Origin of the sequence: Micromonospora mangrovicola (assembly GCF_047200535.1) — a bacterium.
Taxonomy (GTDB): Bacteria; Actinomycetota; Actinomycetes; order Mycobacteriales; family Micromonosporaceae; genus Micromonospora.
Map to the genome: position 1 here is coordinate 1 of NZ_JBJZOG010000012.1, position 56,161 is coordinate 56,161.

General features: G+C 74.4%; 50 protein-coding genes (1 of these 50 cut by a window edge). 21 read left to right on the forward strand and 29 right to left on the reverse strand.

Annotated features, from left to right (window positions below; all coding sequences use genetic code 11):
* Positions 1–70: 70 nt before the first annotated feature.
* Complete coding sequence (locus tag ACL02O_RS07515) at positions 71–1,354, reverse strand: ABC transporter substrate-binding protein (protein ID WP_412817244.1); 1,284 nt, start codon at positions 1,352–1,354, stop codon at positions 71–73.
* A 385-nt stretch (positions 1,355–1,739) separates the two neighbouring features.
* Here ACL02O_RS07515 and ACL02O_RS07520 point away from each other — a divergent pair, with 385 nt between their 5' ends.
* Positions 1,740–2,759 (forward strand): LacI family DNA-binding transcriptional regulator, encoded by a 1,020-nt coding sequence (locus ACL02O_RS07520; RefSeq protein ID WP_412817245.1) that lies wholly within the window; start codon positions 1,740–1,742, stop codon positions 2,757–2,759.
* Positions 2,760–2,790: 31 nt separating this feature from the next.
* On the opposite strand, the gene ACL02O_RS07525 is transcribed toward ACL02O_RS07520, so the two are convergent.
* Positions 2,791–5,172, reverse strand: a complete 2,382-nt coding sequence (locus ACL02O_RS07525; protein ID WP_412817246.1) for a putative bifunctional diguanylate cyclase/phosphodiesterase — start codon at positions 5,170–5,172, stop codon at positions 2,791–2,793.
* 244 nt (positions 5,173–5,416) lie between these two features.
* Between ACL02O_RS07525 and ACL02O_RS07530 the strand changes: the two genes are divergently transcribed.
* Positions 5,417–5,794, forward strand: coding sequence for a PH domain-containing protein (locus tag ACL02O_RS07530; protein ID WP_412817247.1), 378 nt, complete (start codon positions 5,417–5,419; stop codon positions 5,792–5,794).
* A gap of 22 nt (positions 5,795–5,816) precedes the next feature.
* Here the strand turns inward: ACL02O_RS07530 and ACL02O_RS07535 are convergent, their stop codons facing one another.
* Positions 5,817–6,743 (reverse strand): 2-hydroxyacid dehydrogenase, encoded by a 927-nt coding sequence (locus ACL02O_RS07535; protein ID WP_412817248.1) that lies wholly within the window; start codon positions 6,741–6,743, stop codon positions 5,817–5,819.
* A 134-nt stretch (positions 6,744–6,877) separates the two neighbouring features.
* Here ACL02O_RS07535 and ACL02O_RS07540 point away from each other — a divergent pair, with 134 nt between their 5' ends.
* Entirely contained in the window at positions 6,878–8,053 is a 1,176-nt protein-coding gene (locus ACL02O_RS07540; RefSeq protein ID WP_412817249.1) for a PQQ-dependent sugar dehydrogenase, read from the forward strand.
* 96 nt (positions 8,054–8,149) lie between these two features.
* Positions 8,150–9,790 carry a metallophosphoesterase gene (locus tag ACL02O_RS07545; RefSeq protein WP_412817250.1) on the forward strand — a complete coding sequence of 547 codons (1,641 nt, stop codon included), beginning with the start codon at positions 8,150–8,152 and terminating at the stop codon, positions 9,788–9,790.
* Positions 9,791–10,051: 261 nt separating this feature from the next.
* Here the strand turns inward: ACL02O_RS07545 and ACL02O_RS07550 are convergent, their stop codons facing one another.
* The 3 genes from ACL02O_RS07550 to ACL02O_RS07560 all read right to left on the reverse strand — a co-directional run bounded on the left by ACL02O_RS07550 (position 10,052) and on the right by ACL02O_RS07560 (position 15,268).
* The gene (locus ACL02O_RS07550; RefSeq protein WP_412817251.1) at positions 10,052–12,409 is read right to left on the reverse strand and encodes a transketolase-like TK C-terminal-containing protein; all 2,358 of its coding nucleotides are present in this window, start codon (positions 12,407–12,409) and stop codon (positions 10,052–10,054) included.
* Positions 12,410–12,527: 118 nt separating this feature from the next.
* Positions 12,528–14,027, reverse strand: a complete 1,500-nt coding sequence (gene gatB / locus ACL02O_RS07555) for an Asp-tRNA(Asn)/Glu-tRNA(Gln) amidotransferase subunit GatB (RefSeq protein WP_412817252.1) — start codon at positions 14,025–14,027, stop codon at positions 12,528–12,530.
* Between the two features lie 137 nt (positions 14,028–14,164).
* Entirely contained in the window at positions 14,165–15,268 is a 1,104-nt protein-coding gene (locus ACL02O_RS07560) for a WD40/YVTN/BNR-like repeat-containing protein (protein ID WP_412817253.1), read from the reverse strand.
* Between the two features lie 97 nt (positions 15,269–15,365).
* Here ACL02O_RS07560 and ACL02O_RS07565 point away from each other — a divergent pair, with 97 nt between their 5' ends.
* Complete coding sequence (locus ACL02O_RS07565; RefSeq protein WP_412817254.1) at positions 15,366–16,325, forward strand: hypothetical protein; 960 nt, start codon at positions 15,366–15,368, stop codon at positions 16,323–16,325.
* An 80-nt stretch (positions 16,326–16,405) separates the two neighbouring features.
* Here the strand turns inward: ACL02O_RS07565 and gatA are convergent, their stop codons facing one another.
* The 13 genes from gatA to ACL02O_RS07630 all read right to left on the reverse strand — a co-directional run bounded on the left by gatA (position 16,406) and on the right by ACL02O_RS07630 (position 32,043).
* The gene (gene gatA / locus ACL02O_RS07570) at positions 16,406–17,881 is read right to left on the reverse strand and encodes an Asp-tRNA(Asn)/Glu-tRNA(Gln) amidotransferase subunit GatA (protein ID WP_412817255.1); all 1,476 of its coding nucleotides are present in this window, start codon (positions 17,879–17,881) and stop codon (positions 16,406–16,408) included.
* Positions 17,878–18,183 (reverse strand): Asp-tRNA(Asn)/Glu-tRNA(Gln) amidotransferase subunit GatC, encoded by a 306-nt coding sequence (gene gatC, locus ACL02O_RS07575; RefSeq protein WP_278107312.1) that lies wholly within the window; start codon positions 18,181–18,183, stop codon positions 17,878–17,880. The genes gatA and gatC overlap by 4 nt, the downstream gene beginning before the upstream one ends.
* A gap of 105 nt (positions 18,184–18,288) precedes the next feature.
* On the reverse strand, positions 18,289–20,823 hold the full coding sequence (locus ACL02O_RS07580) for a putative bifunctional diguanylate cyclase/phosphodiesterase (RefSeq protein ID WP_412817256.1): 2,535 nt from the start codon (positions 20,821–20,823) through the stop codon (positions 18,289–18,291).
* A 165-nt stretch (positions 20,824–20,988) separates the two neighbouring features.
* On the reverse strand, positions 20,989–23,124 hold the full coding sequence (gene ligA / locus ACL02O_RS07585; protein WP_412817257.1) for an NAD-dependent DNA ligase LigA: 2,136 nt from the start codon (positions 23,122–23,124) through the stop codon (positions 20,989–20,991).
* Between the two features lie 154 nt (positions 23,125–23,278).
* Positions 23,279–24,292 (reverse strand): ADP-ribosylglycohydrolase family protein, encoded by a 1,014-nt coding sequence (locus ACL02O_RS07590; protein WP_412817258.1) that lies wholly within the window; start codon positions 24,290–24,292, stop codon positions 23,279–23,281.
* 31 nt (positions 24,293–24,323) lie between these two features.
* Complete coding sequence (locus tag ACL02O_RS07595; protein ID WP_412817259.1) at positions 24,324–24,692, reverse strand: VOC family protein; 369 nt, start codon at positions 24,690–24,692, stop codon at positions 24,324–24,326.
* A gap of 35 nt (positions 24,693–24,727) precedes the next feature.
* Positions 24,728–25,732 carry a uroporphyrinogen decarboxylase/cobalamine-independent methonine synthase family protein gene (locus tag ACL02O_RS07600; protein ID WP_412817260.1) on the reverse strand — a complete coding sequence of 335 codons (1,005 nt, stop codon included), beginning with the start codon at positions 25,730–25,732 and terminating at the stop codon, positions 24,728–24,730.
* A gap of 608 nt (positions 25,733–26,340) precedes the next feature.
* Positions 26,341–27,414 carry a tRNA 2-thiouridine(34) synthase MnmA gene (mnmA, locus tag ACL02O_RS07605; RefSeq protein WP_412817261.1) on the reverse strand — a complete coding sequence of 358 codons (1,074 nt, stop codon included), beginning with the start codon at positions 27,412–27,414 and terminating at the stop codon, positions 26,341–26,343.
* 37 nt (positions 27,415–27,451) lie between these two features.
* Entirely contained in the window at positions 27,452–28,627 is a 1,176-nt protein-coding gene (locus tag ACL02O_RS07610) for a cysteine desulfurase family protein (protein ID WP_412817262.1), read from the reverse strand.
* A gap of 246 nt (positions 28,628–28,873) precedes the next feature.
* Positions 28,874–29,833 (reverse strand): electron transfer flavoprotein subunit alpha/FixB family protein, encoded by a 960-nt coding sequence (locus tag ACL02O_RS07615; protein ID WP_412817263.1) that lies wholly within the window; start codon positions 29,831–29,833, stop codon positions 28,874–28,876.
* An 11-nt stretch (positions 29,834–29,844) separates the two neighbouring features.
* Positions 29,845–30,624, reverse strand: coding sequence for an electron transfer flavoprotein subunit beta/FixA family protein (locus ACL02O_RS07620; protein ID WP_412817264.1), 780 nt, complete (start codon positions 30,622–30,624; stop codon positions 29,845–29,847).
* 214 nt (positions 30,625–30,838) lie between these two features.
* The gene (locus tag ACL02O_RS07625; RefSeq protein ID WP_412817265.1) at positions 30,839–31,243 is read right to left on the reverse strand and encodes a hypothetical protein; all 405 of its coding nucleotides are present in this window, start codon (positions 31,241–31,243) and stop codon (positions 30,839–30,841) included.
* 2 nt (positions 31,244–31,245) lie between these two features.
* Entirely contained in the window at positions 31,246–32,043 is a 798-nt protein-coding gene (locus ACL02O_RS07630; RefSeq protein ID WP_412817266.1) for a GNAT family N-acetyltransferase, read from the reverse strand.
* 17 nt (positions 32,044–32,060) lie between these two features.
* On the opposite strand from ACL02O_RS07630, the gene ACL02O_RS07635 reads away from it, so the two are divergent.
* The 4 genes from ACL02O_RS07635 (at position 32,061) to ACL02O_RS07650 (ending at position 36,570) form a co-directional block, all read left to right on the forward strand.
* Entirely contained in the window at positions 32,061–32,471 is a 411-nt protein-coding gene (locus tag ACL02O_RS07635) for a YidH family protein (RefSeq protein WP_412817267.1), read from the forward strand.
* A complete protein-coding gene (locus ACL02O_RS07640) occupies positions 32,468–32,761 on the forward strand; it encodes a DUF202 domain-containing protein (RefSeq protein WP_412817268.1) in 294 nt (97 codons plus the stop codon). Before ACL02O_RS07635 ends, ACL02O_RS07640 begins: the two co-directional genes overlap by 4 nt.
* A gap of 28 nt (positions 32,762–32,789) precedes the next feature.
* Positions 32,790–33,191, forward strand: a complete 402-nt coding sequence (locus ACL02O_RS07645) for a PLD nuclease N-terminal domain-containing protein (RefSeq protein ID WP_412817269.1) — start codon at positions 32,790–32,792, stop codon at positions 33,189–33,191.
* A 109-nt stretch (positions 33,192–33,300) separates the two neighbouring features.
* Positions 33,301–36,570: an AfsR/SARP family transcriptional regulator gene (locus ACL02O_RS07650; RefSeq protein WP_412817270.1), complete on the forward strand. Its 3,270-nt coding sequence runs from the start codon at positions 33,301–33,303 to the stop codon at positions 36,568–36,570.
* Here ACL02O_RS07650 and ACL02O_RS07655 read toward each other — a convergent pair.
* From ACL02O_RS07655 to ACL02O_RS07670, 4 genes are all read right to left on the reverse strand, one after another.
* Positions 36,554–37,363 carry an ABC transporter permease gene (locus ACL02O_RS07655; RefSeq protein ID WP_412817271.1) on the reverse strand — a complete coding sequence of 270 codons (810 nt, stop codon included), beginning with the start codon at positions 37,361–37,363 and terminating at the stop codon, positions 36,554–36,556. The two genes, ACL02O_RS07650 and ACL02O_RS07655, sit on opposite strands and share 17 nt — an antisense overlap.
* Positions 37,360–38,334, reverse strand: coding sequence for an ATP-binding cassette domain-containing protein (locus ACL02O_RS07660; RefSeq protein ID WP_412817272.1), 975 nt, complete (start codon positions 38,332–38,334; stop codon positions 37,360–37,362). Before ACL02O_RS07660 ends, ACL02O_RS07655 begins: the two co-directional genes overlap by 4 nt.
* A 114-nt stretch (positions 38,335–38,448) precedes the next feature.
* A complete protein-coding gene (locus tag ACL02O_RS07665; protein ID WP_412817273.1) occupies positions 38,449–40,071 on the reverse strand; it encodes an acetolactate synthase in 1,623 nt (540 codons plus the stop codon).
* A 111-nt stretch (positions 40,072–40,182) separates the two neighbouring features.
* Positions 40,183–40,956: an enoyl-CoA hydratase/isomerase family protein gene (locus ACL02O_RS07670; RefSeq protein ID WP_412817274.1), complete on the reverse strand. Its 774-nt coding sequence runs from the start codon at positions 40,954–40,956 to the stop codon at positions 40,183–40,185.
* Positions 40,957–41,054: 98 nt separating this feature from the next.
* Here ACL02O_RS07670 and ACL02O_RS07675 point away from each other — a divergent pair, with 98 nt between their 5' ends.
* From ACL02O_RS07675 to ACL02O_RS07685, 3 genes are all read left to right on the forward strand, one after another.
* Complete coding sequence (locus ACL02O_RS07675; RefSeq protein WP_412817275.1) at positions 41,055–41,561, forward strand: DUF6232 family protein; 507 nt, start codon at positions 41,055–41,057, stop codon at positions 41,559–41,561.
* A gap of 314 nt (positions 41,562–41,875) precedes the next feature.
* A complete protein-coding gene (locus ACL02O_RS07680; protein ID WP_412817276.1) occupies positions 41,876–42,355 on the forward strand; it encodes a DUF6232 family protein in 480 nt (159 codons plus the stop codon).
* Between the two features lie 74 nt (positions 42,356–42,429).
* Complete coding sequence (locus tag ACL02O_RS07685; RefSeq protein WP_412817277.1) at positions 42,430–43,158, forward strand: hypothetical protein; 729 nt, start codon at positions 42,430–42,432, stop codon at positions 43,156–43,158.
* A 5-nt stretch (positions 43,159–43,163) separates the two neighbouring features.
* Here ACL02O_RS07685 and ACL02O_RS07690 read toward each other — a convergent pair whose 3' ends face one another.
* On the reverse strand, positions 43,164–43,616 hold the full coding sequence (locus ACL02O_RS07690) for a rhodanese-like domain-containing protein (protein WP_412817278.1): 453 nt from the start codon (positions 43,614–43,616) through the stop codon (positions 43,164–43,166).
* Between the two features lie 71 nt (positions 43,617–43,687).
* On the opposite strand from ACL02O_RS07690, the gene ACL02O_RS07695 reads away from it, so the two are divergent.
* Positions 43,688–44,656, forward strand: a complete 969-nt coding sequence (locus tag ACL02O_RS07695; protein ID WP_412817279.1) for a helix-turn-helix domain-containing protein — start codon at positions 43,688–43,690, stop codon at positions 44,654–44,656.
* 4 nt (positions 44,657–44,660) lie between these two features.
* Here the strand turns inward: ACL02O_RS07695 and ACL02O_RS07700 are convergent, their stop codons facing one another.
* Together ACL02O_RS07700 and ACL02O_RS07705 are read right to left on the reverse strand one after the other, a co-directional pair.
* Complete coding sequence (locus tag ACL02O_RS07700; RefSeq protein WP_412817280.1) at positions 44,661–45,557, reverse strand: ribokinase; 897 nt, start codon at positions 45,555–45,557, stop codon at positions 44,661–44,663.
* Positions 45,558–45,572: 15 nt separating this feature from the next.
* A complete protein-coding gene (locus tag ACL02O_RS07705) occupies positions 45,573–46,412 on the reverse strand; it encodes an ABC transporter ATP-binding protein (protein WP_412817281.1) in 840 nt (279 codons plus the stop codon).
* A gap of 132 nt (positions 46,413–46,544) precedes the next feature.
* On the opposite strand from ACL02O_RS07705, the gene ACL02O_RS07710 reads away from it, so the two are divergent.
* Together ACL02O_RS07710 and ACL02O_RS07715 are read left to right on the forward strand one after the other, a co-directional pair.
* The gene (locus tag ACL02O_RS07710; protein ID WP_412817282.1) at positions 46,545–47,549 is read left to right on the forward strand and encodes an ABC transporter ATP-binding protein; all 1,005 of its coding nucleotides are present in this window, start codon (positions 46,545–46,547) and stop codon (positions 47,547–47,549) included.
* A complete protein-coding gene (locus ACL02O_RS07715; protein ID WP_412817283.1) occupies positions 47,546–48,553 on the forward strand; it encodes an ABC transporter permease subunit in 1,008 nt (335 codons plus the stop codon). Before ACL02O_RS07710 ends, ACL02O_RS07715 begins: the two co-directional genes overlap by 4 nt.
* A gap of 113 nt (positions 48,554–48,666) precedes the next feature.
* Here ACL02O_RS07715 and ACL02O_RS07720 read toward each other — a convergent pair whose 3' ends face one another.
* Entirely contained in the window at positions 48,667–49,842 is a 1,176-nt protein-coding gene (locus ACL02O_RS07720; protein ID WP_412817284.1) for an ROK family transcriptional regulator, read from the reverse strand.
* A gap of 123 nt (positions 49,843–49,965) precedes the next feature.
* On the opposite strand from ACL02O_RS07720, the gene ACL02O_RS07725 reads away from it, so the two are divergent.
* Positions 49,966–51,417, forward strand: coding sequence for a glycoside hydrolase family 3 N-terminal domain-containing protein (locus ACL02O_RS07725; protein ID WP_412817285.1), 1,452 nt, complete (start codon positions 49,966–49,968; stop codon positions 51,415–51,417).
* Positions 51,418–51,510: 93 nt separating this feature from the next.
* Here the strand turns inward: ACL02O_RS07725 and ACL02O_RS07730 are convergent, their stop codons facing one another.
* Positions 51,511–51,864 carry an STAS domain-containing protein gene (locus ACL02O_RS07730; RefSeq protein ID WP_412817286.1) on the reverse strand — a complete coding sequence of 118 codons (354 nt, stop codon included), beginning with the start codon at positions 51,862–51,864 and terminating at the stop codon, positions 51,511–51,513.
* A gap of 164 nt (positions 51,865–52,028) precedes the next feature.
* On the opposite strand from ACL02O_RS07730, the gene ACL02O_RS07735 reads away from it, so the two are divergent.
* From ACL02O_RS07735 to ACL02O_RS07745, 3 genes are read left to right on the forward strand one after another with little or no spacing between them, the layout of a single operon-like run.
* Positions 52,029–52,511, forward strand: a complete 483-nt coding sequence (locus ACL02O_RS07735) for a hypothetical protein (protein WP_412817287.1) — start codon at positions 52,029–52,031, stop codon at positions 52,509–52,511.
* Entirely contained in the window at positions 52,508–52,978 is a 471-nt protein-coding gene (locus ACL02O_RS07740; protein ID WP_412817288.1) for a thiol-disulfide oxidoreductase DCC family protein, read from the forward strand. Before ACL02O_RS07735 ends, ACL02O_RS07740 begins: the two co-directional genes overlap by 4 nt.
* Positions 52,941–53,648: a TetR family transcriptional regulator gene (locus ACL02O_RS07745; RefSeq protein WP_412817289.1), complete on the forward strand. Its 708-nt coding sequence runs from the start codon at positions 52,941–52,943 to the stop codon at positions 53,646–53,648. Before ACL02O_RS07740 ends, ACL02O_RS07745 begins: the two co-directional genes overlap by 38 nt.
* Before the next feature lie 181 nt (positions 53,649–53,829).
* On the opposite strand, the gene ACL02O_RS07750 is transcribed toward ACL02O_RS07745, so the two are convergent.
* Complete coding sequence (locus tag ACL02O_RS07750) at positions 53,830–54,495, reverse strand: GNAT family N-acetyltransferase (RefSeq protein ID WP_412817334.1); 666 nt, start codon at positions 54,493–54,495, stop codon at positions 53,830–53,832.
* Between the two features lie 161 nt (positions 54,496–54,656).
* Between ACL02O_RS07750 and ACL02O_RS07755 the strand changes: the two genes are divergently transcribed.
* On the forward strand, positions 54,657–55,352 hold the full coding sequence (locus tag ACL02O_RS07755; RefSeq protein WP_412817290.1) for a response regulator transcription factor: 696 nt from the start codon (positions 54,657–54,659) through the stop codon (positions 55,350–55,352).
* A protein-coding gene (locus ACL02O_RS07760) for a sensor histidine kinase (RefSeq protein ID WP_412817291.1) crosses the window boundary here: on the forward strand, positions 55,345–56,161 show its 5' portion. Its footprint extends 212 nt past the window's final position; only the first 817 of its 1,029 coding nucleotides appear in the window; the start codon lies at positions 55,345–55,347; the stop codon falls past the right edge of the window. Before ACL02O_RS07755 ends, ACL02O_RS07760 begins: the two co-directional genes overlap by 8 nt.

Consider the following 56,161-nt stretch of genomic DNA (forward strand, 5'->3'; position numbering starts at 1 on the left):
GGGGGGGGGGGGGGGGGGGGGCTCCCCCCCCCCCCCCCCCCCCCCCCCCCCCCCCCCCACCGGTGCTGCGTCAGGAGTTGGCGGCCTTCTCGGCCTCCTTGACCGCCTCGCCCCAGGCGGCGTCCGGCTTCAGGCTCTTGTTCTGCACCCGGTTGATGACGTTCTCGACGGCGACCCGGGTCGGGCCGTTCTTCCTGCCGAGGTACTGCGGGGTGAGGCCCTGCGCCATCTTCGGGAAGATCTGCCCGACCGGGGCGTCGTTGAAGAACGGGTTCTTGAAGTCGGCGATCGCCGGGTCGGCGTAGAGCGCCGGCTGCGACGGCAGGTTGCCGACCTTCTTGAAGATCTCGATCTGCTGCTCCGGCGCGACCAGCCACTCCAGCAGCTTGTACGCCTCGTCGACGTGCTTGCCCTGCTTGGGGATGGTCAGGAAGGAGCCACCCCAGTTGCCGCCGCCGCCGGGCACCGCGGCGATGTCCCACTTGCCCTGGGTGCCGGGCGCGGTGTCCTTGATGTGGCCGAGCATCCACGCCGGGCAGGCGAGCACGGCGAAGGAGCCGCTGGTGAAGCCCTTGTCCCAGTCGGCCTGGAAGCTGGCCAGGTTGGCCGAGAGACCGGCCTGGATGGCCTTGACGGTGTAGTCGAAGGCGACCTTCGGGCCGCCGTCCATCTGGAGCTGGTCCTGTTCGTCGAAGAAGCCGACCGGCTGCTGGCCCAGGATCGGGTTGAACAGGTTGGTGCCCGAGTCGATGAACTTCTTGTTGGTCTTGGCGGTGTACTGCTGGCCGATCTCGATGAACTTGTCCCAGGTGGGCCAGAGCGCGGAGACCTGGTCGCGGTCGGTGGGCAGGCCGGCGGCTTTGAACAGGTCGGTCCGGTAGCACATGGCCAGGCCGCCGACGTCGGTGCCGAGGCCGATCTGGGTCTTGCCGTCGGCCGACAGGGACTGCTTCCACTTCCAGGGCAGGTACCTGCTCTCGTACGAACCGGCGCCCTTGTCCAGCAGGTTGACGAACTTGTCGGACTGGCTGCGGAACTGGACCATGAAGCCCTCGTCGATCGCGGCGATGTCCGGCGCGCCGTTGCCGGCGACGAGCTTCTTCTGCAGGTCCTCGTGCTGGGCGTTGTACTCGCCCGAGTTCAGCTGGATCTTCACGTTCGGGTGCGCGGCCTCGTACTTGGCCTTGAGGTCCTGGAGCCCGAAGTCGCCCCAGAAATTGATCTTCAGGGTGATCTGGCCCTCGCCCCCGTCCGAGCCGCCGGTGGTGCTCCTGCCACTGCACGCCGCGACCATGACCAGGCTGACGGCACCCACGGTGGCCGCCCGGGCCCAGTGCGTCCAGGACCGTTTCATGTCATCCTCCGCGCCAAACTGGGAACGCTCCCGAGATCGAGAGACGTTGACTGAACCGGATAAGTGAGCACACCGTACGGGTGGCCCACGACACTGTCAACGGCCGGTTAACAGCGAGCCCCTCCCGTAACCTTTCCGATGCGCTGGGAGCGCGACCATGCGTGGTGAAGCGCTCTCCGGAGCAGATTCGTGAGCGAAGACCTGGCGGAAACCGGTGCGGATGGTCGTACGCTTAACCGCGCAAGCGACGGGCTGCTCGGTTCAGTCCCGGGCCCCGCCGTGCCGACCGGCCGCCGGACCCCTTGCAGTAGCGTGACAGCGGCCGGTCACCCCCGGCGGCGAGGAACCTGCCCCCGGAGGGCCGGACAAGTGGAGGAGCACGCGGGTGAAGCGGCCGACCATCGCCGATGTCGCCCGGCGGGCCGGGGTCTCCAAGGGCGCGGTGTCGTACGCGCTGAACGGGCAGCCCGGCGTGTCCGAGGCGACCCGTCAGCGCATCCTGGCGATCGCCGCCGAGATGGGGTTCAGCCCGAGCAGCGCCGCCCGGGCGCTCTCCGGGGCCACCGCCAAGGCGGTCGGCCTGGCCCTGTGCCGGCCGGCTCGGATACTGGGCATCGAGCCGTTCTTCATGGAGCTGATCAGCGGCGTCGAGGCGGAGCTGTCGGCCCGCTCGTACGCGCTGACCCTCCAGGTGGTGGCCGACCAGGAAGCGGAGATCGCGGTCTACCGACGGTGGTGGGCCGAGCGGCGGGTGGACGGCGTGTTCGTCTGCGACCTGCGCACCGACGACCGGCGGGTGCCGGCCCTCGAAGAACTGCAACTGCCGGCGGTGGTGATCGGCGGGCCCGGCCACACCGGCAACCTGGCCAGCGTCTGGTCGGACGACGCGGCGGCCCTGGCGGAGACGGTGGAGTACCTGGTCGCCCTCGGGCACCGGCGGATCGCCCGGGTCGGCGGCCTGCCCTCGCTGCTGCACACCGAGATCCGCACGGACGCGTTCACCGAGGTGTGCCGGCGCCTGGGGCTGGACGAGGCGACCACGGTCTGGTCCGACTACACCGGCGAGGAGGGCGCCCGGGCCACCCGGCGGCTGCTCAGCTCCGCCAACCGGCCCACCGCGGTCATCTACGACAACGACGTGATGGCGATCGCCGGCCTCTCCGTCGCCCAGGAGATGGGCCTCACCGTCCCCGGCGACCTGTCCATCGTGGCCTGGGACGACTCCCCGCTCTGCCAGTTGGTGCACCCGCCGCTGACCGCGCTGGGCCGGGACATCCCGGCGTACGGGGCGCACGCCGCGCGGCAGTTGCTCGCCGTCATCGCGGGCGAGCCGGTCAGCGGCCTCCAGGACGAGACGGCACAGTTGACCCCGCGCGGCAGCACGGCCCCGCCGCGGGTCCGGTGAACCGGTTCAGTCGATCCACCGGCCGGCCAGCTCAGCGCAGGGTCGAGGGGAACTCCTCGAACCACGCCTCGACCCGCTCGACGGGAGCCGGCCGGGCGAGGGCGAAACCCTGCCCGTAGCGGCAACCCGCGCGCCGGGCGCAGGCCACCTGGGCGTCCGACTCCAACCCCTCGACCACCACCTCCAGGCCGAGCCGGTCGCCCAGGTTGGCCACCACCTCGATGAGTGGCGGCTGCCCGTCAGGGGCCGGCCCGACCAGGTGCGGGCCGACCTTGAGCAGATCGATCGGGAGCCGGCGGAGCTGGGCGAGCGAGGCGTGCTCGGCGCGGAAGTCGTCCAGCGCGGTCCGGACCCCGAGGGAGCGGAGGCCGGCGAACCGGGCCACCACCGTGGGCAGTTCGGCGGTGACGACCGGCTCGGCCACCTCCACCACCAGCCGCTCCGGCGGCACCCCGTACGCGGCGAGGGCGGTCACCGTCCGGGCCACGAAGTCCGGGGCGCCCAACTCGCCGGGCGTCACGTTCACCGCCATCCACAGCTTCCGGCCACTGTCGGACCAGTCGGCGAGCTGCCGGCAGGCCCGGTCCAGCACCCACCGCCCCACCTCGCCGAGCAGGTCCAGGTCGGCCGCGACGGGCAGCAGCTCGTCCGGCAGCACGGTGCCGAGCACCGGGCTGCGCCAGCGCAGCAGCGCCTCGGTGCCCACCGGCTGCCGGTCGGACAGCGCCAGCACCGGCTGATAGACCAGGTCCAGCTCACCCCGGGCCACCGCGCCGGGCAGTTCCCGTTCCAGGTCGAGCCGGCGGACCAACTGCTCCTCCAGGTACGCGTCGTACCACTCGACCCGGTCCCCGCCGAGCTGCACCGCGCGCCGCCGGGCCAGCTCGGCCTGGCGCAGCACGTCCTCCGGGTCACCGCCGGTCGTCTCGGCCAGCCCGACCCCGACCCGCAGCCGGCGCGGCCCACCGGGCGACGGGTAGGGCCCGGACAGCGCGGCCACCAGCCGGGTGCCCAGCGCGTACGCGAGCACCGGCCCGACGTCGGTGAGCACGGCGAACCCGGTGCCGCCGAGGCGGGCCACCAGGTCGTCGGGGCCGGGCCCGGCGCGCAGCCGACGGGCGGCCTCGACCAGCACCGGACGGGCCACCCCCGACCCGTCGTCGAGGCCGAGCAGGTCGACGACGAGCAGCGCGCCGCCCGCCCGACCGGCGAGCCGCCCCAGCAGCTCGCGCCGGCCGGCCAGCCGGCTGAGCGGGTCCGCGCCGTGCTCCGGAACGACCGGCCGGGCGTCGGCGATGAGCGCGCGCAGCCGCGCCTCGTGCTCGGCCAGCCGCACCGCTCGCCGCCGCTGGTCGGCGGCGGCGAGCATCTCGCGGAGCACCATCGGCGGGATGACCGCCAGGCCGAGCGCCATCGCCGGGGCGGTGAACTCCCCGACCGTCCACAGATGGTGGCCGGCGGCGAGCGCGGCGATGCCGGCCGGCGTGGTCAGTCCGGGCCACGCGGCCGGCGGGCCGGCGGGCCCGGGACGTTCCCCGGCGGCGGCCCGCCGGGCGCCCACCGCGGTGAGCAGCGCGCCGAGCAGCAGGGGCGGCACGGCGGCGAGGGCGGCCCGGTCCGGCGCGTCGTAGGCCTGCAGCACCACGAGCAGGGTGAGACCGGCCAGGGTGGCCGCGGCGCCGCCGAGGCAGCGGGCCGCGCCGGGTCGGCGCCGTCGCTCCGTCAACGCGCCCACCAGCAGCACGGCCAGCCCGACCGCGCCGCCGGCTGTGGCGACCCGCGCCGCCGGGGGCACCACGCCGGGTGGCAGCAGCACCACTCCGGCGAAGAACAGACTGATCCCCAGGCCGAGGACGTCGACGCCGCGGCGCAGCCGTTCCGCGGCGGAGAGCCGGGACCGGCCGGGGAGGCGGAGCAGGGCCAGGGCGTACAGCGGGGCGCTGACCGCGAGGCCGCCCAGCGTGACCGGCAGCCGGTACACCGCGTCAGTCAGCGGCAGCACGGCCACGGTGAGTCCGGCGACCAGCACCGCCGTGTCGAGGAGCGCCGTGACCCGCCGGGACAGGGCGGCCTGGCGTACCCGACGCCCGGTCGGCGCGTCCGCCGGGTACGCCGTCTCGGCGGCGGCAGGTGACCGCCCGGCGGACCGGACGGGGGCCGGTGGCGAACCCGGGGCCCCGGTGGGAGCCGGCGGGACGGCCGGCGCGGGGTGGCTGATCGGCCCGCCGGCGAGCCAGGCGAGCCGGACACCCGCCAGGGCGCAGCCGGCGGCGACGCCGAGGGCCAGGGCCGACCGGGCCGGGACGAGGCCGGCGGCACCGGCCAGGACGAACAGCGCGCCGGAGAGCGACACGAGAATCTCGGGCAGCGGCGGCCGGCGACGCGGGTCGCCGGAGGGCTGGGTGACGGGCACGGCGGTCGCCTTCGTGAGGGGGCACGGGGCGGTGCGGATGCGGTGCGACGTGCGGGGTCAGCGGTCGGGTCGGGACACGGACGGGGACGACGCCGGGCGGGATCCCGGCACGGCCACGCCTGATAACGATCCCGGACACCAGGGGTTGTGGGACAGGTCAGTGACATCCGTCACATTCATGTCGCCGATCACCGTCGTTCCGCCCGCCCGTACCGGCGCCCGGGCCGGGTGCGATCATCGGAGGGTGAGCCGCGCCGACATCGTCCACTTCCGCCACAACCAGGCGATCCTGGTCGCCGCGATCGTCACGTTCATCGGCGCGCTGCCGCTGGCCACCGCCCGCTGGTGGCTGCTCTGGGTGTTGCTGATCCCGCTCGCGATCGCGGTCTGGGCCTGGCGGGCCGGCACCGACGCCGACGCGCGCGAGCTGCGGCTGCGGGCGCTCGCCGGACAGCGGCGGGTCCCGTGGGAACGGGTCGCCGAGCTGACCAGCGACGCCCGCGGCCGGGCGGTCGCCCGGCTCGACGACGGCGAACTGCTCGTGCTCCCCGCGGTACGCTCCGCCGATCTGCCCCGGCTGATCTCCGCCACCGGTCAGGAGCTGGCCGACGACGCCGGCTGAACCCGGCCGACAGGACCGCCGGTCAGTAACCGTCGACCACCCGGTTCACCAGCGGCTCACCGGCCACGAACCGGCGCAGCTGCTCCCCCACCAGCCGGTACGCCCGGGGCAGCAGGCCCCGCACCGAGCCGGCCACGTGCGGGGTGAGCAGCACGTTCGGCAGCTCCCAGAGGGGATGGTCGGCGGGCAACGGCTCGGGGTCGGTGACGTCCAGCGCGGCCCGCAGGCGGCCGGAGGCCAGCTCGGCGACCAGCGCTGACGTCCGGGCCACCGGGCCGCGCGCCGCGTTCACCAGCAGCGCGCCGTCCGGCATCGCGGCGAGGAACTTCTCGTCGACCAGCCCTCGGGTCCGCTCGGTCAGCGGCACCAGCAGCACCACCACGTCCGCCTCGGGCAGCAGGGCGGGCAGCTCGTCCACCCCGTGCACCCCGGCGGCCGGGCGCGGCGTACGAGCGACCAGGGTGAAGGTGACCTCGAACGGGGCCAGCCGGGCCTGCAGCGCCGACCCGATCGAGCCGGCGCCGACGATCAGCACCCGCTTGCCGGCCAGCTCGTCGGTCGGGGCCACCTCGTCGTACGCCCACTCGCGGCGACCCTGCGCGCGGGCCAGCGGGGCGAAGCCGCGCAGGGCGGACAGGATCGCGGCGACCACCCACTCGGCGGTGGCCGAGTCGTGCACGCCCCGGGCGTCGCAGAGGGTCACGCCGTCGGGCATCCGGCCCGCCCAGGCGTCCGCCCCGGCGGAGAGGAGTTGCACCACCGCGAGGTCCGGCAGCTCGGTCAGCAGGGCGCCGGCGTCCGGGCCGGCGAGGAAGGGCGGTACCCAGAACCGCACGTCCGCCGGGGCCGACGGCAGCCGGGTGGGATCCTCCAGCAGCTCCACCGTGACCCCGGGCGGCAGCTCACCGAGGAGCCGTTGCCCGGCCGGGTGCGGAATCCATACCTTCACGACCGCCGACGATAGCCGTCGGCCGGCTCCGGTCAGCCGGCGACGGGGGGAGCGAGGAGAATCCGGCGGGCAGCCGACGCACCATCGGTTCCGGAGCGCCCGCATCACCGGCCGGCAGGGCTAGGCTGGGGCGGGTGAGCGCGCGTCCCCCGTCCCCCCGCACCCGCCGCGTCCGGGCGGCGTTGGCGGCGTCCTGCGCGGCGCTGCTGCTCGGCGCCGCCGGCTGCGCCTTCGGCGACCCCGAGCCCGACCCGGCCGGTGAGCCGCCGAACCTGCCCACGCCGTCGGTGTCGGCGAGCCCGGGTGGCGCCGGGCAGCAGGTGGTGGCCACGGTGCTGGCCAAGGGGCTGGCGGTGCCGTGGGGGATCGCCTTCCTGCCCGACGGCGGCGCGCTGGTGACCGAACGGGACAGCGGCCGGATCCTCCAGGTCGGCCCGGAGTCCGGTCCGGAGGGAATGAAGATCACCCCGGTGCAGACCATCCCGGACGTCGCAGCCGGCGGCGAGGCCGGGCTGCTCGGCATCGCGGTCTCCCCGGCGTACGCGAAGGACCGCACGGTCTTCGTCTACTACACCACCGCCCAGGACAACCGGATCGCCCGGCTGGTGCTGGGCAAGCCACCCACGCCGATCCTCACCGGCATCCCCAAGGCCGGCAACCACGACGGCGGCGGGCTCGGCTTCGGCCCGGACGGTTACCTCTACGCGAGCACCGGCGACGCCGGCCAGCAGGCCACCGCCCAGGACCCGGAGAGCCTCGGCGGCAAGATCCTCCGAATCACCCGGGACGGCAAGGCGGCGCCCGGCAACCCCACCGCCGGCTCCCCGGTCTGGTCGCTCGGGCACCGCAACGTCCAGGGCTTCGCCTGGACGGCCAACCGGCAGATGTACGCCGTGGAGTTCGGCCAGAACACCTGGGACGAGATCAACCGGATCGACAAGGGCGGCAACTACGGCTGGCCGCAGTTCGAGGGGCGCGGCGGCGACAAGCGGTTCGTCGACCCGATCGTGCAGTGGCGCACCGCCGACGCGTCCTGCTCCGGACTCGCCGCGGTGGACCGCCTGCTGATCACCGCCTGCCTCCGGGGCCAGCGGCTCTGGCTGGTCGAGCTGACCGCGAACGGCGCGGTGTTCGGGCAGCCCCGCGAGCTGCTCACCGGCAAGTACGGTCGGCTCCGGGCGGCCGCGGTCGCCCCGGACGGCTCGGTCTGGGTGAGCACCTCCAACCGGGACGGCCGGGGCAGGCCGGTCCCGGAGGACGACCGGATCCTGCGGCTGGTCTTCGCCGACGGCGGTGCCGGGCGCAGCTGACCGGTCGGTCCGATCGGCACCGGCCGGACCGGTGGAAGGCCGGACGGTTCCCGCGGGTTTACCAAGATCCTTCAACGGGCAGGACAGAATCTCAGCATGGACGGCCAGGAGAACGAGCAGCGCGAGACCGGGGCGGAGACCGCCCCGGAGACCGGGCGCGCCCGCCGCCGGGCGTTCCGACCTTGGCGGAGCGGACGGTTGCGGACCCGGTTGCGCCAGACCGGCGCGGTGCTGGCCCTGCTGGTGGTCACCCTGACCGGTGTCGTCGCCGGCACGTACGCCGGTGGGCACGTCGGCACCGACATCGGGCCCTTCCGCGCGGAGCTCAGCCTGAGCCCGTCACTGACCGGCGGCACCACGGTCGACATCCCGCCGCTGGGCGCGCTCCTGCTGGACAGCCACGACGGGCCCGCCTACCTCACGGTGAAGCTGGGCGCGCTGGACCAGCGGCGGACCGAGGCGCTGATCGACGACCCGGCCAGCATCAGCCGGGCCAGCCAGTCGGCGGTCGAGGACGTCCGCGCCGGGGTGATGCGTGTCGGGCTGAAGACGCTCGCCTCGGCCGTGCTGGCCACCCTGCTCCTGGCCGGGCTGGTCTTCCGGGACGTACGCCGGATGGCCTGGGCAGGCGGGCTCTCACTGGTGATCACCGCCGGCAGCCTCGGGCTGGCGGCCGCCACCATCCGCCCCCAGGCGATCGAGGAACCCCGCTACGAGGGGCTGCTGGTCAACGCGCCCGCGGTCGTCGGTGACGCGCGGCGGATCGCCAACGACTACACCAAGTACGCCGAGCAGCTGCAGCGGCTCGTCGGCAACGTCAGCAAGCTCTACACCACGGTCTCCTCGCTGCCGGTGTACCAGCCGGCGCCCGGCACCACCCGGGTGCTGCACGTCTCCGACATGCATCTCAACCCGACCGGGTGGCAGCTCATCCGCACGGTCGTCGAGCAGTTCGGCATCGACGTGGTGATCGACACCGGGGACATCACCGACTGGGGCAGCGAGCCCGAGGCATCCTTCGTCGGTTCGATCGGCCTGCTCAAGAAGCCGTACGTCTACATCCGCGGGAACCACGACTCGGCGCGGACGGCCGCGGCGGTGGCCCAGCAGCCGAACGCGATCGTGCTGGACAACGCGACGGTCACCGTCTCCGGGCTGACCATCGCCGGCATCGGCGATCCCCGGTTCACCCCGGACAAGGAGACCTCCCCGGCGGGCAGCGGACTGACCAGGCAGGTCGCCGACCAGGTGATCGGCGCCGGCGAGCAGCTCGCCACGACGGTCGAGAACTCACCGACCAAGGTGAACATCGCGCTGGTGCACGACCCCGCCTCAGCGGGGCCGCTCTCCGGCACCTGCCCGCTGGTGCTGGCCGGGCACACCCACGCCCGGCAGGTGTCGAGGCTGCCGCAGGTGCCGGGCAGGCAGCCGACCCAGCTGATGGTGGAGGGCTCCACCGGCGGTGCCGGGCTGCGCGGGCTGGAGGGCGAGAAGCCCACCCCGCTGTCGATGTCGGTGCTCTACTTCGACCAGCAGAAGCTGCTCCAGGCGTACGACGACATCACCGTGGGCGGCACCGGGCAGTCGCAGGTCAACCTGGAACGGCACGTCATCGAGGACCCGACGAAGGGCGACCAGGTGCCGGTCACTCCGACCCCCACCCGCGGCGCCCCGGAGTCCCCGACCCCCACCTCGTCGCTGCCCGGCGGAAGCCCCAGCCCCACCACCACCGGCTGACCCGGCCGGCCGGCCGCCCCTCGACGCGCCGCGCACCGGCCGCAGTCACGCGGCGTCCGGCCAACGGCCCGGCGCCGGTAGGTCTGCGGCCGCCTTTGCTCTGCCGCAGTCCACGCAACACTTACGGCGAGTGATGACGCTGGTCCGCCTCCCGCCGCCCCGTCGCATGATGCTTGCATCACTGAGCGCGGCGTGCACAGGCGTCGCCGCCCGGCCAGGCTGGGCCGAGCCACGCCGAACCAGGCCGGGCGGTGGGCGGGGTCAGCGCAACGAGAGGGCGGCCAGGGCGGCGTTGACGATGCTGCCGGGCAGCAGGTCGTGCAGCTCGTACAGCTCCTGGACGCTGCCGGACTGGCCGAACTCGTCCACCCCGAGCGGCACCGCCGGAGCACCGAGGGCGGAGCCGAGCCAGGCCATCGCGTGCGAGGCGGCGTCGTGCACGGTCACCACCGGCACCCGGTCGGCGAAGGCCGACCGCAGCGCGCCGGGCACGCTCGGCACGGTCGCGGTGCGCACGCCCTGGCGCAGGGTCCGCTGCCACGCCCGGTAGAGCCGGTCCAGCGAGGTGACGTCCACGACGTGCGCGGCCACGCCCTCCTCCGCCAGCTCCGCGGCGGCGGCGAGAACCTCGGGCAGCACCGCGCCGGAGGCGGCGAGCTGCACGACCGGGGCGTCCGCCAGGTGCGGGTACGCCTCGTGCGCGTCGACCAACCGGTACGCCCCGGCGACCACCTGCCGGCGCAGCACCGCCTCGCCGAGCCGGGCCCGGGCCGCCTCGAACGGCGCCTGGTCGATCGGGCGGGTGCTGAGCCGGAAGTAGTACGCCCCGTCCTCGGCCGGCGCGGCGGTGGCGGCCGGCACCGCTCCCTGCGCGATCTGGCCGAGCGCGTCGCAGAGCAGCCAGTCGAGGCTGCCGGCGTACGCGGGCTCGACGAAGGTCACCCCGGGCAGCTCCAGCCCGACCGAGGCGGTGATGGTGGACTGGTGGGCGCCGCCCTCCGGGGCGAGGGTGATGCCGGACGGGGTACCGGCCACCACGAACCGGGAGCCGGAGTAGGTGCCGTAGAGGAACGCGTCCAGACCGCGCAGCACGAACGGGTCGTAGACCGTGCCGACCGGCAGCAGCGGTTGACCCGACAGGTCCCAGGACAGGCCGAGCTGACCGAGCAGCAGGAACAGGTTCATCTCGGAGATGCCCAGCTCGATGTGCTGGCCCGCCGGGCTCTCCGTCCAGCGCAGCATCCGGTCCTCGGTCCAGGACCGCTGCTCCGTCGGGGCGAAGACGCCGGTCTTGTTGATGAACCCGGCCAGGTTGGTGGAGGTGGCCACGTCCGGCGCGGTGGTGACCAGGTAGGGCGCGACCTGCGGATCGCGGGCCAGGTCGACCAGCACCCGACCGAAGACCTCCTGGGTGGAGACGGGCTTGTTGGCGCGTACCTTGGTGGTCTCCGGGACGGTGACCCCCAGCGCCCGGTCGCGCGGCGCGCGGGACAGCGCCTCCCGGCGCTCGCCGGCCCGGATGCCGGCCGGGGACGCCGGGTCGAGGCGGTCCCACTCGGTCTCGGCGGTGAGGCCGCGGGCCTCCCGCAGCGCGTCGACCTGCTCGGTCGACAGCAGTGCGGAGTGGTTGCGCGGGTTACCGGCGATGGGCAGGCCCCAGCCCTTGACCGTGTACGCGAAGACGACGCTGGGCCGGTCGGTGACCGCGTCGCACTGGGCGTACGCGTCGAGCATGGCCTCCAGGTCGTGCCCGCCCAGGTCCGTGACGAGCGGTCCCAGCTCGTCGTCGGGGATGTCGGCGATGAACTCGGCGATCCCGGCCGGCGCGCCGTCCAGGAACTGCTTGCGCAGGGCCGGCCCGGTCAGCCCGAACAGCGACTGGTACTGCTCGTTCGGCATCAGGTCGATCCAGTCGCGCAGCGCCGTTCCACCCGGCCGGGCGTACGCCTCGGCGAGCTTGCGCCCGTACTTGACCTCGACCACGTGCCAACCGGCGGCCTCGAACTGGCCGCGCCACTGGTTGATCCGCACCCCCGGGACGACCCGGTCCAGCGACTGGCGGTTGAAGTCGACCAGCCACATCACGTTGCCGAGCCCGGTGGTGGCCGGGTCGGCGACCGCCTCCCAGATGTTCCCCTCGTCCAGCTCGGCGTCGCCGATCAGGGCGATGAACCGCGAGTCCGGGCGCTGGCCGAAGTGCGCGTCGACGTAACGGCGGGTGACCGCGGCGAACAGCGGCGCGGCGGCGCCGAGGCCGACCGAGCCGGTGGAGAAGTCCACCCCGTCCGGGTCCTTGGTCCGCGACGGGTACGACTGGAGCCCGCCGCGCGCCCGCAGCTTCGGCAGGTACGACCGGTCGAGGTTGCCGAGCAGGTACTGGATGGCGTGGAAGACCGGTGAGGCGTGCGGCTTGACCGCGACCCGGTCCTCGCCGTCCAGGTGGGCGAACCAGAGCGCGGTCATCGCGGTGACCAGCGAGGCGCTGGACGCCTGGTGACCGCCCACCTTCACCCCGTCGCCGGTGTTCCGGTCGTGGTTGGCCGCGTCCACGATCCGGGTGGCGAGCCAGAGCACCCGCCGCTGGATCTCGTCGAGGACGTCGAGGTCGTGCTGGTTCACGGTGACTCCATCCGGGCGTCGCCGTTGACGCCGCGTGCGAGGGGGTGCGGGGTGGCCGCCTGCTCAAGAAAGGCCGGAGGCCGCCGCCGGGTCACGACGGCGGCCATCCGGAGGCGCTTCAGCCCTGGGCGCCGAGTCGCGCCAGGATCAACTCGCGGACGGTCTTGGCGTCCGCCTGACCGCGGGTGGTCTTCATGACCGCGCCGACCAGCGCGCCGGCCGCCGCGACCTTGCCGCTGCGGACCTTGTCGGCGACGTCCGGGTTGGCGGCGATCGCCTCGTCCACGGCGGCGGTGAGCGCGCCGGTGTCGGAGACGACCTCCAGGTTGCGGTTGATCATGATCTCGGTCGGCGAGCCCTCGCCGGCCACCACGCCCTCCAGGACGGTACGGGCCAGCTTGTCGTTGAGCTTGCCGGCGTCGACCAGGCCCTGCAGCTCGGCGACCTGGGCCGGGGTGGCCCCGACGTCGGCCAGCTCCACGCCGGTCTCGTTGGCCCGCCGGGACAGCTCGCCCAGCCACCACTTGCGGGCTGCGGCCGGGGTGGCCCCGGCGGCGACGGTGGCCTCGATCAGCTCGACCGCGCCGGCGTTGACCACCGACTGCATGTCCAGGTCGGACAGGCCCCACTCCTGCTGGATCCGCTTGCGGCGCAGCCGCGGCAGCTCCGGCAGGGCGGCCTTCAGCTCGGCCACCCAGGCGGTGTCGGGCGCGAGCGGCACCAGATCCGGCTCCGGGAAGTACCGGTAGTCGGTGGCGGTCTCCTTGGACCGGCCCGGGGTGGTGTCGCCGGTTTCCTCGTGGAAGTGCCGGGTCTCCTGGGTGATCTTGCCGCCGGCGTCGAGGACGGACGCCTGGCGCAGCATCTCCGAGCGGACCGCCCGCTCCACCGAACGGAGCGAGTTGACGTTCTTGGTCTCGGTGCGGGTGCCCCACTCCTCGCCGGGCTTGTTCAGCGAGGTGTTGACGTCACAGCGCAGCGAGCCCTCCTCCATCCGGACGTCTGAGACGCCCAGGGAACGGATCACGTCGCGCAGCTCGGTGACGTACGCCCGGGCCACCTCCGGCGCGAGCGCGCCGGTGCCGGGGATCGGCCTGGTGACGATCTCCACGAGGGGGATGCCGGCCCGGTTGTAGTCGACCAGCGACTCGGTCGCGCCGTGGATGCGGCCGGTGGCGCCGCCGACGTGCAGCGTCTTGCCGGTGTCCTCCTCCAGGTGCACCCGCTCGATGCCGATCCGCACAGTTTCGCCGTTGACCTCGACGTCCAGGTAGCCGTCGACGCAGAGCGGCTCGTCGTACTGGCTGATCTGGAAGTTCTTCGGCATGTCCGGGTAGAAGTAGTTCTTCCGGGCGAACCGGCACCACTCGGCGATGGAGCAGTGCAGCGCGAGGCCGATCCGGATGGTCGCCTCGATGGCGGCCTTGTTGGCCACCGGCAGCGAGCCGGGCAGGCCCAGGCAGACCGGGCAGACCCGGGTGTTCGGTTCGCCGCCGAAGTCGGTCGGGCAGCCACAGAACATCTTCGTGTTCGTGCCCAGCTCGACGTGGGTCTCCAGGCCGATCACCGGTTCGTAGCGCGCGACGACCTCGTCGTACGCGGGCAGTGTCGTCGTCATCTGAGCTCCAGGCGCGATCCGGACGGAACCGTTCCAGCCTAATGGGGGTGGGTGCGGTCACCTCCTCCGGGTTTCCATCCACGCCGGTACGCGCCCCGACCCGCCCGGGGAACCGTGCCCCCGGGCGGGCCCGGAGATCAGCGCTCCTCGACCACGCCGAGGTACATCACCTGCGGGTCGGCCGGGTTGAAGGCGACACCGCCGACCCCGTCGTGGGGGTTGTGCTGCGAGGTCAGCCGGCCGGTCGACGCGTCGTACCGGTAGAGATCCGTACCGTAACCGCCGAACCAGGTGCCGTACGCGAAGTAGAGCACGTCCGGGTCGGCCGGGCTCGGCCACAGCGGGGTGCCGTTGATCAGCGTCGGCCCGGAGCCGTCGAGCACCGACACGAAGCTGCGGCCGCCGTCGGTCGAGCGCCAGATGTGCCGGGCGGAGTTGTCGTTCTGGCTGAGGTCGTAGCCCTCCAGCCACACCGTCCGCGGATCCGCCGGGGAGAAGGCCACGGAGAAGCCGTTCGCGTGCGGGGTGGCCCCGACCCCCGACGACCGGGTCCAACTCTGCCCGCCGTCGAACGTCACGTAGCTGCCGTTGCCCATGGTCCCGACGATGACGTGCGCCCGGTCGGCGGGATCGACGGCCGCCTTGTAGACGAACTCGTTCTCGCCGGCCGGCATCCCCACGGCGGTCCAGGTGGCGCCGCCGTCGCCGGAGTCGTAGATCTGCCCGGCCTTGCTGACCGCGCGCAGCGCCCGCGCGTCGCCCGGGTCCACCACCAGCGCGGCCACGCCGTCGCCCGGCACCGGGCCGTCGACCGCGGTGGTCTGGTCGCCCTGCACCCGGTAGACCGGCTGGTCGTTGATGCCGTACGCGTACGCGGTGCCGGCCGGCCCGGCCGCCAGGTCGTATGTCGCCAGGTTCAGCTCGGTGGTGGCGATCCGCTGCCAACTGCAGCCGGCGTCGGTGGACCGCTGGATCGACGTCTTCGAGAGGGCCAGCAGGGTGTTCGGCGTGCTCAGCGCGACGAGCCGGGGGTACGCGACCGGGGTGACGGCGGTGGCGGTCGGTGCCAGGAAGGCGCCGTCATTGCGGGTGAAGGTCACCGAACCGTCGCCCTGCACCACGCCGCACTGCGGGCGGTGCCAGCCGTCGGCGGCGGCCGCGGGGGCGGTGGCGACGAGGTTGACAGCACCGGCGGCCGTGACGGCCAGCGCGAGTACGCCGCTCAATCGGGAGAAGATCATGTTGCATGTCTAGACGTGTACGTGCAGCGATAGCCACAGTTTCGGGTGGCCGAGCCCGGCCATGGCCTGGGTCGGACAGCCGTGGAAGGGGGGCCGGGTGTTCGAGTCGTTGGGTCTGACCCCGGTGGAGGAATCGGTCTACCTGGCGCTGTTGCGCCGGCGCCAGTCGAGCGTGCCGGAGCTGGCCCAGCAGGTCGGCGAGAGCGTGCGGGTGGTGCGTGCGGCGACCGACCGGCTGGAGGATCTCGGCTTCCTCAGCCGCCTCGTCGGCTCCGGCACCCGGCTGCTGGCGACCCGCCCGGACGTCGCCGTGAACGCCCTGGTCGTCCGCCGCACCGAGGAGTTCGCCACGGCCCGCCACGCCGCCGAGCGGATGGCGGAGGAGTTCCCGCCGGAGCTGCAGGCCAGCCCGGACGAGCTGCTGGAGATCGTCACCGGCCGGGCCGCGGTCGAGGCCCAGTTCGTCCAGCTCAGCCACGGCATCACGAGCGAACTGCTGGTCCTCGACCGCCCGCCGTACGCCCAGGAGGTCGCGTCCGCGAACGTGCCCGAGAACGAGCTGCTCGGCCGGGCGGCCAGCGTGCGGGGGATCTACGCCCCGGAGGCGTTCGAACTGCCCGGCGCCTTCGAACAGGCAATGTCGGCGGTCGCGGCCGGAGAACAGGCGCGGGTGCACACGGACGTGCCGCTGAAGCTGGCGATCGGCGACCGCTCGGTGGCGTTGCTGCCGCTGGCCAGCGAGCGGGCCGTGGACGCGGCGCTGGTGATCCGCGCGCCGATGGTGGTGTCGGCGCTGGTGAAGCTCTTCGAAATGCTGTGGGCGCAGGCCACGCCGCTGCCGGTCTGGGACCCGGAGCGACCCCCGATCGGGGGCGACGAGCTGGACCTGCGGTTGCTGGGGCTGCTCGCCACCGGCCTGAAGGACGAGGCCATCGCCCGGGAGCTCGGGGTGAGCGTACGCACCCTGGGCCGTCGCTCGTCCGCCCTGCTCACCGCGCTCGGCGCCCGGAACCGCTTCCAGGCCGGGTTGCAGGCCGGCCGTCGCGGCCTGGCCTGATCGCGGGGCCCTCGCCTCGATCCCGGGTACGCCACCGGCGCCGGCGGAGGTCCGCTGGCGCCGGCGGCGCAGGTCGTGGGTTACAGCGCCGGCGGGGTGAACGTGCCGACCGTGGACTCCAGCGCGGCGGCGACCCGGTACATCCGGTCGTCGGCCATGGTCGGGGCCATGACCTGGAGACCGACCGGGAGCCCCTCGGAGAGGCCGCACGGGACCGAGATGGCCGGTCCGCCGTACAGGTTGGTCGGGATGGTGAACAGGTCGGCCAGGTACATCTGGTACGGGTCGGAGGTGCGCGCCCCGATCGGGAAGGCCACGAACGGGGTGGTCGGCGAGATCAGCGCGTCCACCTGCTCGAAGGCGGCGTTGAAGTCCCGCGTGATGAGGGTGCGGACCTTCTGGGCCTGGCCGTAGTAGGCGTCGTAGTAGCCCGAGGAGAGGGCGTACGTGCCGATCATGATGCGCCGCTTCACCTCGGGCCCGAAGCCGGCCTCGCGGGTCAGCGACATGACCTCCTCCAGCGACCGGTTGCCGTCGTCGCCGGTCCGCAGGCCGAACCGGACGCCGTCGAACCGGGCCAGGTTGGAGGAGCACTCGCTCGGCGCGATCAGGTAGTACGCGGGCAGCGCGTACTTGAAGTGTGGGCAGGAGATCTCGACGATCTCGGCGCCCAGCTTGGCCAGGGCCTCGACCGACTCGCGGAAGGCGGCCATCACGCCCGGCTCGGCGCCCTCGCCGGTGAACTCGGTGACCACACCGAGCTTCACCCCGGTCAGGTCACCGCTGGCGCCGAGCTTCGCCGCGCCGACCACGTCCGGCACCGGGGCCGGGATGGAGGTGGAGTCACGCGGGTCGTGCCCGCCGATCACCTGGTGCAGCAGCGCGGCGTCCAGCACGGTACGCGCGCACGGGCCGGGGGTGTCCAGCGACGAGGAGAACGCCACCAGGCCGTACCGGGAGGTACCGCCGTAGGTGGGCTTCGCGCCGACCGTGCCGGTGACCGCGCCGGGCTGGCGGATCGAACCGCCGGTGTCCGAGCCGATCGACAGCGGCGCCTCGTACGCGGCCAGGGCCGCGGCGCTGCCGCCGCCGGAGCCGCCCGGGATGCGCTGCAGGTCCCACGGGTTGCGGGTCGGGCCGTACGCCGAGTACTCCGTGGAGGAGCCCATCGCGAACTCGTCCATGTTGGTCTTGCCGAGCATCACCGTGCCGGCGGCGCGCAGCCGCTGGACGATGGTCGCGTCGTACGGCGGGCGCCAGCCCTCCAGGATCTTCGACCCGACGGTGGTCGGCACGCCCTTGGTGGTGAGCACGTCCTTGACCGCGACCGGCACGCCCGCCAGGGGGCCCAGCTCCTCGCCGGCGGCGCGGCGCTCGTCGACGCTCCGGGCGGCGGCCAGCGCGCCCTCGGTGTCGACGTGCAGGAACGCGTGGACCTGGTCGTCGACGGCGGCGATCCGGTCCAGGTGCGCCCGCGTGACCTCGACGGCGGAGGTGTCGCCGTTGGCCACCAGGCCGGCGATGTCCGCCGCGCTCAGCTTCGTCAGGTCGGTCATGAAGCCACATCCTCGTCCAGGATCCGCGGGACGCGGAACCGCTGCTCCTCGGCGTCGGGCGCACCCGACAGCGCCTCCTGCGGGGTCAGTCCGGGCGTCACCACGTCCTCACGGAGGACGTTGGTCAGCGGCACCGAGTGGGACGTCGGCGGGATGTCCGCCGCGGCGACCTCGCCGACCTGGGCGACCGACTGGAGGATCACGTCCAGCTGACCGGCGAAGGTGTCCAACTCCTCCTCGGTGACGGCGAGCCGCGACAGTCGCGCGAGGTGCGCGACCTCCTCGCGGGAGATGGCGGCCATCGGGTGCCCCCTTCGTGGCTGTCCTGCTGCGTCTGCGGTGTGCCGGCCGCGCGCTCGACGGCGCCGATGACGCGCGGTGACCGGAGCGAGTCTATTGTCCCGCCGTCACCCCGACGCCTCCGACTCCCCCGGCGGCCCGTCCGCCGGGACGCCCGCTCGGCGGTCGGGGCGGTGCGGACCGTCGGCCTCGGCGGTCACCGTGGGGCGGACCGGACGGTACCGGGACAGCCAGGTGGCCAGCTCCTCGGCCGGCATGGGGCGGGCGTGGAACCAGCCCTGGGCCACGTCGCAGCCGGCCGCGTGCAGCAGCCGCCAGGTGCGCTCGTCCTCCACGCCCTCGGCCACCACCCGCAGCCCGAGCGCCCCGGCCAGCTCGATCATCGACCGGACGATCGCCGCGTCGTCCGGGTCCTCGGCCATCCCGAGAACGAACGACCGGTCCACCTTCACCTCGGACAGCGGCAGTCGGCGCAGGTGCTGCAGCGAGGAGTATCCGGTGCCGAAGTCGTCCAGCGCGATGCCGACGCCGATCCGGTGCAGCTGGGAGATGCTGGCCAGCACGCGCCTCGGGTCGGCCATCAGGGCACCCTCGGTGATCTCCACCTGGAGCCGGTCGGGCCGGACGCCGTACCGGGCCAGCCGGTCGGCGATCTGGTCGGCGATCTCCCCGGTGTGCAGGTCCCGGACGCTGACGTTGAGCGCGGCGCGCAGCGTGATGCCCGCCGCCGACCACTTCGCCACCTGTTCCACCACGTCGTCCACCACCCGGCGGGTGAGCAGCCGCATCACCGCGCTCTGCTCGGCGACCTGGATCAGCTCCCCCGGGTCGACCATGCCCCGGCGCGGGTGCCACCAGCGCAGCAGCGCCTCCACCCCGACGACCTCGCCGGTCGCGATGGCGATCTGCGGCTGGTAGTACATGGTGATCTCGCCCGGGTCGACGGCTGGATCCTCGGTCTGGGCGGCACCGCGCGGCTCGGCCGCGGCGTCGTCGACGGCATCAGCACCCGGCCCGTCCGCACGGCGGTCACCGGCCGGATCCGCCGGCCCCTTCGGGCCCGCCGGCACCTCTGGCGCGAACGCGCGGGCGGCCCGGCGGCGGATCGGGTCCGCCGCGGTGACGATCCTGTTGATCAGCTCGTCGTCGGAGCGGACCTCGGCCCGCTCGCGCCGCCGGCGCAGCCAGCGCCGGCCCGCCGGGCGCACCGCACCGCCGTCCCGGCCCCGTGGCGTGCCGTCACCGCGGCCGGCGTGCGCCGGACCGGGCAGCCCGGGGGCGGGAGCGAGCGCGGCGCCGTCACCCCCGCGTACGCCGGCGGGTGGCGGGTCCGCCGGGGTGGCCTCCAGCACCCGGCGCAGGTCGGCCAGGAGGCTGAGCCGCTCCGCCGAGTTGTGGTCGGACTCGGCCGCGTAGACGGCGACGGTGTCGTTGCGGTGCTTGGCGTCGTACATGGCCACGTCGGCGTGGCGCATCAGGGTGGCGAAGTCCTCGCCGTGCTCCGGGAAGATCGCGATGCCGATGGAGCCGCCGACGTCCAGCGGCAGCCCGTCCAGCGCGACCGGCTCGGCGAGCGCGGCGACCACCCGGTCGGCCAGCTCGCGTGCCTCGTCGACGCCGGTCAGTCCGGGTACGACGATGGCGAACTCGTCGCCGCCGAGGCGGGCCAGCAGCTCGCGCTCGCCCACCACGTCGGCCAGCCGGGCGCTCACCTCGACCAGCAGCCGGTCACCCACCGCGTGCCCGAGGGCGTCGTTGACGTGCTTGAAGCGGTCCAGGTCGAGCAGCAGCAGGGCCAGGTGGGCGTCCGGCTCGCGCCGGGCGGTCCGCTCGGTGTGCAGGTGCACCTGCTCGGCCACCTCGGTCAGCAGCGCCTTGCGGTTGGGCAGGCCGGTGAGCGGGTCGAGGGCGGCCAACTGCTCCCGCTCGGCGGAGAGCCGGGCCATCCGGTAGACGGCGAAGAGCGGCACCAGCACCAGCGGGATCAGCGCGGCGCTGGCCCGGGCGGCGGCCACCAGCACCGGGGCGAGCAGCAGCAGCGAGCCGGTGGCGAGCAGCTCGTACGCCAGGCCGAGCCGGACGCTGGGCCACCAGCGGTCACCGAAACGCAGCCGGATCGCGGAGCTGACCAGCGCGTAGTTGACCACGAACCAGGCCGCGACGGCGGCGAACACCACCGCCACGTCGGTCCAGTGCAGCCGGCCGCCGTCGAAGAGGTCACCCGGCCCGAGCCGGGTGACCGCGTACGCGGCGGCGAGCGCGCAGGCGTACTGGGCGGCGTTGAAGCCGGTGCGCCACAGGGCGTGGCCCATCCGCCAGCCGGACACGGCCACCGCGACGGCCTGCACGGCGACGGCCGGGCCGAGCCCCCAACCGAGCAGGATGGCGAAGGTGAAGCAGGTCGACGGGAAGACCGCCGAGGTCTCCCGCCGGCCGGGCGGCACGAACGGGCGGGCGTCGCAGGCGACGGCGAGCGCGGCCATGGTCCAGAAGGCTGCCGGCATCCCGGACAGCCGGTCGGGCAGCCCGGCCAGCGGGCCGGCCGAGACCAGCACGGCCAGCAGCCCGATCGCCGCGACGAAGCCGAAGAACGGCGCGGCGCGCCCGGGCGGGACGGAGTTTCGCGGGTCTGCCGCCTCCATCGCACCTCCCGGGCAACGGCCGTGGCGCGCACCGGTCACACGCCGTACGCCAATGAAACGCCCTCGGTGCCGATTTCCCCGACACGACAGTCACGAATCGGTCGTAGTCGTAATTAATTTGGAATACGCGACCAGGCCCCACCAAGATTCACATTGACCGCGACCTCAGCCCTCGACGCGGGCCACCTCCCGGGCCGCGTCCGGACCGGACTCCAGCAGCACCCGGAAGCCGTCCTCGTCGAGGACCGGCAGCTTGAGACTGGCCGCCTTGTCCGCCTTGGACCCGGGGTTGTCGCCGACGACCACGAATCCGGTCTTCTTGGACACCGAGCCGGTGACCTTGCCGCCGCGGCTCTGGATCGCCTCGGACGCCTGGTCCCGGCTGAACCCGGCGAGGGTGCCGGTGACCACCACGGTCACCCCCTCCAGTGGACGCGGCCCTTCCTCACCGGCCTCCTCGGCCATCCGCACGCCCGCCCGCCGCCACTTCTCCACCACCTCGCGGTGCCAGTCGACGGCGAACCACTCCTTGATGCTGGCGGCGATGGTCGGGCCGACACCGTCCACCGAGGACAGCTCCTCCTCACCGGCCGCGTCGATCGCGTCGATCGAGCGGAAGTGTCGGGCGAGGGCCTGCGCCGCGGTCGGGCCGACGTGCCGGATGGAGAGCGCCACGAGCACCCGCCACAGGTCCCGTTCCTTGGCCACGGCGAGGTTGTCCAGCAACTTGGTGGCGTTGCTGCCGAGGCTGCCGTCCTTGTTGACGAAGAACGGCGAGCGGGCGAGCTGGTCGGCGTCGAGCGCGAAGAGGTCGCCCTCGTCGTGAATGATCCCGGCGTCGAGCAGGGCGGCGGCGCCCTTGTAGCCGAGCACCTCGATGTCGAAGGCGCCCCGGCCGGCCAGGTGGAAGACCCGCTCGCGCAGCTGCGCCGGGCAGCTGCGCGAGTTGGGGCAGCGGATGTCGACGTCCGCCTCCTTCTCCGGGCGCAGCGGCGTGCCGCAGGCCGGGCAGGTGGTCGGCATCACGAACGGGCGGGCGTCGGCGGGGCGCAGGTCGACCACCGGGCCGAGCACCTCGGGGATGACGTCGCCGGCCTTGCGCAGCACCACCGTGTCGCCGATCAGCACGCCCTTGCGCTCGACCTCACGCGCGTTGTGCAGGGTGGCCAGGGCGACCGTGGAACCGGCCACCCGGACCGGTTCGAGGACGGCGAACGGGGTGACCCGGCCGGTACGCCCGACGTTGACGTCGATGTCGAGCAGCTTGGTGGTCACCTCCTCGGGCGGGTACTTGAAGGCGATCGCCCAGCGCGGCGCGCGGCTGGTCGAGCCGAGCCGCCCCTGGATGGAGACCGGGTCGACCTTGACCACCACGCCGTCGATCTCGTGCTCGACGTCGTGCCGGTGCGCGGCGTAGTAGGCGATGTACTCCGCCACGCCGGCCAGGTCGGACACCACCCGCCAGCGGTCGCTGGTGGGCAGCCCCCACGCCTTCAGCGCCGCGTACGACTCGGACTGCGCGGTCGGCTGGAAGCCCTTGCGGGCACCGATGCCGTGCACCACCAGGCGCAGCGGGCGGGAGGCGGTGACCCGTGGGTCCTTCTGGCGCAGGCTGCCCGCGGCGGCGTTGCGCGGGTTGGCGAACGGCGCCTTGCCCTGCTCGACCAGGCCGGCGTTGAGGTCGGCGAAGGCGGCGACCGGGAAGTAGATCTCGCCGCGCACCTCGAGGAACTCCGGCACGTCCGGGAAGTCGGCGGACGGGGTGAGCCGGGACGGCACGTCCCTGATGCTGCGCACGTTGGCGGTGACGTCCTCGCCCGTGCGCCCGTCGCCGCGGGTGGCGGCCCGGACCAGCCGGCCCTTCTCGTAGGTCAGGTTGATGGCCAGGCCGTCGACCTTCAGCTCGCAGAGGTAGGGCACCTGACCCCCGGCGTCCCGCTCGACCCGCTCGGCCCAGGCGGCCAGCTCCTCGTCGGCGAAGGCGTTGTCCAGCGAGAGCATCCGCTCGGCGTGGGTGACGGGGGTGAAGTCGGTGGAGAAGGTGCCGCCGACCCGCTGGGTCGGCGAGTCGGGCGTACGCAGCGCCGGGTACTCCGCCTCCAGCGCCGCCAACTCGCGCAGTTGCTTGTCGAACTCGGCGTCGGAGATGGTCGGCGCGTCGAGCACGTAGTAGCGGTACTGGTGCTCGGTGAGCTCCTGGCTGAGCGTGGCGTGCCGCTCCCGGGCCTCCGGGGTCGGCTCGGCGCCGGCCGCCGCCTCCTGTGCGGGGCTGACCGCCTGGGGGATCGCTTCTTCGGACACGCCGCCTTCGGACACCGCTGTCGACCTCCTGTGGTCCTGCTACCCCCGAACCGTAGCGGGCGGGGCTGACAACCGTCCCGCCACCCGCCCTGACCAGGCGCGCGGGCGTCCCGTGCGGTCGCGGCGCCGGGCGGTGCGGGCCGCGCGGAACGGGTCAGTCGTGGGGGGCGGCCAGGGTGGCGAGCTGGTCGGCGTACTCGATGCGGGTGGACCAGTCGACCGGCCAGGCGGCCATGCCCCGCGCGGCGCCGACGAAGGCGCCGGCGAGGGCCGCGATGGAGTCGGAGTCGCCGGCCGTGGTGGCGCCCCGAGCCAGCGCGCCGACCGGGTCGTCCGGGTGCCGCAACGCGCAGAGCAGGGCGGTGGCCAGGGCCTCCTCGGCGATCCAGCCCTCCCCGGTGAGCCGGCACGGGTCACCGCCGTCGTCGGGGCGGGCCAGCGCGGCGTCGAGCCGCCCGAGCACCCGCAGGCACTCGTCCCAGCCCCGGGCGATGAACTCCTCCGCCGTCCGCTCGCCGGGGCGCTGCCACAGGTCGCCCAGCCAGTCGCCCCGGTAGACCGTCCGCTGCCCGTGGGCCCGGTCGGTGAGCAGCGCGGGCAGGTCGGCCAGTTCCGCGCCGTCGCGCAGCAGCCGAACCGCGTACGCGGTCAGCTCGCTGGCCGCCAGGCCGGTCGGATGCCCGTGGGTCAGCCCGGCCTGGAGCTGGGCCAGCCCGGCCAGGGTGTCGAGGTCCACGTCGAGCAGCCCGACCGGGGTGACCCGCATGTTGGCCCCGCACCCCTTCGAGCCGATCACGGTGGCCTCCTGCCAGCGGGTGCCCCGGTCCAGCTCGGCGCAGGCCCGCAGGCAGGTCATCCCGGGCGCGCGGTTGTTGTCCGGGCTGACCGCCCACTCGACGAACCGCCGCCGCAGCAGCGGCTCGACCACCTCCGGGGCGTACCCGGGCGCGTCGTGCAGTGCCCAGGCCACGGCGAGGGCCATCTGGGTGTCGTCGGTGACCAGCGCGGGGTCACCGGTCAGCTCCCGGGGCCCGGCCGGACCGTACCGCCGGACGATCTCGGTGACGGTGAGGAACTCGGTGGGCCGGCCCAGGGCGTCGCCGTAGGCGAGACTGAAGAGGGAACCGGAGGCGCGACGTGATGGGGAGTCGGTCACGGTGGCGATCATGCCGGGACCGCGCAAGTCGCGCCGCCCGAGATCAGTCCCAGCAGAGGCAGAACGGGTGGCCGGCCGGGTCGGCGTAGACCCGGAAGCCCTCGCCCTCGCCGGGGAGCCGTCGCGCGCCCAGCGCCAGCGCTGCCTTCTCCGCGGCCTCGATGTCGTCCACCGTCACGTCGAGGTGAAACTGCTGCGGCCGTTCCGGGTCGGGCCAGTCAGGCGCCCGCAGGTCGAGCGCCTTCTGAAAGGCGATCCGGGGCTGGTGCCCGGGCGAGCCGCCGAGCACGACCCAGTCGTCACCGTCGGAGTTGTCCTCGATCAGCGGAAGGCCGAGCAGCTCCGCGTAGAAGCCGGCCAGCGCGCGCGGGTCGGGACAGTCGATCACCGTGGAACGCAGCTGTCCAATCATGCTGGCATCCTGCCCCGCCGGTACGACAGGAAACCTCACTCCTCGTGGAGCCGGCGCCCGGCGTCCCGGCAGGCGGTGAGGACCGCCCGGGCGTACGCCGGGGTGGCCCCGGCCAGGCCGCAGGCGGGGGTGACCACGACCTGCTCGGCGAGCCGGCGGCGGGGGAAGCCGAGCTGGTCCCAGAGTCGGCGTACCCGCTCGGCGACCTGGGCCGACGTCGGCGCGCGACCGGCCGCCGGCGGCAGCGCGGGCGCGGCGCCGGCCAGCAGCCCGAGCCCGGCGTCGATCGCCTCGCCGAGCGGGTCCAGCTCGGTCACCAGGCCGAGGTCGAGGGCGACGCCGACGGCGCCGGCGCCGCGGATCAGCTCCAGCGGCACGTCCGGCGCGCAGCAGTGCACCACGGTCGGCGCCCCGGCCGCCTCGATCACCCCCCGCAGCAGCGCCCCGGCGACGCCGGACTCCACCGCCCGGTGGGTGCCGAAGCCGCTCTCGGTGGGCACCCGGCCGGCCAGCACCGCGGGCAGTGACGGCTCGTCGAGCTGGAGCAGCACCGAGGCGCGCGGCAGCCGCCGGCTCACCGCCGCGAGGTGCCCGCGCAGCCCCTCGGCGAGCGAGCCGGCGAGGTCCCGGACCGCACCCGGGTCGCGGAGCAGCCGGCCGCCGATCGGCAGTTCCAGCGACGCGGCCAGGGTGAACGGTCCGACCGCCTGGACCTTCACCGGGCCGGCGTACCCCTCGGCCTGCTCGGCGAGCTGGTCGAGGTCACGTTCCATCAGGTCGCGGGCGCGACGCAGGTCCTTGCCGGGGCGCGGCGCGATTCGCCAACGGGCGGCGTACAGCTCGACCGGCAGTTCGACGAGGAGCCCACCGGTCCGGCCGATCAGGTCGGCGCCGGGGCCGCGGGCGGGCAGCTCGGCCAGGTGCGGCAGGGCGGGCAGCTCGCCGAGCACGATGCGCTGCGCCTCGGCGATGTCGGTACCGGGCAGCGACCCGATGCCGGTCGCCGCCCCTGCGGGCCAGGGCCAGAGCTGATCAGTCACCGCCGAAGGGTATCCCCTCCCCGACCGCCGTCGACGGGAAGCGCGGGGCGGCCCGGCGAGCGGTCGCCGGCCTTGGCGAGGCGCCGGCCTTGGGCGGGCCCCGGCGCTGGCGGAGCGCCGGGCCCTGGCGGAGCGCCGACACTCCCGTGGGCAGCGCCGTACCTGTGGGGTGAACGACCACCGGATCGGACGCTACGAACTTGATGACGCGAACGATTCGCCCGGCCGCGACCCTGTCAGTCCCGCAGCTCACCCGTCACGGCCGGATGTCCTTCGGGGCGCGGCGGTCACGACGCAGGCCTCGGCGTCCCGGGGGCGCGGGTCGCCGGCAGGCGCCGGGAGACACCGGAGACGCCGGTCCGTGCGCTGCAACGCGGGAAGGGGCCTGAGTCGTTCACGTCATCAAGTTCGTAGTGGCCAGCGCCAACCCTGTCCCGTGGCCGGGCCAGTCCCCCCGGGCCAGTCCCCCGGGCCAGTCCCCCCGGGCCGCGGCCACCCGACTGGCCACACAGGCGAAAGCGCCGGAAAGAACGAGCGCGCCGGAAGGCGGCGTCAACCGACGCGCCGGAGGACGGCGGGGCCGGCCCACCATGCCGAAGCCCGGTGTCTCAGCTGCTGATGGTGGCCGAGCCGAGCACCACGTCCCCAGCCGGGTCCGGCCGGTATGCCACGATCGCCTGGCCGGCGGCGACCCCGCGGACCGGGCGGCGCAGCTCGGCGCGCAGCCCGTCGGTGTCCACCACGACGGTCGCCGGGACGACGTCGCCGTGCGCCCGCAACTGCACCTCGCACTCGACCGGGGCGGTGGGCCGATCGCCGCCGGTCCAGACCGGACGCACGGCCCGGACCCGGTCGACCTCCAACGCCTCGGCCGGGCCGACGGCGACCGTGTTGGTCTTCGGCGTGATGGAGAGCACGTAGCGGGGACGGCCGTCCGGAGCGGGCCGATCCAGGTGCAGGCCGCGTCGCTGGCCGACCGTGTACTGGTAGGCGCCGGTGTGGCTGCCGACCACCGCCCCGGTGAGCGCGTCGACCACGTCGCCGGGGGCCTCGCCGAGCCGCTGGGCGAGGAAGCCACGGGTGTCGCCGTCGGCGATGAAGCAGATGTCGTGCGAGTCGGGCTTGTCGGCCACGGCGAGGCCGCGCTCGGCGGCCTCGGCGCGTACCTCGGCCTTGGTCGAGCCACCGAGCGGGAAGATCGACCGATCGAGCTGCTCGCGGGTCAGCACCGCGAGCACGTACGACTGGTCCTTGGCCAGGTCGACGCTGCGTCGCAGCAGGCCGTCGGCGCCCAGCCGGGCGTGGTGGCCGGTCACCACCGCGTCGAAGCCCAGGGCCACCGCCCGGTCCAGCACCGCGGCGAACTTGATCTTCTCGTTGCAGCGCAGGCACGGGTTCGGGGTACGGCCGGCCGCGTACTCGGCGACGAAGTCGTCCACCACGTCGGAGTGGAACCGGTCGGCCATGTCCCAGACGTAGAACGGAATGCCGATCACATCGGCGGCCCGGCGGGCGTCCCGGGAGTCCTCCAGGGTGCAGCAGCCGCGGGCGCCGGTGCGGTAGGTCTGCGGGTTACGGGCCAGCGCCAGGTGCACGCCGGTGACGTCGTGCCCGGCCTCCACCGCACGGGCCGCCGCCACGGCGGAGTCCACCCCGCCCGACATCGCCGCCAGAACCCTCACCAGCTCACTCCCCTCGTCCCCACCGAGGGTATCCGGCTCAGCGGGGCGTGCGGAGGGCGGCCGCGCGCCGGGCCCGCTCCACGGCGGCCGGCAGCGCGGCGATGAGGGCGTCGACGTCCGCCCGGGTGCTGGTGTGACCGAGGGTGAACCGGAGCGAGGAGCGCGCCCGGTCGTCGTCGGCGCCCATCGCCAGCAGCACGTGCGAGGGCTGGGCCACCCCGGCGGAGCAGGCCGAGCCGGTCGAGCAGGCGATGCCCTGGGCGTCGAGGAGGAGCAGCAGGGCGTCCCCCTCGCAGCGCGGAAAGGAGAAGTGCGCGTTGCCCGGAAGCCGGTCCACCGGGTCACCGTTGAAGATCACCTCGGGCACCGCCTGCCGCACCCGCTCGACCAGCTCGTCGCGGAGCGCGGCGACCCGCGCCGCGTACTCCTGCTGGCCCTTCACCGCAGCCTCGACGGCGACCGCGAAGGCCACGATGCCGGCGGTGTCCAGGGTGCCGGAGCGGACGTCCCGCTCCTGGCCGCCGCCGTGCAGCAGCGGGGTGGCGGCGACGTCCCGGGCCAGCAGCAGCGCGCCGACCCCGGCCGGGCCGCCGAGCTTGTGCCCGGTCACGGTGAGCGCGGACACGCCACTGGCGGCGAAGTCGACCGGTACCTGACCGACCGCCTGGATCGCGTCGGTGTGGAACGGCACCCCGTGCTCGGCGGCCACCGCCGCCAGCTCGGCGACCGGCTGGACGGAGCCCACCTCGTTGTTGGCCCACATGGCGGTGACCAGCGCCACCCGGTCGTGGTGTGCGGCGAGTTCGGCGCGCAGCCGCTCGGGGTCGAGCCGGCCGGCGGCGTCCACCGGCAGCCAGCCGACCTCGGCGCCCTCGTGCGCGGTCAGCCAGTCCACCGCGTCCAGCACCGCGTGGTGCTCCACAGCGCTGGAGACCACCCGGATCCGCTCGGCGCGGGTCGCGCGGCGGGCCCAGAAGACACCCTTCACCGCGAGGTTGTCGCTCTCCGTGCCACCTCCGGTGAAGATGACCTCGGACGGCCGGGCGCCCAGGGCGGCGGCCACCCGCTCCCGCGACTCCTCCACCCGCCGCCGGGCACGCCGGCCCGCCGCGTGCAGCGACGACGCGTTGCCCACCTCGCGGGCCGTGGCGACGTACGCCTCCAGTGCCTCGTCGAGCATCGGGGTCGTCGCCGCGTGATCCAGGTATGCCATCGGTGTTCAGCCTAACGGCCGAGCCCGGTCCCGCCGGATGCCGGACCACCCGTCCCGCCGCGCGGCCCATCGATCCCGCGTCGATGCGACCGTTCTCACTCGGTACGCTCAGCAGAACTGATCGGCGGGCCGGCTCAGCTCCCCGGCCCGCCGATCAGCCCTCTCCCACTGCACAGGTGGGGCCGCAACGACGGGAGCCGCCGTCCGGATCACCGGACGGCGGCTCTGTCGTTCAGCCGGGAAGGGTCACTTCCGCTTGCGGATCTCCTCGGCGGCCTGCGGGACGACCTTGAACAGGTCGCCGACCACGCCGAAGTCGGCCAGCTCGAAGATCGGCGCCTCGGCGTCCTTGTTCACCGCGACGATGGTCTTCGAGGTCTGCATGCCGGCCCGGTGCTGGATCGCGCCGGAGATGCCGAGCGCGACGTAGAGCTGCGGGGAGACCGTCTTGCCGGTCTGGCCGACCTGGAACTGGTGCGGGTAGAAGCCGGAGTCGACCGCCGCGCGGGACGCGCCGACCGCGCCGCCGAGCAGGTCGGCCAGCTCCTCGACCAGCTTGAAGTTGTCGGCGTTGCCGACACCCCGACCGCCGGAGACGACGACCGAGGCCTCGGTGAGCTCGGGGCGGGAGCCCTTCTGCTCGGCGACCCGCTCGACGACCTTGGCCAGCTTGTCCGCGTCGGCGACCGACACGGTGAGCTGCTCGACGGCCGGGGTGGCCGCGGCCGGGGTCGGGTTGAGCGAGTTCGGCCGGACGGTGACCAGCGGCAGGCCCTTGGTGACCTTGGACTTGACGATGGTGGAGCCGGCGAAGGCGACCTGGGTCGCGGTGCCGTCGGCGGTCAGGGCCACCACGTCGGTCAGGATGCCGTTGTCCAACTTGACGGCCAGGCGGGCGGCGATCTCCTTGCCCTCCTGGGAGGAGGCGAGCAGCACCGCGGCCGGCTGTACCCGGCCGACCAGCTCGGCCAGCACGGTGGCCTTCGGGGCCACCAGGTAGCCGTCGATCTCCTCGCCCTCGGCGGCGTAGATCTTCTCCGCGCCGTACTCGCCCAGTTTGGCGCTCAGCGCCTCGGCGGCGCCGGCACCACCGAGCACGACCGCGCTCGGGGTGCCCAGCTCGCGGGCGAGGGTGAGCATCTCGAGGGTGACCTTCTTGACGCCGAACTCCCGAGTGGCTTCGACGACGACGAGAACCTCAGACATGTCCAGACCTCTCACACGAACTTCTCGGTGGCGAGGAACTCGACCAGCTGCACGCCGCCCTCGCCCTCGTCGGTGATCTTCTCGCCGCCGGAGCGCGGCGGACGCTTGGTGTGCTCCAGCACGGCGCTGGTCGCGCCGTCGAAGCCCACCTCGGAGGGGGCGACGCCGAGGTCACCCAGGGAGAGCGTCTGCACCGGCTTCTTCTTGGCGGCCATGATGCCCTTGAAGGAGGGGTAGCGCGGCTCGTTGATGGTGTCCCAGACGGAGACCACGGCCGGGGTCGAGGCGGTGACCACCTCGTAGCCCTCCTCGGTCTGCCGCTCGACGGTCAGCGTGCCGCCGTCGACGGTGAGCTTGCGCGCGCCGGTCAGCGCGGCCACGCCGAGCCGCTCGGCGATCATGTGCGGCATGACCTGGACCCGGCCGTCGGTCGACTCGGCGCCGCAGATCACCAGGTCGGCACCGAGCTGGCCGAGGGCGGCGGCGAGCACCTTCGAGGTGGTCACGGCGCAGGACCCGTGCAGCGCGTCGTCCAGCACGTGCACGGCCTTGTCCGGGCCCATGGAGAGCGCCTTGCGGATCGACTCGGTCGCCCGGTCCGGACCCATGGTCAGGATGGTGACCTCGCCGCCGTGCGCCTCCTTGATCTTCAACGCCTCTTCGATGGCGTACTCGTCCATCTCGTTGATGACGTTGTTCGCCGAACCGCGGTCGACAGTGTTGTCGTCAGAACGCAGGTTGCGGTCCGCGCCCGAATCGGGCACCTGCTTGACGAGTACGACGATGTTCATCGCGCTTCGACGACCCTCCTGTTTGGTGTAGCGATCACTCGCCCGGTCACGGGCGCAGCCTCCCGCGTGACTTAACGGTCGGTCAACCGCGGGCTGCTGTGCACTTGCCCACGGGGCAATGTTACCCGCAAGTAGCATCGGCTCCCCGGGGCCTCAGAGTGACACGAATCACCGGGTCGGGGCAGCGTTCACGGCTCCTGATCAGGCGAAGCGGTCAGGCGGGCTCGGCCAGCGCGTCCCTGATCTTGTCGATCACCGCCGCCTCGGCCGGGGCCACCCCCCGGTGCGCCTGCGCCACCCGGTCCACTGCGGCCAGCACCACCGACCGGTACGCCGCGACGTCCCCCGGCGACTTGGCCCGGAGGATCTCGACCGCCCGGGCCAGCGCCGGCAGGGTGACCGCCTCGACCTCCAGGGCCGAGTCGTGCGGCAGCTCCGGCAGCGGACCGGTGGTCAACGCCGCCTTGACCACTCCGCTGGCGTCCGCGAGCGCACCGGAGGCGGCGATGCTCTCCCGCACCATGGCCAGCACCCCGGGCACCGCGTTGGAGACCAGGAAGACCGCCCCGAAGGCCCCCGTCCGGAGGGTGAGCTGCTCGTCCGCCGTCAACGGTTCCATGATCACGGAGTGTAGACGTACGGGGTCGTGGTGGTGACCGCAACGAGCCCGAGCCGCTCCAGGATGGGCCGGCTGTCCGGCGAGCAGTCCACCTGCACCAGCGTCTTGCCGCGCTGCTCGGCCAGCCGCGCCCGGTACGCCACCAGCGCCCGGTAGATGCCCTTCTTCCGCCACTCCGGCAGGGTGGAGCCACCCCAGAGGGTGGCGAAGCCGGTGTTCGGCAGGTAGCGCACCCAGCCGGCGCTGACCACGGTGTCACCCGCCTCGGCCACCACGATCGTGATCGACTGCGGATCCGCCTCGATCTCCTTCGCCAGCCCGGTCACCAGGTGGCTCCGGTCCTCGTGCCAGACCGCCTCCTCCATCGCGGCGATCCGCTCCAGGTCCTCGCGGGTGGTGACCTCCCGCAGGCGTACCCCTTCGGGCAGCACCGGAACGGCGGCGGCCAGCGCCGCGACCGGGCCGACCACCACGGTTTCCAGGTCCTCCGGTACGAAACCCGCGGCGCGCAGCCGGTCCCCGAGGTCGGCCGGCTCGTCGTGGCCGTTGAGCTTCCACTCGACCGCCTCGCCCCGGGCCCGGAAGAACTCGACCTGCCGGGCGATCAGCGCGTCCAGCTCGGCGCCGGCCAGCCCACCCAGGTCCCGGTAGGTGAGGAAGCCGCGGTGGTCCAGGCCGATGACCCGGACCATCGGGCCGTCGCGCTCGACGGTCACCCCGGCCGGCAGCGGGTCCGGGATCTCCGGGCGGATCTGGTGGTCATAGGCGTCGCGGAGGCTCCGCACATCGAGGTCGGTCACCCGTCCAGGCTACGACCATGACAAAGCGGATAATCGGTGGCGTGTGGCAGATGATCAAGCGGTGGTTCGACCCGCACGAGCTTCGGTCCGTTGGCACCACCCCCGACTACCGGTTCTCCCTGGCCAACGAGCGGACCTTCCTGGCCTGGCTGCGTACCGGCCTGGCGCTGGTGGCCGGTGGCCTGGCGGCAGCGCAGTTCCTGCCCCGCCTGCCCCTGGCCCACCTGCGCGAGGTGATCGCGATCGCGCTGCTGCTGCTCGGCGGTACCACCGCGCTGCGGGCGGTGGACCACTGGGCGCGCACCGAGCGGGCGATCCGGCTCGGTGAGGAACTGCCCGCGTCGCGGTTCCCGGCGATCCTCGCCCTCGTCGTGGCGCTCGGCGCGCTGCTGCTGGTGGTCGCCGTGCTGGTTCGGGGCGTCGGGTGACCCGCGATCCGGGGCTGCAACCCGAGCGGACCCGGCTGGCCTGGCGGCGCACGCTCCTGGCGCTCACCGGGGTCACCGTCCTGGAGATCCGGCTGGCCCTCGCCGGCCACACGTTCGACGCGGTGCTGGCCGGCGTCGCGGTGGCGGCCTGGGCGGGCACGCTGCTCGTCAACTGGCGGCAGGCCGTCGGCACCGGGCCCGGGCGCCGGTACGCGTTCCCGTTGACCGCCCTCGCCACGGCCGGCCTGGCGCTGCTGGGGGTGCTGCACGTGCTGCGCGGGCTGCGCTGAACGGCACCGATGGTCCATGATGTCCGGCATGGCTCGCCTGTACGGACTTCTCTTCGTGGCCGAGGTCGTGCTCGCTGTCTGCGCGCTGATCAGCTGCCTCTCCGCCGAGGACGGTGAGATCCGGGCGCTGCCCCGGGTCGCCTGGGTGCTGATCATCCTGTTCTTCCCGCTGGTCGGCTCGGTCGCCTGGTTCGTCGCCGGGCGGGAGCCGGCAGCCCGCCGGCCCCGTAGCGCCTGGCCGATGGGGAACGGGTTCTCCGAACAGGAGCGCCGCCGGCCGGTCGCGCCCGACGACGACCCGCAGTTCCTGTCGTCGCTGGCCGAGCGGACCCGCCGGGACGACCAGGAGCTGCTGCGACGCTGGGAGGAGGACCTGCGCCGGCGCGAGGAGCAGCTGCGCCGCCGGGAGGAGGACCGGCCCGAAGTCTGAGCGAACCGCCCGTTGGCCGGATCGGCAACCAGGTGAACGCGGACCCGGCGACTCCCCGCGCCGCCCACCGGACGCCGCGCCCGAGCGTCGGCCGGGCAGAATCGACGGCGTGCAGATCAGCATGCTCGGCCCTCTGGAGCTGCGCGCCGACCCCGGTACACCGGTCGAGATCGGTGGCGCCCGGCTACGCCGGCTGCTGATCCTGCTCGCCCTGGAGCCCGGCCGGACGGTCACCGTCGGCCGGCTGGCCGACGGCGTCTGGGAGGGCGACCCGCCCGCCGGCGTGGCCAACGCGCTGCAAGCCCTCGTCTCCCGCCTGCGCCGCAGCATCCCCGGGCTGCCGGTCGAGGCGCGCCCGGGCGGCTATCTCCTCGCGGTGTCCCCGACGGACGTCGACCTGCACCGGTTCGAGGCCGCCGTGCGCACCGGCCGGGCCCGGTTCACCGAGGACCCGGCGGACGCCTGCCGCCGGCTGGCCGGGGCGCTGGCGCTGTGGCGGGGGCCGGCCCTGGCCGACGTCGCCGACGCCGACTTCGCCCGGGCGCCGGTGGCCCGGCTCACCGAGCTGCGGCTGGCCGCCACCGAGGACCTGATCGAGGCGCGCCTCGGCCGGGAGGCGCCCGACCTCCTGCTGCCGGAGCTGCGCGAGCTGGTCGCCGCCCACCCGTTGCGGGAACGGTTGGCCGGGCTGCTGATCCGGGCGCTGCACCGGGCCGGACGGTCCGCCGAGGCGCTGGCCGAGTACGAGCGCATGCGGGCCACTCTCGCCGACACCCTGGGCACCGATCCGGGACCGGAGCTGGCGGCGCTGCACCTGGAGATCCTGCGCGGCGGGCCGGAACCGGAGGACGCCACCGCCGGGCTGCGCGGGGCCGGCGCCCCGGTCGGCGTCGCCGCGGACCGGGCGGGCCTCGCCGCCGACAGCCGCGCCGCGACCCTGGTGCGGGGCAACCTGCCGGCCACCATGACCAGTTTCGTCGGGCGGGCGGACGCGGTGGCCCGGGTCGAGGCGCTGCTCGACCGGTTCCGGCTGGTCACGCTCACCGGGCCGGGCGGGGCGGGCAAGACCCGGCTGGCCGTCGAGTCGGGCCGGACGGTGGCCGACCGCTTCCCGGACGGGGTCTGGCTGGTGGAACTCGCCCCGGTCACCGACCCGGCCGAGGTGCCGCAGGCCGTGCTCGCCGCGCTCGGCCTGCGCGAGCAGGCGCTGCTCGCCCGCGCCAACCGCGCGGCACCCGAGCCGGCCGAGCCGGCCGACCGGCTGGTCGAGGCGCTCGCCGGTCGGTCCGCCCTGCTGCTGCTCGACAACTGCGAACACCTGCTCGACGCGGCGGCGGCGCTCGCCGACCGGTTGCTCACCGCCGGCCCCGGGCTGCGGGTGCTGGCCACCAGCCGGGAGCCGCTGGGGGTCACCGGGGAGGCGCTGCGGCCGGTGGAGTCGCTGGCCCTGCCGCCGGCCGACGCGGACCCGGCGACCGCGCTGGCGTACCCGGCGGTGCGGCTCTTCGCCGACCGGGCCGGCGCGGTGCGCCCGGACTTCGCGGTGGACGAGGCCACGGTCGGCCCGGTCGTCCGGATCTGCCGCGCGCTGGACGGGATGCCGCTCGCCATCGAACTGGCCGCCGCGCGCCTGCGCTCGATGACCGCGGGGCAGGTGGACAGCCGGCTGGACGACCGGTTCCGGCTGCTGACCGGCGGCAGCCGCACGGCGCTGCCCCGACACCAGACCCTGCGGGCGGTGGTCGACTGGAGCTGGGACCTGCTGGACGACGATGAGCGGACACTGTGGCGGCGGTTGGCGGTCTTCGCCGGCGGGGCCACCCTGGACTCGGTGGAGCGGGTCTGCGCCGACCCGGACGACGTGGCGACGGTGCTCGACCGGCTCTCCGCGCTGGTGGAGAAGTCTCTGGTGGTGGCGGGCGGCGACGCCGAGCCGCGCTACCGGATGCTGGAGACGATCCGGGAGTACGGCCTGCACCGGCTGGCCGAGGCCGGGGAGGCGGACCGGGTGCGGCGGGCGCACGCCGCCGAGTACCTGACCCTCGCCGAGACGGCCGAGCCGTGGCTACGGACCGGGGAGCAGCTCGGCTGGCTGCGTCGGCTGGCCACCGACCACGACAACCTGCACACCGGGCTGCGGCACGCCATCGCCGTGGCGGACGTGCCGACCGCGGTCCGGTACGCCGCCGCGCTCGGCTGGTACTGGTGGCTGAGCGGGCAGCGGGCCGAGGGCGCCGAGCTGGCCGCCCAGGCCCTCGCGCTGCCCGGCGCCGACGAGCGGGCCGCCCCGGATCGGCTCGCCGTCGCCCTCACCATGGCGGCGCTCAATCTGGTCTCCACCCGCAACGACATTCCCACCAGCCTGGGCTGGCTGGAGCGGGCGGCGGAGCTGGCCACGGGCCACGAGTCGGCACACCCGGTCCTGCGGTTGGTCGGGCTGGTCGTCGCGTCGTTCCGCAACGGGCTGCCGCCGCAGGCCCCGGCCGAGATCGCCGCGCTCTTTGCCGACCCGGATCCATGGGTGGCGGGCACCGCCCGGCTGTTCCAGGCGCACGCGTACCTCAACGCGGGACTGTCCGACGAGACCGCGGAGGCCGACCTGCGGGCCGCGCTGGAGCACTACCGCGCGGTCGGCGACCGGTGGGGCATGTCGTTCGGCCTGACCTCGCTGGCCGATCTGCTGGACCGGCGCGGTGAGGCGATCCGGGCCACCCCGTTCCACGAGGAGGCCCTCGCCTACTTCGAGGAGCTGGGGGTGCCGGACGACGTCCCGGAGATGCGGCTGCGCCTCGCGCACAACCTGTGGCGGCGCGGCGACCACGACCGGGCCCTCGCGGCGCTGGCCCGGGCCACGCGGGAGGCGGAACACGGTTCGGACGAGACCCGGGCGGCGTTGGGGTACGGGCGAGCGGAGATCCTGCGCGCCCAGGGCGACTGGGCGGGGGCCCGGGCCTGCCTGGTGGAGAGCATCCGGCTGATCGGCGAACGGGCCGTGGCCCCGCAGTGGCGGGCGCTCAGCGCCGCCAACCTGGCCGCGCTGGACGCCGTCGACGGGGACCTCGAATCCGCCCGCGCCCACCACGACCGCGCGCTCGACCTGGCCATCGGCTCGCAGGACGCCCCGGTCGTCGGCGCGGTGCTGGTCGGCTTCGCCGACCTGGCGTTGCGGCTGGGTCGCCCGGCCGCCGCCGCCCGGCTGCTGGGCGCGGCGAGCGGCGTACGGGGCGGCCCGGACCACACGGTCCTGGACCGCCGCCGGGTGGAGGCCGCCGCCCGCGCCGCGCTCGGCGAGGCGGGCTTCGCCGAGGCGTACGCGGGCGGGCTGGGCTACCGGTTGGAGACCGCCGCCGAGGCGGTCCGGGTCACACTCGACGCCTGAGCGCCCGCACCGCGAGCGGGGCGAACACGGCGAGCAGCACGGCCGCCCAGATCAGCGACCGGATGGCCGGGCCCGCCACCGGGCCGGAGACCAGCAGGCCGCGCAGCGCGTCGGCCAGGATGGTGGCCGGGTTGACCTCCACCCAGTGCTGCATCCAGGACGGCATCTTCTCCGTCGGCACGAACGCGTTGCTGGTGAAGGTGAGCGGGAAGATCACCATGAAGCCGAAGATCTGCACCTTGTCCGGCTCGCTGACCAGCACCCCGACCAGCACGGAGATCCACGAAGCGGCCAGGGAGAAGACCAGCAGCAGGGCGAACGCGGCGAGCAGCCCGGCAGCCCCGTTTCCCACCCGGAAGCCGAGGATCATCCCGACGCCGAGCAGCAGCGTCACCGACCAGGCCTGCTTGACGGTGTCGGCGAGGATCCGCCCGGCCAGCGGCGCCCAGCGGGCGATCGGCAGCGCCTGGAGGCGGTCGAAGACCCCCTTGGTCAGGTCGGTGTTCAGCCCGAAGCCCGTGGTCATGGTGGCGAAGAAGGCGTTCTGCACGATGATCCCGGGCAGCGCGAACTTCAGGTAGTCGCCGGGCGACCCGGCGATCGCGGTGCCGAACACGTACGTGAACAGCAGCACGAACATCACCGGCTGGATACTCAGGTCGAGCAGTTCCATCGGGTTGTGCTTGATCTGCACCAGGCTGCGCCAGGCCAGGGTGAGGGTGTGTCGCAGCCCGGCCGCGAGGCCCGGCCGGCGGGCCGGGGCGAGCGGGGTGGCGAGGGTGGCGGCGGTCATGCGGGGATCCTCTCCAGGTCGGCGTCGGCGGGGCTGCCCTGCTCGGCGCGGTGACCGGTCAGGGAGAGGAAGACCTCGTCCAGGCTGGCGCCGCGCAGGGCCAGCTCGGCCACGGTGACCTCGGCGGCGTCGAGCCGGCGGACCACGGCCGGCAGCACCCCCGGGTCGTTCACCGCCACCGAGACGGTGGTCTGGGCGACCTCCGGGGTGAGCGCGGTGACCTCGCCGGCGATGGCGAGCACGGTGGGCAGGTCGGCCGGGTCGGCCGGCCGTACGGCGAGCACCTGCCCGCCGGTGCGGGCCTTCAGCTCCTCCGGGGCGCCCTGGGCGATGACCCGGCCGTGGTCGACCACGGCGATCTCGCCGGCGAGCTGGTCGGCCTCCTCCAGGTACTGCGTGGTCAGCAGCACGGTCACCCCGTCGGCGACCAGGCCGCGGACGATGTCCCAGAGTTCGTTGCGGCTGCGCGGGTCGAGCCCGGTGGTCGGCTCGTCGAGGAAGAGCACCTGCGGCCTGCCGACCAGGCTGGCGGCCAGGTCGAGGCGGCGCCGCATGCCGCCGGAGAAGGTCTTGGCGGCCCGTTCGGCGGCGTCGGTGAGCTGGAAGTCGGCGAGCAGCTGCCGGGCGCGGGCCCGGGCGTCGGCCCGGGACAGCCCGAGCAGCCGACCGATGAGCAGCAGATTCTCGGTGCCGGTGAGATTCTCGTCGACCGAGGCGTACTGGCCGGTGAGGCCGATCAGCTGGCGCACCCGGTGGGCGTCGCGGCGGACGTCGTACCCGCCGACGGTGGCGTGGCCCTCGTCGGCGGCGAGCAGGGTGGCCAGCACCCGGACCGCGGTGGTCTTGCCGGCCCCGTTCGGCCCGAGCAGGCCGAACACCGTGCCGGCGGGGACGGCCAGGTCCACGCCGGCCAGAGCGGTGGTCGCGCCGAAGCGGCGGACCAGGCCCTCCGCGCGGATCGCGTATGTCATCGACAACTCCCGTCGTTCTCGCTGGTCACCCCACCTTGAGCGACGGCGCTGACGTTACGACGACAGGCGCTGACAGACCGCTGATTTGCTGCTGACAGAGGCCCGCGACCGTGGTCAGGCCAGGTTCGACGAGCGGGGGTACGCGTCGGACGGGTCGGTCAGCACGTTGACCAGGTACGGCATCCCGGCGTCGAAGGCACGGGCCAGGGCGGGGCCGAGGTCGGCGGCCTTCTCCACCGTCTCGCCCGCGCCGCCGAGCGCCTCGACCACCTTGTCGTAGCGCAGCCCGGGCTGGAGGTCGGCGGCCACGTCGTAGCCGTACATGGCCCGCATCGGATGCTTCTCCAGGCCCCAGATGCCGTTGTTGCCGACCACGATGACCACCGGGAGCCGCTGGCGGACCAGGGACTCGACGTCCATCAGCGAGAAGCCGGCCGCACCGTCGCCCATCAGCACGCAGATCTGCCGGTCCGGGTGGCTGACCCGGGCCCCCATCGCGTAGCCCATGCCGGTGCCGAGGCAGCCGTACGGGCCGGGGTCGAGCCAGGTGCCGGGCTGCGCCGGCTCCAGGTACTTCCCGGCGTACGAGACGAAGTCGCCGCCGTCGCCGATGGTGATCGCGTCGCCGGCGAGCACCTTGCGCAGCTCACCGTAGACCCGGGCCGGGCGGATCGGGTCGGTCTCGGCGGCCATCTCCTCGGCGTCGCGGGCCTTCGCGGCGTCCTCGGCGGCGCGCAGCTGCGCGATCCAGTCGGCGTGGTCGGCCCGGTCGCCCGGGTGCTCGGCGAACGCGGTGAGGATCAGCCGCAGGTCGCCGGCGGGGCCGGCGGCCGGCTGGACGTGCCCGGCGCGCTGGCTGGGCGCGTCGATGACGTGCACCACCTTGGCCTCGCCGAAGTCGCCGAAGGCGAGCCGGAAGTCGAGCGGGGTGCCGACCACCACGACCACGTCGGCACCCTTGAGCGCGACCCGGCGGGCCTTGGCGAAGGCGAGCCGGTGCGCGGGTGGCAGCGCGCCCCGGCCCATGCCGTTGGTGAAGACGGGCACCTGGAGGGATTCGGCGGCGGCGCGCAGGGCGTCGACCGCGTCGCCCGCGTACACCTCGGAGCCGGCGATGATCACCGGGCGGGACGCGCCGGCGATCAGGCCGGCGGCCTTGGCGACCTCCTCTGGGTCGGCCTCGATCGGCGCGACCGGGGTGACCGCGGGCAGCTCGGCGTCGCCGACCGAGAAGACGGCCTCGAGCGGGAAGTCGAGGAAGGCGGGGCCGCGGTGCGGGGTGAGCGCCGCGGTGAGCGCGGCGCTGACCGCGCGCGGGATGTCGTCGGCGCTGAACACCGTCTCGGCGTGCTTGGTGACCGGGGCGACCAGGGGCAGGTGGTCCATCTCCTGGAGGCTGCCGGAGCCCCAGCGGAATTGCGGGGCGCGTCCGCCGAGCACCAGCACCGGAGAGGCGTTGAAGAAGGCGCTGGTCAGGCCCGAGACGCCGTTGGTGACCCCGGGGCCGGCGGTGAGTACGGCCAGCCCGGGACGGCGCCGGAGCTTCGCCACCGCCTCGGCGGCGAACACGGCGGACTGCTCGTGCCGGACGTCGTAGAGCGGGAAGCCGGTCTTGTGCGCGGCGTCGTAGAGCGGGAAGACGTGCCCGCCGGAGAGGGTGAACATCTCCTGTACGCCGTGCGCGCGCAGCGCCGCGAGGGCCAGCTCCCCGCCGTGCCCCTCGACCCGTTCCGCCATCGCCGCTCCCCTTCGTCGCATGACCGAAGTCACACGCTACTGGTCGGTAGGCGAGATGTGAACGCCCTCGGGCCGGCGGCGGGGTTGGGCCGCCGACCCGAGGGCCACGGCTCAGCGGCCGGTGAAGTCCGGCTTGCGCTTCTCGACGAACGCGGCCATGCCCTCGCGCCGGTCGTCGGTGGCGAACAGCGCCGCGAAGAGCTGACTCTCCCAGGCCAGGCCCGAGTTGAGGTCCATGTCCAGGCCACCGTCGACGGCCAGCTTGGCCGCCCGCAGGGCCTGCACCGGGCCGGTCAGGAACGGCTTCACGTAGGCGACGGCGGCGTCGTAGACCTCGGCGGCCGGGACCACCTGGTCGGCCAGACCGATCCGCAGCGCCTCCTGGGCGTCGATCATCCGGCCGGTCATGATCAGGTCCTTGGCCCGGGCCGGGCCCACCAGGCGGGCCAGCCGCTGGGTGCCGCCGGCGCCGGGGATGATGCCGAGCTTGATCTCCGGCTGGCCGAGCTTGGCGTCCTCGGCGACGATCCGCCAGTCGCAGGCCAGGGCCAGCTCGCAGCCGCCGCCCAGGGCGTACCCGGTGATCGCGGCGACCACCGGCTTCGGGATCCGGGTGAACGCGCCCAGCGCGCTGGACAGGTCGGCCGCCCGCTCCGCCATGTCCACGTAGGACATGTCGGCCATCTCCTTGATGTCCGCCCCGGCGGCGAAGACCTTCTCCCCGCCGTACACGATGACGGCGCGGACCTCGGCGTCGGCGGTGGCCGCGGCCGCGGCGGCGCGCAACTCCTCCTGGACCTGCTTGTTCAGCGCGTTCATCGGCGGCCGCTCCAGCCGGATGGTGCCGATGCCGTCCTTCACTTCCAGCCTGACGAACTCGCCCACGCTGCCCTCACTTCCTCGTCGAAGTCGCGTGCCAACCTTACGGCCCGGCTCGTTGGGGTAGACAGTGTGGTGTCCACCCCGACACCCGGAGTGAGGCCATGATCACGTACTACGACGACCGGTCGGTGCAGGTCACCTCCACGGCTGTGCGGGTGGACGGGCGCACCTATCGGCTCGCCGAGCTGGGCATGGTCTGGCACCGGCGGGGCAGCCGCTCCTGGCGGGTGCTCGCCGGCCGGGGCGCGATCGGCGCCGCCCTGGCCGGACCGCTGGTGGCCGCGGTGCTCGGCCTCGCACTCGCGCTCCGGCTGCACCGTTCCCCCGTGGTCACCATCGCCATCGTCGGCGCGTCCGTGCTGGTCGGCCTCGGCGTCGGGCCGCTCGCCGACGTGCTCTTCGAGCACCTGGACCGGTCGTACGCCCGGGGCAGCCGGGACCTGGAGATGTGGGCCCGCTGGCGCGGCCGGCCGGTGCGGCTGCTGCGGACCGGCGATGCGCTGCGCTTCGGCCAGATCTACCGGGCCGTGCAACGGGCCATGGAGAGCGCGCCGCAGGACGTGATCGGCTCGTCCGGCGGCAGCCCCCGGTCGCGCAGCGGACCGTAGACGCCCTGCCCGGTCATGGCCGTCGCCGCCGCCCGACCGCCGGCCGACCCTCGCCAGGGCGCTTCGCCGGCAGCCGGACAGCGGGGCGCCGACCTGCTTCCCGCGGCGCTACGAACTTGATGACGTGAACGGATCGCACCGCGCCGGCGGACCGGCTCGTCCCCGCCGCGCCCCCTTTGGCGGCACGTCGCCCGTGCTGAGTCACCTACGTCATCAACCCCGTAGTGGTTCCGGCCGACCCGCCACGGCACGGGGCGGCGGAACGCCGGCCGGCGGCACCCGCCGGGGTTGAGAGCGGGTGGTTAGGCTGAGTGATGACCCTCTATTACCGGGACGACGCGGTACAGGTCACCTCCGAAGCCATCCACGCCGGCGGGCACGTCGTCAGGCTCGCCGACATCGCGTACGTCTGGCACGCCCGCGGCGCGAACACCCTGGCCGTGCGGGGTCGGGTCCTCGGCCGGGGCGTGCTGGTCCTGCTCCTCTCACTGCCGCCGCTGGTCGCCCTGGTCTGCGTGCTCTCGCTGGCCTGGGGCGCGCAGGACCGGGGCAACTGGAAGCTGGCGCTGCTCGTCCTCGGCGCCTTCGTGGCCGTCGGGCTGGCGCTGACCCCGTTCCTGGAGCTGCCGCTCGGCTGGCTGGACCGCTCCTACGAGCGCGGCAGCCGGGTGCACGAGCTGTGGGTGCAGCACCACGGGCGGGAGGTGATGCTGCTGCGCACACCCGACGCGTTGCGGTTCGGGCAGATCTACCGGGCCGTGCAGCGGGCCGTCGAACAGCACGACCGCCGATGAGCCCCACCCGGGAGTGACGTGCGCCGCCCGCCGCCACCCGGCGGTCCTGGCCCCGCCGACGCACACTGGTGGGCATGGCGATTCCCCTCCCCCGGCCCGGCGCCGTCGTCGGGCTCACCCGTTCCGCCCTGGACCAGGCGCTCGGTTCGGCCGCCGCGTTCGCCGCCGTACCGGCCCGCGCCTTCGCGGTGCTAGACGAGGTCGAGGAGCTGCTGCGCCGGATCAACGGGGTGGTCGACCGGATCGAGGGCACCCTCGACCGCACCGACCGGGTGCTCACCGACGCGGAGGCGGCGGTGCGCGAGGTGACCGTGATCAGCACCGCCGCCACCGAGGCGATCGGGACGGCGACCGAGGTCGCCGCGGCCGCCGCTGTGGTGGTCGGCGAGGCCGAACAGGTCGCCCGCACCGCGGGCGCGGTGGTCGCCGAGGTCGACGCGGTGGCCGGGCGTGCCGCCGGCACCGTGGTCGCGGCCGAGCAGGCGGCCGGCACCGCGGCCGAGCTGCTGGCGACGTACGAGCCGACACTGCGCCGGGCCGCGCCGATGGCGGCCCGGTTCGTCGAACAGTTGAGCCCGGAGGAGGTGACCGCGGCGATCCGGCTGGTCGACGAGCTGCCGAAGCTCAAGGAGCACCTGACCTCGGACGTGCTGCCGATCCTGGCCACCCTGGACCGGGTCGGCCCGGACCTGCACGACCTGCTCGCCGTCACCCGGGACCTCAAGCTGGCCGTCGCCGGCATCCCGGGCCTCGGCATGCTGCGTCGCCGCGGCGAGCGCCGCGGCGACGAACCGGCCGACTGACCCGGTCAGCAGTCGCAGGCCACCGCGGCCCGGGGCGCGGTCAGCTCGTCCACCCGGCGGCGGACCGTCCCCGCCGGGGTGACCACCGGCAGCCCCTCCCGGGCCCAGTACTCGAAGCCGCCGAGCATCTCCCTGACCGCCCAGCCGAGCCGGGCGAACTCCAGCGCGGCCCGGGTCGCCCCGTTGCAGCCGGGCCCCCAGCAGTACGTCACCACCGTGGACCCGGCCGGCACCAGGTCGGCCGCCCGGGCGGCGATCTCGGCGGTGGGCAGGTGCAGCGCGCCCGGCAGGTGCCCCTGCCGCCAGGCCGCGTCGCCGCGGGAGTCGACCACGACCAGCCCCGGCACGCCCGTCTCAAGGGCGGCGTGCACGTCGCTGACGTCGGTCTCGAAGCTGAGCCGGGCACGGAAGTGGGCGGCGGCGGTCGCCGGTTCGGCCGGCGGTACGGAAAAGGTCATGCCTCGATCCTGCGGCCGATCCCGGCAGCGTCGGGAGTGGCGTGATCGCCGTCCTTCGCTAACATCCCGCCATGGCTCCTGTCGACCGCACCGTGGCGGTGCTCGCGTATCCGGGGATGTCGGTGTTCGAGACCGGCATCGTCACCGAGGTGTTCGGGCTGCCCCGGCCCGAGCTGGAGGTCGACTGGTACCGGCTCGTCGTCTGCGCGGAGCGGCCCGGCCCGGTGCCGGTGGTCGGCGGCGCCGCCCTGCACACCCCGCACGGCCTGGCGGACCTGGCCTCGGCGGGCACGGTGATCCTGCCCGGGGTGCCGGACGTGACCGCCGACCCGTCGCCGGAGCTGGTGGCCGCGTTGCGCCGGGCGCACCACCGGGGCGCCCGGCTGATGTCGATCTGCTCCGGCGCGTTCGCCCTGGCCGGCGCGGGACTGCTCGACGGCCGCCGGGCCACCACCCACTGGCGGTACGCGGACCTGCTGGCCCGCCGGCACCCGGCGGTCACCGTCGACCCGGACGTGCTCTACCTCGACGACGGGGACGTCCTCACCAGCGCGGGCAGCGCCGCCGGGCTCGACCTCTGCGTGCACGTCGTCCGCAACGACTTCGGCGCGGCGGTGGCCAACGCGGTCGCCCGCCGGCTGGTGATCCCGCCGCACCGCGACGGCGGGCAGGCCCAGTTCATCGAGGCGCCGGTGGGCGTCGACCCGGACGACGACCGGATCGCCGCCAGCATGGCCTGGGCGGTGCGGCACCTGGCCGAGCCGCTGACCGTCGCGACGCTGGCCGGGCAGGCGCACCTGTCGGACCGCAGCTACCTGCGGCATTTCGCCCGGGCCACCGGCACCAGCCCGATCCGCTGGCTGATCGACCAGCGGGTCCGGGCCAGCCTGGCCCTGCTGGAGACGACCGATGCCCCGGTCGTCGAGATCGCCGCGGCGGTCGGGTTCGACAGCCCGGTCACCTACCGGCACCACTTCGGCCGGGCGATGCGGATCTCACCGTCGGCGTACCGGCGGGCGTTCCGGTCCGGGGCGGCCTGACCGCTCAGACCGGGGTGTAGAGCTCGTCGATCTCCGCCCGGCCGGGCAGCGCCACCGACGCGCCGAGCCGGCGGACGCAGGCCGCCCCGGCCGCCGCGGCCCAGCGCACCGCGTCGACCAGCTCGCGCCCCTCGCCCCAGGCCACCGCGAGGGCGGCGGTGAACGCGTCACCGGCGGCGGTGGTGTCCACCACGTCGACCTTCACCGCCGGGACGTGCGCCGCCGTCCCGTCCCGGTCGACGTACCAGGCGCCCTCCCCGCTAAGGGTGAGCACCGCCCGCGGCACCAGCGCCAGCAGCGCGGCCGGCTCGTCCCGGCCCCGCCCGGTCAGCGCCTGCGCCTCGGGCTCGTTTACCACCAGCAGGTCCACCGCGGCGAGCAGCTCCGCCGGCACCGGCCGGGCCGGCGCCGCGTTGAGCACCACCCGGGTACCGGCCGCCCGGGCCGCCACCGCCGCCTCGGTCACCGTCTCGACGGGCACCTCCAGCTGCGCGACCAGCACGTCCGCCTCGCGTACGGCATCCAGCTCACCCTCGGTGAGGCCGGTGAACGCCCCGTTGGCGCCGGGGGTGACCAGGATGGCGTTCTCCCCCGCCGCGCCGACCATGACCAGGGCGACACCGGAGGTGCCGTACACCACCCGGAGCTGGCCGGCGTCCACCCCGGCCGCCGTGATCCGGGCCTTGAGGGTGACCCCGAAGGCGTCCGAGCCGATCGCGCCGAGGAAGACGCAGGACGCCCCGGCCCGGACCGCGGCGATGGCCTGGTTGGCGCCCTTGCCGCCGGGCAGCATGACGAAGTCGCTGCCGAGCACGGTCTCCCCCGGGCGGGGCAGCGCGGCGGCCGTGCCGACCAGGTCCATGTTGGCGCTGCCGACCACGGCCACCCGGGTCTGCTGCACGGGGTCCTCCCGGGGTCAGGCCGCGCGGGCGGTCCAGCGGTCGCCTGACCGCTCGACGACCAGCGGCAGGCCGAACGTCTTCGACAGGTTGTCGGCGGTGAGCGTCTCGGCGAGCAGGCCCTGCGCCACCACGCCGCCCTCGCGCAGCAGCAGCGCGTGGGTGAAGCCGGGCGGGATCTCCTCGACGTGGTGGGTCACCAGCACCAGGGCCGGGGCGTCCGGGTCGTACGCCAGCTCGGCGAGCCGGGCGACCAGGTCCTCCCGCCCACCGAGGTCGAGCCCGGCGGCGGGCTCGTCGAGCAGGAGCAGCTCGGGGTCGGTCATCAGGGCGCGGGCGATCTGCACCCGCTTGCGCTCGCCCTCCGACAGCGTGCCGTACGCCCGCTCGGCGAGGTGGCCGATGCCGAGCTGGCCGAGCAGGGCGCGGGCGCGGACCTCGTCGGTGCGGTCGTAGCTCTCCCGCCAGCGGCCGACCACCGACCAGGCGGCGGTCACCACGACGTCGCTCACCCGCTCGTCGGCGGGGATCCGCTCGGCGAGGGTCGCGGTGGACAGGCCGATCCGCATCCGCAGCTCGTTGACGTCGGTACGGCCGATCCGCTCGCCGAGGACGTGCGCGGTGCCGGTGGTTGGGTGCAACCGTCCGGCGGCCAGGTTGAGCAGGGTGGTCTTGCCGGCTCCGTTCGGGCCGAGCACCACCCACCGTTCGTCCAGTTCGACCCGCCAGTCGACGTCGTGCACCAGCGCGGTGCCGGAGCGCTTGACGCCCACGCCGTCGAGGCTGACCACCAGATCCGCGTCCACGGTCGAGGGGGCGGGGGCGCCGGCGGCGCCGGGGATCAGGTCACCAGTCACCGGTCCATCCAACCACGCAGGCCGCGCGCTGCCCCCCACGGGCGGGGCCGCCACCTTAGGGTGAGGCGCCGTGTCGTTGGTCACCACACCGGGAGGACCCCGCATGCCCGACCGCCCCGAGGAGCCGCGCGGATGAGCGCGGTCATCGAGATCACCGGTCTCCGGAAGACGTTCCACACCCTGCGCCAGGGGCGCCGGGTCGCCGTCGACGGCTTCGACCTGCTGGTCGAGTCCGGACAGGTGCACGGCTTCCTCGGGCCGAACGGCTCGGGCAAGACCACCACGCTACGCGCCCTGCTCGGGCTGGTCCGGGCCGACGGTGGACGGATGAGCATCCTCGGCGCCGAGTCGCCCGATCGCCTGCCGGAGGTGGCGGGGCGGGTCGGCGCGATCGTGGAGAGCCCGCAGTTCTTCGCCAACTTCACAGGACGTCGCACGCTGCGGCTGCTGGCGCTGGCCGGGGGCGTGCCGACCACCCGCGTCGACGAGGTGCTGGAGCAGGTCGGCCTGCGCGACCGGGCCGACGAGCGGGTCAAGGGCTACTCGCTGGGCATGAAGCAGCGGCTGGCCGTCGCGTCGGCGTTGCTGAAGAGCCCGGAGCTGCTGATCCTCGACGAGCCGGCGAACGGCCTGGACCCGGCCGGCATCCGGGAGATGCGGGACCTGATGGGGGCGCTCGCCGCGGCCGGGGTGACCGTGCTGCTCTCCAGCCACATCCTGGCCGAGATCCAACTCATCTGCGACCACGTGACGATCATCAGCCGGGGCCGACGGGTGGCCCACGGCCGGGTGGACGAGGTGCTGGCCGGCTTCGACCAGCACGAGTGGCGGGTCCGGGTGGCCGAGCCGGAGCGCGCCGCGGCGCTGCTGGGCGGAATCGGCGTGTCGGTCACCGCGCACCCCGGCCACCTGGTGGTCGCCGGGGTCGACGACCCCGAGGTGATCAGCCGCACGCTGGGCGAGCAGGGCCTCTGGGTGCGCGAACTGGTCCCGCTCCGGCCGGACCTGGAGAGCGTCTTCCTGGAGCTGACCGGCGACGTCCCGCACCCGGCGCTGCCGCGGCAGGTGGACGACGCGGCGCCGCACGACATGGTGATCGATCTCGACGCGCGCGAGAGCCGGGAGGTGGACGCGTGAACCTGGTCCGTGCCGAGGTGGAGCGGCTCGCCGCCCGCCGGTTCGTGCAGCTGATGGTGGTGCTGCTGCTGATCGCCTTCGCGGTGACGGTGGCCACCACGCTGGCCGGCTCGCACCGGCCGACGTCCGAGGAACTGAGCCGGGCCCGGGCCCAGGCGGCCGAGGAGGTGGCCACCCTGGAGGCGGCGCACAACCGCTGCCTCCGGATCAAGGCGGGCGAAGTCGTTCCGGACGAGGACGACTACATCCCGCGGAACTGCGCCGAGGTGGACCCGGCCCTGCGCAGCGAGCCGATCACCGCGGCGAACTACCTGGTCGGGGTCTTCGTCTTCGCCCAGAAGGCCAAGCCGCTGCTCTACTTCCTGATCGCCTTCCTGGTGCTCTTCGGGTTCCTGGTCGGCGCCTCCTACATCGGCGCCGACCTGAACTCGGGCGGGGTGGTCAACCTGTTGCTGTGGCGGCCCCGCCGCTGGGCGGTGCTCGGCGCGAAGCTGGGCACGCTGCTCGGCGCGTTGCTGGGGCTCTCCGCGCTGGCGTCGGCGGCGTATATGGGGGTGTTCTGGCTGATCGGCCAGGCGGCCGGGTTCCCCGGCGGGATGGACGGCGAGTTCTGGGCGTCGCTGGGCGCCACGTACGGGCGCGGGTTGGGGCTGGTGCTGCTGGCCGGGGCGCTCGGCTTCGCCATCGCCACCCTGGGCCGGCACACCGCGGCGGCGCTCGGCACGGTGGCCGCGTACCTGGTGGTGTGGGAACTGGGCGCGCGCCTGGTGCTGGACATCGTCGAAGCCGCCCAGCCGGAGCGCTGGATGCTCTCCAGCTATGTGGCCGCCTGGCTCAGCGGCGAGGTCCGGTTCTGGGACCGCTTCGCCTGCGACGCCGGCTCGGGTTTCTGCGACGGCACCTACGCGATCGGCTGGCCCGCGGGGCTGGCGGTGCTGCTCACCCTGGCCGTCGGGCTGGTCGCCGCCGCGTTCACCACGTTCCGCCGCCGGGACCTGATCTGAGTCCGCCGGGTGCGGGCCTCCCGGAGGCCCGCACCCGGCAACTCCTTGCAGTTACACCCCACCCTCGTGAAGAATTCCTTCACATGGCGGGACGGGCGGCGGCGGACGGACGGTCAGCCGACCGTGGAGCCGAACACCTCGTCGCGCACCGCGTCCAGCGCGGTCCGCAGCGCGCCGCGCAGGATCGGCTCCTCGGTCAGCCCCGTGGCGACCACCCGCGGCCGGACCAGAGTGATGGCGGCGACCTCGTGCTGCACCCGCTCGGCCAGCGCCGCCCCGCCGGCCTGACCCACCTCGCCGGCGAGCACCACCAGCGGCGGGTCGAGCACCACGCAGGTGCTCGCCACGCCGAGCGCCAACCGGCGGGCCAGCTCGTCCAGCATCGGGCCGCCGGCCGCGCCGGCGGCGATCGCGGCGCGTACCGCCTCCGCCGCGTCGGCCACGGCGAAGCCGTGCTCGGCGGCCACCGCACGGACCGCGTCGGCGCCCGCGAGCTGTTGGAACGCCGGCTTGGCCCGCTTCGAGACGTCCCGCGGGATGGGTACGCCGGGCACCGGCAGGTAGCCGATCTCGCCGGCCGCGCCGCTGCTGCCGTGGTGCAGCCGTCCGCCCAGCACGATGGCCAGACCCACGCCCGCGCCCACCCAGACCAGCACGAAATCCGACATGCCCTGGGCCGCGCCGGACTGGGCCTCGGCGACGGCGGCCAGGTTGACGTCGTTCTCGAAGACCACCGGGATGCGCAGATCCTCGCGGAGGGCCGCGAGCAGCCCGCTGTGCCACCGCGGCAGGTTGAACGCGAAAGTGATGTCGCCGGTGCCCGGATCCACCAGGCCGGGGGTGCCCAGCACCACCCGCCGCACGCTGGACAGCTCCGCGCCGGCGCTGCTCGCCACCTGGACCACGGCGTTGTGCACCACACCCACCGGGTCGTCGGTGTCCCGGGTGGACTGCTCGACCCGGCCGACGACCGCGCCGGTGATGTCCGCGCAGGCCGCCACCACCCGCTCCGCGCCGACGTCCACCCCGATCACGTACGCGCTGCCCGGGCGCACCGCGTAGAGCTGGGCGTTCGGGCCCCGCCCGCCGGCCTGCTCGCCGACCCGGGTGACCAGGCCGCGCTCCTCCAGCCGCTCCACCAGCTGAGAGGCGGTGACCTTGGAGAGCCCGGTCAGCTCGCCGATCCGAGCCCGGGTGAGCGGCCCGCGTTCGAGGAGCAGCTCCAGCGCCGCGCGGTCGTTCAGCGCCCGCAGCAGGCGGGGGGTGCCGGGCAGGCGGGTCGCACTCATACCACGTCCTCTATTTTCAGTAAAGTTTGCTAACCATAAAACACCTTCGGCGGGGCGCCCGTTAGCGTATCGGCCACCCCGCTCCGGAGTCGCCGGACGATCCGGCAGGGAAAGGGGATACTCGTGGGGTTGGATCCAGGACTCCGGCGGCTGGCGCTGAGCACGCTGCTGGCCGCGTACCCGGGGCCGGTTCCGCCCGACTGGGCGGTCGACCTGCTCGCCGAAGGGCTCGCCGGGCACACCCTGTTCGGCACCAACATCCACGACCCGGCCCAGGTCGCGGCGACCACCGCCGCGCTGCGCGCCGGCCGCCCGGACGTCATCGTCGCGATTGACGAGGAGGGCGGCGACGTCACCCGGCTTGCCCACGCGACCGGCAGCCCGTACCCCGGCAACGCCGCCCTGGGCGCGGTCGACGACCTGACCCTGACCCGCCAGGTGTACGCGGCGATCGGCGCGGAGCTGGCCGCCCTCGGCATCACCGTCGACCTGGCACCCACCGTCGACGTGAACACCGCCGACGAGAACCCGGTGATCGGCACCCGCTCGTTCGGCGCGGACCCGGCCCGGGTGGCCGCCCACGCGGCCGCCGCGGTCGCCGGCCTCCAGACCAGCGGGGTCGCCGCCTGCGCCAAGCACTTCCCCGGGCACGGCGCGACGGTCGCCGACTCCCATCACGAGCTGCCCACGGTCGACGTGCCCGCGGCGGTGCTGCGCGAGCGGGACCTGCCGCCCTTCGCCGCCGTGATCGACGCCGGGGTACGCGCGATCATGACCGCGCACATCCGGGTGCCCGCGCTGACCGGCGACGGCCCGGCCACGTTCAGCCGGGCGGTCCTGGTCGACCTGCTGCGCCACGAGTACGGCTTCACCGGCGCCGTGATCACCGACGCGCTGGAGATGAAGGGCGCCGCGCTGACGGCCGGCGGGGTCGGGCCCGCCGCGGTCCGCGCCCTCGCCGCCGGCGCGGACCTGCTCTGCATCGGCGCCAAGGTGGACGCCGGGCTGGTGGAACAGGTGGCCGAGGAGATCGTCGGCGCGCTCGACGACGGCCGGCTGGAGCGGGCCCGGGTCGAGGAGGCCGCCGGCCGGGCCGCCGAGCTGGCCGGCTGGCGCGCCGCCGAGGGCATCCCGACCCCGGCGCCCGACGGGCTCGGCTACGCCGCCGCGTTGCGGGCGGTACGCGTCGAGGGCGACCTCACCGGCCTGACCGCACCGCTGGTGGTGCAGCTGCACGCCACCTCCACCATCGCCGAGGGGCGGGTGCCGTGGGGGCTGGGCCCGCACCTGGCCGGCGCCGAGGAGGTCCGCGCGGTGGCCGGGGAGACCGCGCCGGAGGACCTGCGCCGGCGTGCCGGCGACCGGCCCATCGTGCTGGTCGGTCGCCATCTGCACCGGCTGGCCGGGGCGCGGGAACTGGTCGAGGCGCTGGCCGCCGCGCACCCGGTGACCGTGGTCGAGATGGGCTGGCCGAGCGACTGGCGCCCGACCGGTGCCCGCGCCTTCGTCACCACCTACGGCGCCAGCCACGCGAACGGCCGCGCGGCGGCGCAGGTGCTCGGCCTGACCGGCTGAGCCACGCCGCGGGCGGCCGCGGACCGGCCGAGCGCCGACGGGCCGCCCGCGCACCACCGTCCCGCACTGTCGCAGGCCGGGCGGTGGGCCGGTTCAGCGGCGGCCGCCCGGCCCGATCGAACCGTCGTCGACACCCCCGCCGGCGAGATTGAGCAGCGCGTCGACCGCGGTGGTCCGCAGCACCCGGGCCACCACCGGCCGCGGGTCGACCACCCGCAGGGTGGCACCCCGGCCGACCGCCTCGGCCGCGCCCCGGAGCAGGGTGGTCACCCCGGTCGAGTCGAGGAACGGGACCGCGCCGAGATCGACCACGATCTCCACCAGGTCCGGCCGGTCGAGGAGCCCGTCCACCGCGCGGTCGAACTGGTGGGCGCTGGCCAGATCGAGCTCGCCGACCGGGGCAAGGACCACGCGTCCCGGCCCCGCGTCCCGCGTCCGGATCTCCATGACCTGCCCGCCCCACCCCGATGTGTCGTCGTCGCGACCATACCCGGCACCCCAGGGACGGGCCACGGGCGGATCATGACATCACCCCGTACTTGAACGCGTTCAAAATCCGTCGTACGCTTAGCGCGTCCAGGATTTTGAACGCGTTCAAGAAAGGCGACGAGATGGACGTGAAGGTCTGGATGTACCTGGCCTACCTGGCGGTCAGCGTCGGTCTGACCGTCTGGGTGGCCCGGACGCTGTCCCGCAACGGGCTGGTGTTCCTGGAGGACGTCTTCGCCGACAAGCGGCTGGCCGACGCGGTGAACAGGCTCCTGGTGGTCGGGTTCTACCTGCTCAACCTCGGCTACGTGACGGTCGCCATGAAGGAGGCCGATCCGGTGCGGACCACCAGCGAGGCGCTGGAGCAACTCTCCATGAAGGTCGGCTTGGTGCTGCTGGTACTCGGCGCGCTGCACTTCTTCAACGTCTTCGCGCTGGGCCGGTACCGGCGCGGCCGGCTCCGCCAGCAGCAGGCGGCCGGCCACCCGCCGCTCGCTCCGGTCGGCCACCTGCCGGCCCAGCCCGGTTCCCGCCTGGTCGGGCCCGCCGGCCCGATGCCCGCCGGCCCGACGGCCGGCCCGAAGCCGCCCGTCCCGCCGCGATGACCGTCGCCCCGGGCGGGCGCCCGACGGATCCCACCGGGCACGGGGCCGGTGGGATCCGCGGGTTCACCGTCCTGTACGACGAGCACTGCCCGGTCTGCCGGGCCGCCCGGCAGTGGCTCGCGTCGCGCGACCAGCTCGTCCCCCTGGAGTTCGTGCCAGCCGGCTCGGCGGAGGCCCGGCGGCGCTTCCCGGGACTCGACCACGACGCGACGCTGCGGGACCTGACCGTGGTCGCCGACACCGGCGCGGTGTACGCGGGCGACGGCGCGTGGTTCGCCTGCCTCTGGGCCCTCGCGGACCACCGGGCCACCGCCGAACGCCTGGCCCGCCCGCACCTGCTGCCGCTGGCCCGGCGGCTGGTGGCCACCGCCTCCTCGGTACGCGAGCTGGTCCGGGAACCCCGGCCGGACCCGGGATACGGTGACGACGATGACCGAACAGACTGCGCCGACGACCGCTGCGGGTAGCCCGGCCGCCGGGGCGACCGCCCGGGGTGAGCAGACCCGCCAGCTGATCCTGGACACCGCGATGCGGCTGTTCCGCGAGCGGGGGTACGCGCGCACCACCATGCGCGCCATCGCCCAGGAGGCCGGCGTGGCGGTCGGCAACGCCTACTACTACTTCAACTCCAAGGACCACCTGATCCAGGAGTTCTACGCGGGCACCCAGCAGGAACACCAGACGGCGGCGGCGCCGGTGCTGGACCGGGAGCGGGACTTCGCCGCCCGGCTGGCCGGGGTGCTGCACGCCGGGGTGGACGTGCTGACGCCGTACCACTCGTTCGCGGCCAGCTTCTTCAAGACGGCGGCCGAGCCGACCTCGCCGCTGAGCCCGTTCTCCGCCGAGTCCTCCCCGTCCCGGGAGGCGTCGATCGCGCTCTTCCGCGAGGCGCTGGAGGGCTCCACCGCCCGGGTGGACCCGGAACTGCGCCCGGCGCTGCCGGAGCTGCTCTGGCTGGCGTACATGGGGGTGGTGCTCTACTGGGTGCACGACCGCTCGCCGGAGCAGGCCCGTACGCGGCAGCTGATCGACGGCGCGGTGCCGCTGATCGATCGGCTGGTGGGGCTGTCCCGGCTGCGCGTGCTGCGGCCGGTCACCCGCCAGGTACTCACCCTCATCCACACGCTGCGTCACTGACGCGGGGTCGACGGCCGCCACCATCATCCGCAGCTCAGTCCACTAGCAGACAGCGTCGCCCCCCGACGCCCCTTGCCCGGCCACGTCCGGACACTTAGCGTTACCAGTGACGGGACCTGGGAGGAGGGGCTGCGGACCGTGGATCCGGCCCGGGATCCACGGTTCGCGCCCGCTCGCGCGGTCAGCGCGGAACGACCCTGACCGACGACCAGCCCTGGTCCGGGAAACCGGCCGCCTCGGCCACCCGCGCCGAGGCGTGGTTGTCGACACTGTGCAGGTAGGTCGGCACGGCCCCGTCGTCGAGCACCCGCCGGGCCGCCTGGGCCACCAGCCGGCGGGCCAGCCCCCGCCCCCGGGCCGCCGGAACCGTGCCGACGGCCAGTTCGTGCCCGAACGCGTCGTGCCGCTTGATGCCGGCGCCCGCCAGGTACCGCCCGCCGGCGTCCCGCACCACCAGCACCTCGCGGTCGAAGAGGCGCAGCCAGGCCGGCAGGCCGCAGGACGTCGGCGGGATCCAGTCCCCGACGTCCGGCAGCGGCTCCGGGGCGGTACACCAACGGAAGACGCCGGCGTGGGTGATGAACTCCGGCACCCCGACCGCCGCCGGCAGGCGCGGCAGCAGCTCCGCCACCGACCGACCCCGGACCAGGGCCCGGACCGCGTCGACCCGGTCGGGCGGCACGGACAGGACCGTGCACCCGGGGGCGCGGACCGCCACGGCCGGCCGCAGCCGGCCGTCCCACGCCGGCCGGGCACGCCGGTACGACCGGACCACGTGCAGCCCGGGACCGGCCGGCCACTGCCCCAACCAGGTCGCCAGGTGCAAAAACAACCGGCGGTCGAGCACCAGGGCCACACCTCCTCACCCGCCGGGGTCCGCCTTGTCTCGCCGTGATCACGGTACGCGCGACCCGCCCGGCCGGCCCGCCGGATCCGGCCGTAAGGACCTCGCAACACCGGCACCACCCCGTCCGCCGATACGCTGTGCGGCACGCAGGGGAGGTCACGGTGGCGCAACGGGTACTGGTGGTCGACGACGACCGGACGGTGGCCGACGTGGTGTGCCGGTACCTGGAGCACGCCGGCTACGAGGTGGAGCACGTCGGTGACGGGGCGGCCGCGCTGACCGCGGTGGCCCGGCGTCCACCGCACCTGGTGGTGCTGGACCTGATGCTGCCGGTCCTGGACGGGCTGGAGGTCTGCCGGCGGCTACGGGAGCGGCCGGACGGCGTACCCATCGTCATGCTGACCGCGCGCGGCGACGAGGCCGACCGGATCCTCGGCCTGCAACTGGGCGCGGACGACTACCTGGGCAAGCCGTTCTCCCCCCGGGAGCTGGTGCTGCGGGTCCGTTCGGTGCTGCGCCGGTCCGGCGGCGAGGTCGCCGAGGTGGTTCCGGAGATGCTGGCCGACGACGGCCTGGAGGTGGAGACCGGTCCCCGGGTGGCCCGGCTGCACGGCCGGGAGCTGACCCTGACCCTGCGGGAGTTCGACCTGCTGGCCCACCTGATGCGCCACCCGGCGCGGGCGTTCCGCCGGGCTGAGCTGCTGGAGCGGGTGTGGGGGTGGAGCTTCGGCGATCAGTCGACGGTGACCGTCCACGTGCGCCGGCTCCGCGAGAAGATCGAGACCGACCCGGCGAATCCCCGGCGGATCGTCACCGTGTGGGGCGTCGGCTACCGCTACGAGCCGGCCGATGCGTGACCTGGCGCTGATCTTCGGGGTGGCGCTGGTCGCGGCGCTCGGCGTCGGGGTGGCCGGCGCGGTCACCCTGCGGCTGCTGCGCGGCCGGTCGATCACCGTGCACATCTTCGTGCTGCTGACCATGACGGTCGGCGCGGTGGTGGCCGGGGTGGCGGTCATCGCCGAGGCGATGTTCCTCTCCCCGCACGACCTGGAGGTCGTGCTGATCACGATCTCCGCCGCCGCGGTGGTCAGCCTGGCGGTGGGCTGGCTCTTCGGCCGCCGGCTGGCCACCGCGGCTGTCTGGGCGGACCAGGCGCGCGAGCGGGAGCGCCGGATCGAGAAGGGCCGCCGGGACCTGGTCGCCTGGGTCTCGCACGACCTGCGCACTCCGCTCGCCGGGCTGCGCGCGATGGCCGAGGCGCTCGAGGACGGGGTGGTCCGCGACCGGGAGACGGTCGACGAGTACCACCGCCGGATCCGGGTGGAGACCGACCGGATGACCCGGCTGGTCGACGACCTGTTCGAGCTGTCCCGGATCAACGCGGGCGCGCTGCGGCTGACGCTGTCCGCGGTGCCGCTGGGCGACGTGGTCTCGGACGCCCTGGCCGGCACCGCGCCGCTGGCCGCCGCCCGCCGGATCCGGCTGGTCGCCGCCGAGTCGGGCTGGCCGACGGTGACCGGGAGCGAGCCGGAGCTGGCCCGGGTGGTGGCCAACCTGCTGCTCAACGCGATCCGCTACACCCCCGAGGACGGCACGGTACGGGTGGAGGCCGGCCGGGACTCCGACAGCGCGTGGCTGGCCGTGGCCGACACCTGTGGCGGCATCC

Bases quoted from the DNA above. Each gene is read 5' to 3' on its own strand.
- ACL02O_RS07615 (WP_412817263.1), bottom strand. From the start codon at position 29,833: ATGTCTGAGGTTCTCGTCGTCGTCGAAGCCACTCGGGAGTTCGGCGTC.
- ACL02O_RS07735 (WP_412817287.1), top strand. From the start codon at position 52,029: ATGGACGTGAAGGTCTGGATGTACCTGGCCTACCTGGCGGTCAGCGTC.
- gatC (WP_278107312.1), bottom strand. From the start codon at position 18,183: ATGGCCGCCATCTCCCGCGAGGAGGTCGCGCACCTCGCGCGACTGTCG.
- ACL02O_RS07675 (WP_412817275.1), top strand. From the start codon at position 41,055: ATGATCACGTACTACGACGACCGGTCGGTGCAGGTCACCTCCACGGCT.
- ACL02O_RS07695 (WP_412817279.1), top strand. From the start codon at position 43,688: ATGGCTCCTGTCGACCGCACCGTGGCGGTGCTCGCGTATCCGGGGATG.
- ACL02O_RS07610 (WP_412817262.1), bottom strand. From the start codon at position 28,627: ATGGCATACCTGGATCACGCGGCGACGACCCCGATGCTCGACGAGGCA.
- ACL02O_RS07655 (WP_412817271.1), bottom strand. From the start codon at position 37,363: ATGACCGCCGCCACCCTCGCCACCCCGCTCGCCCCGGCCCGCCGGCCG.
- ACL02O_RS07625 (WP_412817265.1), bottom strand. From the start codon at position 31,243: ATGGAACCGTTGACGGCGGACGAGCAGCTCACCCTCCGGACGGGGGCC.
- ACL02O_RS07620 (WP_412817264.1), bottom strand. From the start codon at position 30,624: ATGAACATCGTCGTACTCGTCAAGCAGGTGCCCGATTCGGGCGCGGAC.
- ACL02O_RS07660 (WP_412817272.1), bottom strand. From the start codon at position 38,334: ATGACATACGCGATCCGCGCGGAGGGCCTGGTCCGCCGCTTCGGCGCG.
- ACL02O_RS07545 (WP_412817250.1), top strand. From the start codon at position 8,150: ATGGACGGCCAGGAGAACGAGCAGCGCGAGACCGGGGCGGAGACCGCC.
- ACL02O_RS07645 (WP_412817269.1), top strand. From the start codon at position 32,790: ATGGCTCGCCTGTACGGACTTCTCTTCGTGGCCGAGGTCGTGCTCGCT.
- ACL02O_RS07690 (WP_412817278.1), bottom strand. From the start codon at position 43,616: ATGACCTTTTCCGTACCGCCGGCCGAACCGGCGACCGCCGCCGCCCAC.
- ACL02O_RS07740 (WP_412817288.1), top strand. From the start codon at position 52,508: ATGACCGTCGCCCCGGGCGGGCGCCCGACGGATCCCACCGGGCACGGG.
- gatA (WP_412817255.1), bottom strand. From the start codon at position 17,881: ATGACCGACCTGACGAAGCTGAGCGCGGCGGACATCGCCGGCCTGGTG.
- ACL02O_RS07680 (WP_412817276.1), top strand. From the start codon at position 41,876: ATGACCCTCTATTACCGGGACGACGCGGTACAGGTCACCTCCGAAGCC.
- ACL02O_RS07590 (WP_412817258.1), bottom strand. From the start codon at position 24,292: ATGATCGCCACCGTGACCGACTCCCCATCACGTCGCGCCTCCGGTTCC.
- ACL02O_RS07730 (WP_412817286.1), bottom strand. From the start codon at position 51,864: ATGGAGATCCGGACGCGGGACGCGGGGCCGGGACGCGTGGTCCTTGCC.
- ACL02O_RS07595 (WP_412817259.1), bottom strand. From the start codon at position 24,692: ATGATTGGACAGCTGCGTTCCACGGTGATCGACTGTCCCGACCCGCGC.
- ACL02O_RS07635 (WP_412817267.1), top strand. From the start codon at position 32,061: ATGACAAAGCGGATAATCGGTGGCGTGTGGCAGATGATCAAGCGGTGG.
- ACL02O_RS07685 (WP_412817277.1), top strand. From the start codon at position 42,430: ATGGCGATTCCCCTCCCCCGGCCCGGCGCCGTCGTCGGGCTCACCCGT.
- ACL02O_RS07515 (WP_412817244.1), bottom strand. From the start codon at position 1,354: ATGAAACGGTCCTGGACGCACTGGGCCCGGGCGGCCACCGTGGGTGCC.
- ACL02O_RS07745 (WP_412817289.1), top strand. From the start codon at position 52,941: ATGACCGAACAGACTGCGCCGACGACCGCTGCGGGTAGCCCGGCCGCC.
- ACL02O_RS07560 (WP_412817253.1), bottom strand. From the start codon at position 15,268: ATGATCTTCTCCCGATTGAGCGGCGTACTCGCGCTGGCCGTCACGGCC.
- gatB (WP_412817252.1), bottom strand. From the start codon at position 14,027: ATGACGACGACACTGCCCGCGTACGACGAGGTCGTCGCGCGCTACGAA.
- ACL02O_RS07665 (WP_412817273.1), bottom strand. From the start codon at position 40,071: ATGGCGGAACGGGTCGAGGGGCACGGCGGGGAGCTGGCCCTCGCGGCG.
- ACL02O_RS07720 (WP_412817284.1), bottom strand. From the start codon at position 49,842: ATGAGTGCGACCCGCCTGCCCGGCACCCCCCGCCTGCTGCGGGCGCTG.
- ACL02O_RS07710 (WP_412817282.1), top strand. From the start codon at position 46,545: ATGAGCGCGGTCATCGAGATCACCGGTCTCCGGAAGACGTTCCACACC.
- ACL02O_RS07580 (WP_412817256.1), bottom strand. From the start codon at position 20,823: ATGGAGGCGGCAGACCCGCGAAACTCCGTCCCGCCCGGGCGCGCCGCG.